Raw genomic sequence first — 56,665 nt, forward strand, 5'->3', positions numbered from 1 at the left:
CGGTTTGATTTCGGACAAGCGTACGGAAGATCAGAGTGGTATACCGTATATGAATAAACTTCCGATGATCGGCTGGATGTTCGGTTCCACTGAGATAAAACCGGAGCGCACGGAGTTGGTGGTGCTCATCACCCCTCGGGTTGTGGAAAAGAAAGGCGATATCAACGCGATCAGCAACGAATTCCGCCGTAGGCTGACCAACCTTTATAAAGGCGAGCCGGATGCCCAGCCGGCGCCGGTGGAGCATTCGACGCCGTAATTGGCAACCCGTGGCGCGGCTCAGGCCCGCGCCACGGCCCAGACGTCGATTCGATCGACACCCGCCTGCCGCAGCGTTCGCGCCAGTTCGCTCACCGTTGCCCCCGTCGTTACCACGTCGTCGAGAATGGCGACGTGGCGGACATTGACTTCCCGTTCCAGCCGGAAGGCGCCGCGGATGTTTTTCGCCCGTTCTTTGGCCGACAGTTCGGCTTGCGGCCGGGTGGTGCGGTTTCGTGTCAGGGCGCGAAACTCCAAAGGGACCTGCAGGTTCCGGCTCAGGTGCCGGGCGATTTCCAGCGACTGGTTGAAGCCGCGTGCGCGGTAGCGGGAAGCGTGCAGCGGAACCGGAACGATGAGTTCGGGCATTTCCGCATGTAGCAGGAAGTGGGTGGCGGCCAATTCCCCCAGCGTGCGGGCGCAGGCATGGCGGTGACCGAACTTGAGCCCGTGGATCAGATGTCGGATGGGCTCTTCGTAGCGGAACGCCGCGAGGCAGCTATCGAACGGCGGGGGGTGTTGCAGGCAGCGGCCGCAGGGGCTGGGTGCCCCGTCCGGCAGGGCTTCGCCGCAACGCAGGCACGCGGTGCCGGTCCTGGGAAGCTGGCGCTCGCATGCCCCGCACAGATCCAGTCCCCTTTCCCCGTCGTCGCCGCACAACAGACAGGTGGGCGGATAGATCCAGTTCTGTATAATATTCAGCCAGCCGTTTACAGTTTTCATGTTCATGCGTTGACAGGAGCTGTCGGTGTGTTCGTATTCTGATTTTCTACTCCGGCCGTGCGTGAAAGGTGAATACCTTTGCCTTCTCTTCGGAGACGGCGCCGTTAAGTTAAGAGACATCTCGTCGCTCCGGCATGGATTGCCGGAGCCCAGGGGCCATGGAGGGCTCATGCCCAGCACATCCCTGTGTCATGGATGCCGGCATTCCCTGCCGGCATGACGGCTTAACTTCCTACACTGCCGGTTCGCGGGTCATCCACTGGAGATCGAGTGTAATGCAAGCAGAAGTTGCGGTAACGACGAACCAGGAGCGGGTTGGAGAACCGGTGCTGCGCCATGACTGGACCCAGGGCGAGGTCGAGGCCCTGTTCGCGCGGCCATTCAGCGAGCTGCTGTACCAAGCCCAGACCGTGCACCGCCGCCATTTCGATCCGAGCGAAGTCCAGGTCAGCAGCCTGCTCAGCGTCAAGACCGGCGCCTGTTCGGAAGACTGCGCCTATTGTCCGCAGAGCGCGCATCACGAGACCGGCCTCAAGCGCGAGTCGCTGATGCCGCTGGAAGAGGTGCTGGACGCCGCCCGACGGGCGAAATCGGAAGGCGCCACGCGGTTCTGCATGGGCGCTGCCTGGCGCAGCCCGCGCGATGGCGACCTGGACGCCATCGCGGCGATGGTCGAGGGCGTCAAGGCGCTGGGGATGGAAACCTGCGTCACCGCGGGAATGCTGAGCGACCCACAGACCCGGCGGCTCAAGGAGGCGGGCCTGGATTACTACAACCATAACCTGGACACCTCGGAAAGCTATTACGGCGAGATCATCACCACCCGAACCTACCAGGACCGGCTGGATACGCTGCAACGGGTGCGCGATGCGGGCATGCACGTGTGCTGCGGCGGCATCGTCGGCATGGGCGAATCCGCCGCCGACCGCGCCGGTCTGCTGATCGGTCTGGCCAATCTGCCGCGCCACCCGGAGAGCGTGCCGATCAACCTGCTGGTGAAGGTGGAGGGCACGCCGCTGGCCGATGCGGCAGCGCTCGATCCGCTCGATTTCGTGCGCACCGTCGCCGTGGCGCGCATCATGATGCCGGCTTCCCGGGTACGGCTGTCGGCCGGACGCTCGGACATGAGCGACGAGATGCAGGTCCTGTGTTTCCTGGCCGGGGCCAATTCGATCTTCTACGGCGAGAAACTGTTGACCACGGAGAATCCGCAGGCCCAGCGCGACAAGCAGTTGTTCGCGCGTTTAGGGCTGCGCATGGCGGGCCTGGGCTGCTGAGTGCCATGGCGTTCGACCCGGCCGCGGCCTTGGAGGCGATCAAGGCGCGCGCAGCCTACCGGCAGCGGCGGATCGTCGAAAGTCCGCAGGACGTACAGGTCGCCGTCGATGGCCGCCGCGTCGTTAACTTCTGCAGCAACGATTACCTGGGGCTGGCGAATCACCCCGCGGTGCGGGAGGCTTTCCGGCGCGGCGTCGACCGCTGGGGCGCGGGTTCCGGCGCCTCCCACCTCGTCTGCGGCCACTCGGCGGCGCACCATGCGCTGGAAGAAGAGCTGGCCGAATTCACCGGCCGTCCGCGGGCCCTGCTGTTCTCCACCGGCTACATGGCCAATCTCGGCGTCATTTCCGCCCTGGCCGGGCGGGGCGATGCGGTGTTCGAGGACCGGCTGAACCATGCTTCCTTGCTGGATGGCGGCCTCCTGTCCGGCGCCCGCTTCCAGCGCTATCCCCATGCCGATGCCCTTGCTCTCGAAGCCGCCCTGGCCGAGTCCCGCGCCGAAACCCGGCTGGTCGTCACCGACGGCGTGTTCAGCATGGACGGCGACCTGGCGCCCTTGCCGGAGCTGGTCCGCGTCGCCCGGAACGGCAACGCATGGCTGGTGGTCGACGATGCCCACGGGCTGGGCGTTCTGGGCGGCGAAGGGCGCGGAACCCTGGAGTATTTCGGCCTGGGCGACATCGAGGTTCCCGTTCTGGTCGGCACCCTGGGCAAAGCGCTGGGCACTTTCGGCGCCTTCGCGGCGGGTTCGGACGATCTGATCGAATATCTGATCCAGCGTGCCCGCACTTATGTCTACACCACGGCGCTGCCGCCGGCGGTCGCCGAGGCGACCCGCGCCAGTTTGCGCCTCGTGCGCGAGGAGCCGGAGCGGCGCGAACGGCTGCACCGCAACGTGCGGCGTTTCCGTGCCGGCGCGGAAAGCCTCGGGTTCGAACTCGGCGACCTGGCCGGCCCGATCCAGCCCCTCGTGATCGGCGCCAATGCCGAAGCGCTCGAAGCCAGCCGTCGCCTGGGCGAGCTGGGCTTTCTGGTGAGCGCCATCCGCCCGCCTACGGTGCCGGAAGGTACCGCCCGGCTGCGGATCACCCTGTCCGCGTCGCACACCGACGAGCAGGTCGACGGCCTGCTTGAAGCGCTGGCCGCGGCCGTTCCCCAGGAGGCTTGAATGGGGCTGTTCGCCGAGACATCGGGTTGCGGACCCGATGTCGTCCTGATCCACGGCTGGGGCATGCACGGCGGCATCTGGTCCGGTTTCGTGCCGCAGCTGACCGACCGTTACCGGGTCACGCGCATCGACCTGCCGGGACACGGCCACAGCCCGATGCTGGCGGACTGGTCGCTCGAAACCGCAGCGGCGGCCGTTCTGGAGTCTGTGCCCCAGCCGGCGCACTGGGTCGGCTGGTCGCTCGGCGCGATGGTGGCGCTGGAGGCCGCCCGCACGGCGCCGGAGGCCGTGGCCTCGCTCACTCTGCTGTGCGGCACACCCCGCTTCGTCGCCGAACCCGGCTGGCCGGGAATGGAGGCGGCCACGCTGGCGCGTTTCGCCGACGGTTTTCTGGCCGACTACCAGGATGCCTGCCGGCGCTTTTTGGCCTTGCAGGTCTGGGGCATGCCGGGCGAGCGGGAACTGCTGCGCGAGGTCCGCAGCCAGCTGGCGGGGCGGCCGCAGCCGGAGCGGACGGCGCTCCTGGCAGGGCTGGACGTGCTGCGCCATGCCGATCTGCGCCCGGTATTGCGTGAGCTTCGGCAGCCGGTGCAGGCCCTGCTCGGCCGGCGCGACAAGCTGGTGCCGGCCGGTCTCGGGGCCGTGCTCGCCGAACTGAAACCGGGCTTGACCAGTCACCGCATCGACAACGCGCCCCATGTTCCTTTCCTGACCCACGGCGACCAGACGGCCCGCCTGATCGATGAATTCATTTCCTTGCCGTAACGCCGAGCCGTTTGCGCCGGCCGCGGATACACCCGAGAAGCGCTGGGTCGGTGCCTCGTTCGGTTCTGCGGCCGCCGGGTACGATGGCGTCGCGGCATTGCAGCGGGAGGTCGGCGACTCGCTGCTGGCGCGGATTCGCCCTCTCGGGCTGCGGCCTGCGCGGGTGCTGGACCTCGGGGCAGGCACCGGGCATTTGACCGGACCGTTGGTTTCGGCCTTCCCGGAGGCCTGCTGCCTGGCGGTGGACATTGCCGAAGGCATGCTCCGGTTCCTGCGCGCGCATCGGCCCGCCGCCGACAGCATCGGCCTCGTCGTGGGCGACGCGGAGGCGCTGCCGCTGGCAGACGCATCCGTCGACCTGATCTTCTCCAACATGGCGTTCCAATGGTGCGAACGCCTGGACGTCGCCTTTGCGGAATGCCGCCGCGTGCTCCGTCCGGGCGGCAGGCTGGTGTTCAGTACCTTCGGCGAGGACACACTGGGCGAACTGCGGACGGCATGGAGCGCGCTCGACGGCTACAGCCACGTCAATGCGTTCTCGACTCGCCGCTCGGTGGAGCAGAGCTTGCGGGCCCAGGGATTCTCGAAGGTCCGGGTGGAGGCCGCAATCGTAGGACGCGGCTATCCTTCCGTCATGGCGCTGATGAAAGAGTTGAAGGCGCTGGGAGCGCGCAACCTGACCCGGAACCGGCCCCGCCATCTGCTCGGCCGGCATACGCTGGAACGGGTGGCCGAGGCCTACGGCCGCCTGCCGGGCATGGCGTCAGGCGTGACCGCCAGCTTTGAAGTGTTGACCGCGCTGGTCGAAAAATGAGGATGAGTCGTGGCACAAGGCTTTTTCATTACGGGTACGGGCACGGGGATCGGCAAAACCCGTGTTTCCCTGGCGCTGATACGCGAACTGCGCCGAAGGGGATTCCGGGTCGCCGCCATGAAGCCGGTGGCAACCGGCGCGGTGTGGAGGAATGGCAGTCTGCGTCATGAGGACGCCGAACTCCTGCTGGCGGCGGCGAACGTCGAAGCGGCCTACGACGAGGTAAACGCTTTCGCCTACCAAACGCCGACTTCGCCCCATATCGCCGCCAGTCTGGAGAGCCGGCCCGTCGACATCGATGCGATCGTCGCTCACAACGAAGCACTGGCGAGCCGGGCCGATTGGGTGATCGTGGAAGGCGTCGGCGGATGGGAAGTGCCGTTGAACGATCACGAGAAGGTATCCGATCTCGCCGAGGCGCTGCGCTGGCCTGTGGTGCTGGTCGTGGACCTGCGTCTGGGCTGCCTGAATCATGCGCTGCTCAGCGCCGCGGCGATCGGCCGCTCCTGCGTGCGCCCGGCCGGGTGGATCGGCAATGTGATCGAGCCCGAGTTCCCCTATCTGGACGAATACCTCCGCACCCTGGACGAATCGCTGCCGGAGCCGCGTCTGGCCCTGCTTCCATGGTGCCCGGATGGCCATCCGGAATCTTCCGGGCTGGTCCTGTCGGCGGCGTTCGAACAGTGGGCGGGATGAGTCGCTGCGCTCCCCATCGGGGCTGGTCAGCCGACCGGTTCGGTGATACCGTCCGCCGTGCTGGAATTCCCCAGCGCACCAGACAATGTAAGGAGTCGCAAGATGCGTAAGCCGATTGAAAAACTGATCCTGGTTGGGGTCGCGGTTATAGGCCTCGCCGGCCCGGTCTGCGCGGAGGAGCCGGCTGCAAGCCAAAAGCCCCAGGCTTCCGGCGGAATGGGCGGCATGATGGGGGGCGGCGGCATGATGAGCGAGGAGCAGATGGATCAGCGCGTCAAGATGATGCAGGATCACATGCTGCAGATGCACGAGATCATGGACAAGATCCAGGCGACGACCGACCCTGCGGAAAAGGAGAAGCTCAAACAGCAGCAGCGCGACATGATCAAGCAGCACATGAAAGCGCATCATCAGATGATGATGCAGATGCAGCATCAGGGCGGAATGAGTCACGGCGGAAGCGCGGGAGCTGCGGCCAAGCCCTGATTCCCGATGGAACTGGGCTTCTTCGGCGCCACCGGGACGGTCACCGGTTCCAAATATCTGGTGACCGAGGGGCAGAGCCGCATTCTCGTGGACTGCGGGCTGTTCCAGGGATTCAAGCAGCTCCGGCTGCGCAACCGCGAGCCTTTCCCGGTGGCGCCGGACAGTCTCGAGGCACTGGTTTTGACCCACGCGCATATCGACCACAGCGGTTATATCCCTCTGCTGGTGCGCAACGGTTTCGCCGGACGCATCCATTGCACCCCGGCGACCCTCGATCTCTGCCGGATCCTGCTGCCCGACAGCGGCCACCTGCAGGAAGAGGAAGCCGAGTACGCCAACCGGCGCGGTTTCTCACGCCATCATCCGGCCTTGCCGCTATACACGCGGGAAGATGCCGAGCGTTGCCTCGATTTGTTCGAGCCGGTCGATTGCGGCCGCGAGGTGCGGTTGGGCGGCGAATTCCGGTTCCGCTTCCAGCCGGCGGGACATATCCTCGGGGCGGCTTCGGTGGTGCTCCGGGGCCGGCGTTCCTCCCTCGCGTTCTCGGGCGACCTGGGGCGGCCGCAAGATCCGACCATGCGCAGCCCGGCGCCTTGCCCGGCGGCCGATTTCCTCGTGGTCGAATCCACCTATGGCAACCGCCGCCACGGCGCGGAAGACCCGGTGGAAGCGTTCGGGGACTACATCGGACGGACCTTTCGCCGCGGCGGTGTCGTGCTGATCCCAGCGTTTGCCGTCGGCCGTGCCCAGACCGTGTTGTACTGCATCCACCGTTTGAAGGCTGCCGGGAAAATGCCGGATGTTCCCGTCTACCTCGACAGTCCGATGGCCGTCGACGCCACCGAGTTGTTCGGCCGTTATCGCTCGGAGCACCGGCTTTCCTCCGCGGAGGCCGAGGCGGTGTGCCGGACCGCACGCTACGTCAATACCGCAGAGGAGTCCAAGGGGCTGAGTGCCAGCCGGATGCCGATGATCCTGATCTCGGCGAGCGGCATGGCGACCGGCGGACGCGTGCTGCACCATCTCAAGGCCTTCGCTCCGGACCACCGCAATACCGTGCTGTTCACGGGCTTCCAGGCGCCGGGGACGCGTGGCGCGGCAATTCTGGGCGGCGCCGAAGCGGTCAAGATCCATGGCGAATACGTTCCGATCCGGGCCGAGGTGGGGCTGGTCGAAAACTTGTCGGCCCATGCCGATTGGGGTGAAATTCTCGACTGGCTGCGTCAATCGCCCAAACCGCCGCTCCAGACGTTCATCACCCACGGCGAGCCCGAAGCGGCAGATGCACTCCGTTTCCGGATCGAGCATGAACTTGGCTGGGACTGCCGGGTGCCCGAATACCGCGAAACGGTCGGTTTGGGATGAGCCGTGAGGATTACGGAGAATTTGACATTTTTTGGGCATCAACTGAATATCTTGTGCGCCGTCTCCGCCTGATCGCTTGCGAGAAGCGGGGCAGCATGAAATTAAGGAACAGAGGCGAGCGAATTCCTGGTGTGTACAACGCGTACATGCGGCGTTCCTCGACGTATCTCAACATTAAGGAAATGGTGATACTGTGAAAAAATCTTTTGTCAGTCTGGCAATGGCCGGGGTAACGGCGCTGAGTGGAACCGCTTTGCCGATGGCTGCAGCCCATGCGGAAGCAGCCTGCTATGTTTCGGAGACTTTCCCGAATGAGCGCATCGTGATCGACGTGGAAAAGCAGGGTGTGATCGTCAGCAACTGGTACGATCTGGTCGCCCTTCTGTTCGGCGGTAAGCAGACCGCTTACAGCGCTCATGGCAAACACGTCTATGCTACGGAAGACGCTCCGGCAGAGGTAGCCGCCCAGGCCGCCACGAACTGGGTCTATTGGATGGCCGCGACGACCGGCACCGTGGACACCGGCGTGGCTTACTGGGGCAACAGGCCGGGCTTGCAGCCAACCGACACGGGCGCGCACATGGGCCTGGTTTCGGAGTGGGTCAGAGGTGACCGGGAGATGGGCGGCGAAACCTGGGCCCTGCCGGTGACCCTCGACTGCGGTTCCACAGAAACCAGTCCGACGCCGTATGCCTGGGAATGCCAGGTCTACAACGAGTTCGGCGCCTATTGGGGAGCCGTCCACTACACCAAGGTGGCCAAGGCGGCGGACGACGAGCGCTGTAATCTGTTCCAGGCGGTGCCAGGAGTCGCCGTTCCCGTTTTTGCGGAGCCCGCAAGTTTCGGTCCGCAGAGTTATAACGGCGAGTCCAAATGATTTTTCCGGTCGGCGGAATCTCCGGGGGACTTTGACAACTCCCGAAGAGGAAGCCGGGCGTGTGTTCATCGCGGCTCGAGCACACGTTTCCCCCGCCGGGCCCGAAGGCGGACGGTTCTTGCGCCGTCCGCCTTCGGGCATTTTGGTTCCTTATGCCGGGTTTACACTCGGGATGAATCGGCACGCTACGTCCAGATCGCGTCGGATCCGTTCCATCAGGGCCTGAATGCCGAACCGCTCGGTGGCGTTGTGTCCGCCGGCATACATATGTATCCCCGCCTCCTGCGCCTCGTGCCAGTCGTGTTCGCTCATTTCCCCGCTGATGTAGGCGTCCAGGCCCGCCTTTGCCGCCTCGGCCCAGCCGCCGTTGGCTCCACCGGTGATGATCCCGACCGTGCGGACCGGCGCCGTCGCATCCGGCGTGGCCAGCAGCACCGGATGTTCGAGGATTTCCGCCAGCCGCTCGCGTAGCGCCGAAGCCGGCAGCGTCACCTGCAGCTTGCCCCGAACACCGGTCGGGCAGCCCTGATGGTCGCCGAACGGCGCCTGTTCGCCCAGGCCGATCCTGTGTCCCAGCACCGCCGCATTGCCGATTTCGGGATGGGCGTCGAGCGGCAAGTGGTAGGCGAATAGATTAATGGCATTGCGCACCAGCGGAAACACCCGCCCCGCGAACGGTCCGACCAGCGGCCGTGCACCGTGGAATGTCCAGAACAGGCCGTGATGCACGATCAGAGCGTCGGCCTGCCATTCGGCGGCCGCAGCGACGGAATGGGCCGTCGCGGACACCGCGAAGGCGATCCGCCGGATTTCCTCGCGTCCCTCGATCTGCAGGCCATTCGGGCCATAATCGGCGAACGCGCCGGGATTCAGCAGCACAGCGAGGAATTGTTCGAGAGCGGAGCGGGTGGTTGCCATGGAGCGCGTTGCAAGCCGTGTTGGAACCTTCGATTATCCCTCAAGTCACAGTGGTTCTATCATCCTCAATCTTCCGACCTCGAGACAAGCCCATGACCGTCCCCCTTCTCGCCGATCAGCCGATGCGGTTTCTGGATAGCTCCCTGGAGGATTTGATGGCCGAGCGATTCGCCTGCGACCCCGGTGCTGCCGCTCTCTCGCTATTCCAGCGTGCGGCGGCGGAAGTGCCGGCCTACCAGTCCTTTCTGGCGACCCATGGCATTCGTCCGGACGCCGTGCGGACCCTCGCCGACTTCGCCCGCCTGCCTCTGACCGACAAGCCCACCTACATGCAGGCCTATCCTTTGCCCGAACGCTGCTGGGGTGGGCGTCTGGCGGCTTGCGACAGAATCGCGGTGTCTTCCGGTTCGACCGGCAAACCGACTTTCTGGCCGAGAGCCTTGCACCACGAACTCGACATTGCCTTGCGGTTCGAGCAGGTGTTCCGGGATGCCTTCCAGGCCCACGCCCGCAGCACCCTGGCGGTAGTGTGTTTCGCCCTGGGGAACTGGGTCGGCGGCATCTACACCACCTCGTGTCTATGGCATCTCGCCCGCAAGGGGTATCCGGTCACGGTGGCGACGCCCGGCAACCGCTCCGACGAAATTTTCCGGGTGATCGGCGAGCTGGCGCCGCACTTCGAGCAGACGGTGCTGCTAGGTTATCCGCCGTTCGTCAAAGACGTGATCGATAGCGGTGCGGCCGCGGGGATTCCCTGGGAGCACCATGCGGTGAAGCTGGTGTTCGCCGGCGAAGTGTTCAGCGAGGAATGGCGCTCCCTCATCTGCGCCCGGATCGGGTCCGACTCCCCCTGCTATGACACCGCATCGCTTTACGGCACGGCCGATGGGGGCGTCCTGGGCAACGAAACGCCTTTGAGTATCGCCATACGCCGCTTTTTCGCTGCTCATCCCGAGGCGGCCCGCGAACTGTTCGGCGAGTCCAGGCTGCCGACGCTGGTGCAGTACGATCCCTTGAGCCGCTATTTCGAATTGCACGACGGTACGCTGGTGGTGACCGGCGACAACGGTGTGCCCCTGATCCGCTACCACATCGCCGACCGGGGCGGGCTGGTCGGCTACGCCGAGATGCTGGACTTCCTGCGCGACTGGGACGCGCGCGATCTCGCCGAATACGGATTCGATCCGGCCTGGGGCGAACGGCCGTTGCCTTTCGTCTACCTGTTCGGGCGGGCAGATTTCACCGTCTCCTATTACGGGGCCAACATCTATCCGGAGAATGTGACGGTCGGGCTGGAACAGGCCGGCATCGTCGATTGGGTCAGCGGCAAGTTCGTCCTCGAGGCGCCAGAAGACTCGGCGGGCGACCGCGAGCTTCTGGTGACGGTGGAACTGTTGCCGGGCGTGGAGGCAGACGACGCCAAGGCAGCGAGAATCGCCGAGTCGGTGCGGACGGAACTGCTGCGCCTCAACAGCGAATTCGCCCATTACACGCCGGACGCGCGGCAGACCCCCCACGTCGTTCTGCGGCCCTTCGCAGATCCGGAGTACTTTCCCGCCGGGGTGAAACACCGCTATACGAGGCGTTAGGCCGCATACTCGATGTCTTTCGAATAGAGGTCGTAGGCCGCGCCGTATTCCATCACCCGCGCCACCTCGCGGATGAAATCTTCGCCGTAGCCGGCCCTGCGCAGCAGATGGAATCCGATTTCCATGCCGGAGCTGATTCCGCCGCCGGTGACGATGCGGCCGGCGTCGACGACGCGCGCCCGGCTGATGCGGCAGTTTGGGGCGAGTTCCGCCAGGCGGTCGATCGGTGTCTTGCCATGGCCCGATTGCTCCACCCGGTCGGGTTCCTTGCGGTTGGTGGCGGCTTTGCCGTCGAGCAGGCCCATCCGGCCGTAGATCCAGGAGCCGGTGCAGACAGAGACCAGCAGGGTGGATTCCGGCAGGGCGCGGATGAAGTCGTGCAGCCTGCCGTTGTTGATCTCCTGGCGGGTGCCGAATCCCCCGGGGATCAGAAAGGCGTCCATCGCCGGACGGTCGTTGAATGCGTGGTTCGGCAGCACCGTGAAGCCTGCCTGGGCTTGAACCGGCCGCAGCGATTCGGCTACGAAGAAGGCGTCCAACTCGGGGTCGAAACGGCGAGCGACCGAGAACACGCCGTAGGGCGCGGCGAAGTCGACGATCTCGAGATCCTTGCAAAGGTAGATTCCCAGGCGGAATCCGGGTTTGACGGGCATGGCGGTTCTCCGGAGGATGGGCGGTGACTTGAATGATACAGACCTGTCTCTATCATTGACGAGACAGACCCCTCTGTCAAGATGGATGCCATGAGAACCGAAAACCCTGGCACGGCGCGCGAACGCATTCTGGAAACCGCCCTGCGGCTGTTTTATCGGCAAGGCATACGCGCCACCGGCGTGGACAAGATCATTGCCGAATCGGGCGTGGCCAAGATGTCGTTCTACCGGAATTTTCCGTCGAAGAAGGATCTCGTGCTTGCGTTCCTGGACCGGCGCCATGCGTTCTGGATGGACTGGTTCAAGGCGCGTATCGAAGCGCAGAGCGAGCGGGAAGGGCGGTTCCGGCTGGGCTTTATCGCCGGGTTCCTGAGGGAATGGTTCGAGTCGCCCGATTTCCGCGGCTGCGCCTTCATCAATACTGCCACGGAGACCGTGGACCTTTCGGCGGAGGAACGCCGACGGGTGTTGGACCACAAGCAGGAACTGATCGACTACCTCGCCGGTCGGCTCGATGCGGCCGGTCGGGGCGAGTCCGGGCGCGTGGCCGCGCTGGCGTTACTGATCGTCGACGGTGCCATCGTGCGTGCCCAAATGACGGGAGACCCGGGGATCGCCGACGATGCGCAGAGCCTCCTCGACATGCTGGACCGGGAGGTCGCGTCCGGGTGAAGACCTGCAGCGTCCGGCGGCGCAAGTCAATAATGCCGGAGCCGCTGTTCGCGGTAGCCGTCGATGCCCTCCGACGTGGGGTTGACCTCGATTGGCAACTCGGCCGCCTTCGGCAGGCAGTGCCGGACCGACAGGGCATTGAGACTCTCGGGTGCCGGCACAGGCCGAGCGGCAGGATCGGCTTGGTCCAGGCGGCAGCCGTAAGTCGTCAGCCGGTAATGTGCCGCGAAAATCCCGATAAATCCGATTGTCAGCCAGAAGTCGGGCACTCCCAGATGGTGGCCTGTCACGCCGATTCCGCCGAGAATTCCATTGATGCCGACCAGGAGCCAAGAGGTTTGTCCAGGGGTCAGGTTCTTCCGCAGAAGGATGTGGTGGAGATGCTCGCGGTCGGCCACGAAGGGGTTGCCGCCCCGCAGTCCCCGCTGAAGCATCAGCCTGACCGTGTCGATGACCGGCAACGCCAGCACCCAAGCCACAGCAATGGGGGAGAGGATGCGGTTCGGGCCGCCTTCCACCATTTGGATGGCGATCCAGGCAAGGGCGAAGCCGAGCAGCATGCTGCCGGAATCGCCGAGGAATACCGAAGCTTTTTTGCGCAAGGGATGGCGCATGTTGTAGGCGGCGAAGCCGAGGATGGCCGCCAGTAGTATCCATTCCTTGAGCGGAATCGCTTGGTCGGCGAGCCAAGTCGCGAAGATGAACCACGACATGGCGGTTAGGGCACAGCCCGAGGCCAGCCCATCGATTCCGTCCGACATGTTGAAGGCGTTGATGAATCCGACGGTGCACAGCACCGTGAAGGGGATCGCGAACAGACCCAGCCGCAGCGACCCCGTGCCGACGATGTCGCCGAGGTCGTGAATCATCTTTTCCCCCCAGATCACCATGATCAGGGCGGCCCCGATTTCGGTCGCAAGGCGGAAGCGCGCGGACAGGCCGTAAAGGTCGTCGACCAGGCCGACCGCCAGGACGAAGCCCATCCCCAGCAGCAATATCGGAGAGACGATTTCGGCGCCGCAGCCTGAGGCGACGACGAAGCCGCCGTAGATGGCCAGCCCGCCCGTGAGCGGAATCAGCCCCTCGTGTGTCTTGCGCCCTCCGGGCCGGTCCACCAGGCCGAAGCGCTCGGCGGGTTTACTCAACAGATGGACGAGCAGCGCGGTGAATGCGAGCCCCCCTCCCGAGACCAGGACCGGAGTCGCGTTGCTCAAGTAGCCAAGGATATCCTCGATCATTGCCATGGCGTTGACCTGCCCGATAAATCAAAAAATTGCGGGGGATCCGATCTGTCTTCCGCAGGACGAATGTGCGAAAGCATTTACTGCTCCAAATGTAGTCAACAATCTCGAAAAAGCCAGTTATCCGGTTAGTCGGCCATGGCGCAATGCCGGGCTATAGCTTGTGTCCCCTGGATTCGGTCCGTCCCTTCGTTTTTCCTGAGGCATAGGGGGCGTGCGATTTCTCGGGCGGCGAATTACGTCCGTGTCGGTCGGGTTGGGAACAGTGCGGGGCGGGCGCCGGATCCGTGCCTTGGATTTCGGTGTTGTCGGTCATGTGGGCATTTGCTTGTCGAGGTTCGTGAGAAACAAGTGATCAGTCGTTCCGGCGGAACCCGAAAAAACCGGTTCCGCTCTACATCGTTCCCGTAGGACCCGTAGGTGCGCACGCGCAGCGTAATCGCACGCATGGCTCAGCATTCCCGTTCGACTCCGCTCACGGCAGAACCCGTAGGTGCGATTAGCATCGCGTAATCGCACGCATGGCTCAGCATTCCCTCCGATTACGCTGCGCGTGCGGAGCTACCACCGGTGGGCGGAGGCGTGGCCGCGGCTCTGCGCCGCACGGCCGGCGAGGCCTTGCGGCTGCCCGGCGGCGGCGGGGGGGAACGACCCAGTCCAGCCAGCCGAGGTACCAGGGCAGCTTGCCTTGCGCCAGGTGTTCCGTGGGAACGGGGAGGGCCTGGCCGGTGGTGCTGGGGGCGGCGGGAATGAGGAGATGCAGGGTGTGGCCGTTGGAGCCGGCCAGGGTCTTGACGAACAGCGACTGGAACACCTTGAGGGTGCCGGTCATGCTGGGGGTGGCGTCGTCGTAGACGTCGTAGCTGGTGCCGTTCCAGATCCAGAAGCTCTTGGACATGAGGTTGTTGGTCTCGGCGTCTCCACAACGGCGCCGCGGCGGTATTCGATCCGCGTTGCCTGTGCGGAAACTTCGGCCGGAGCGACCGGGCGGAGGGCATCCGGCGTGCCGTAGCCGGTGAGCTTCATCCCCCAGCGCCAGGCGGGCAAGGCTTTAGCATGCTCCGGCTTGCCCTGCGGGCCGACGGCGACCGCGCCCTGCTCGAAACGCAGCGCGAAGCCATGGTCCGAATTGAGCGAGGCGTAGCCGCCTTCCGCCGCCTCGATCTTCCGCAGTTCGGCGCTCACCGCAGCCTTGAGCCCCGGCGGCATCGCCGGCTTTCCCGCCGCCCTCGCTCCATACACGGGCGCGCCCAGAACCAGTATCAGTCCGATGGTCCGCAACAGCCGAAGTCCATCACACATGTCCAAGCTCTCCTTCGTTTTTTGAAGTTTGTACCGACAAATAACGCGATGGGAATGCAACATATATTTATAAAGAACAACATGTCAACATTTTAATGGGCGATGAGTCAAGGTTGCGAAGTTATTCAGCGGAGGTAGCGAGAGGAAATTTTGGCCGATTGGCGACTCGAATGTGATATATGCCACTGATTTCCATGATTTGTGAAGAAACATTTCTTGGGGCATCCGACGATGCGCACTCTTTCTGGCCCGCTCAGGACGGATTCCAAAGGCGAGGCGTTGAGTGAAATCGAAGCGCTGTGCTGTGCTCAGGGCATTTACGCTTCTACTGTTCTCGGTTCGGCGAAGTGTTATCGCCGAACTGCGTTGCCGCCAGTTTCAGCCTTGAAGCGCCGGGAATGGCAGGGATTCAAACGGTACCCAGGAGGTCCGGCAGGTCGGCAACCGAATCGATGATCCGGTCCGGCCGCACGGAGCCGGTTTCCATTTGGGAAGGTCGGAACTTGCCGGTTCTGACCAGAATGCCGTGGAGCCCCACGGATTGGCCTCCCCCGATGTCCGCCTCGATGTCGTCTCCGACGATGGCGGCCTGTTCGGGCGGCAGTCCCATGTCCTGGAGGGCGATGGCAAAAAAATCCGCCGACGGTTTGCCCATGACCAATGCCCGCATTCCAGCGCAGTATTCAAGCGCGGCCACCAGCCCGCCGATGTCCATGCGCAGACCCCGTCCGGTTTGCCAGAAACGGTTCTTGTGCATGGCGATCAGCCGCGCTCCCCGCATGATGGCGTTGAACATCCGGTCGAGGCAGTCGTGAGTCCAGACGGCGCCGGTATCGCCGAGCACCAGCGCGTCGGCGTCCTCCATCGAAGCCTGGGGAATCCCGTCGAAATCGGCTTTCACGTCGTCCTCCAGCAGCAGGTGGGCGTGCATGCCCGTGGTTCGCAGGAGGCGCAACGCGGCCTGTGGGGCGCTGAGGATTTCGCTTCGTTCCACGGGAAAACCCAGCGCCCTGATCTTTCGTTCCAGTGCGGCCAGGGATAGCGTGCTGGTGTTGGTGACGAAACGGCAGATCGTGCCGTCGGCCTTGATCTTCGCGACGGCCTCCACGGCGCCGGGAATGGGTTGCGAATCCACATAAAGCACGCCGTCCAGGTCGAACAGTACGCCATGAATGTTCCGATCGTATTCGTGCATGGATCTCCTTGGGCTGCAGCTGGCAGGAAGGCGCGGGCGGGAGCGCTCGCCTGGAATGTTCCGTGATGGCGGCGTCACCGACAAGAGCTGGAGGCGGAGGGATTCCGGCGGCCGGCTGCAATCCCCAAGTGCCGGGGGTGGATTTCCCCCATCAGCGCGGAGAGATTTTAACCGTCTTCATGCAAATCAATGTCTTCGCCTTGTATTGAGCTGGCACGAACCGTGTTTACCCTAATCCGGAACCACCGCTCGTCCTTCGCCGATGCCATGAACTCGACCGATCCTTCCCGCAGCGTCCCCGCCACGATCCATTTGCTGGCTTATGCCAGTCCCAGAACCCATGCGCTCGATTCGGTCCGCCAGGCGCATTCGGTGATCGCCAGTCTCGGCCGCAAGGCCGGCAACTGGGTCGAACTCGATTTTTCCGGGGTGGAGAGCGTGAGCGCAGCGTTCACCGACGAACTGTTCGGCTTCCTCGAGCGGGAGGTGCCGGACATCTGGCTGGTGCCGACACATTACAACGAGAGTGTCAGGCCTCTCCTCAACCGCCATCTCAGCTTGCTGCAGCTAAGGCGGGACCAGGCCTGGTCCCGGGCTTCGACAGCCACGGAATTCGGAAGCTGCGCCGCCTTGGCCGGCCACTCCCAATCACAGCGTTGAAGCTGCGGCTCTCTACCGCGAGATCAGGGACAGGAGGCCGCGGACCAGATCCGTCGGCGTCGGCGGGCAGCCGGGGATCACGGCGTCGACCCTGAGCACGTTGCCGACCGCACCACAGCTCGCGTAGTTCACGCCGAACTCGCCGCCGCCGGCGGCGCACGTTCCAATCGCCACTACCCACTTGGGTTCCGGCGTCGCTTCCCAGGTCGCCAGCAGCGCCGCCTGCATGTGGCGGGAAACCGGCCCCGTCACCAGCAGCACGTCGGCATGGCGGGGCGAGGCGACGAAATGGACGCCGTAGCGCTCGACGTCGTAGAAGGGATTTCCCAGCGCGGCGATCTCCAGCTCGCAGGCGTTGCAGGAACCGGCGTCGACTTGCCGGATCGCGAGGCTCCCGGCGAAGCGCCCGTCGATCACGGCTTTGAGTTCCGCACCCAGGCGGTCCAGCTCGGGGTCGGTCAGCGGTTTGAAGGTTTCGGTGACGATGCCAGCGCGGGCAATTTTGCTCAATAGATTGTTCATGGCGGCGGCTTTAGAGGTCGTGGCCGGAATACGAGCCGTTGACCGACTTGTTGCACAGGGGAAAGTCCGGAACGATGTTGCCGAGGATGAGCTTTTCCAGGGCCGGCCAGTTGAACACGCTGGGGTCGCGGGGGAAGAAGCGGGCGATGCGGCCGGTGCCGTCGAAGCGCACATAGGTGGCGATTTCGCCGCGCCATCCCTCCACCAGGCCCAGCCCTTCGGCATTTTCCGGAGGATCGCGCCAGGCCGCCCGCAGCGGTCCCGGTTCGATCCGCCGCAGGCATTGGTCGAGGATGTCCAGCGAAGCGAGCAGCTCTCCGTACCGGACGTACAGGCGGGCGGCGACGTCGCCGTCGCTGCGGGTGACGGCCTTGATCCCCAGCCGATCGTAGGGCGCGTGCGGCGCCCGTTCCCTTACGTCGCGGCCGATGCCGCAGGCCCGGGCCACGTAGCCCAGACAGCCCAGTTCACGGACGATGCGCTCCGGCAGCACGCCCGCTCCGACCACGCGGTCCTGAAAGATCGTGCCTTCGTCCAATATCGGCTTCAATTCGTCCAACTCGCGCCGCAGGGTGGCAATGGCGCCCGGCATCGCGCTAATGGCCTCCTCCGGCAGGTCCGCGGCGACGCCGCCCGGCACGACCCGGTCCATCAGCAGGCGATGGCCGAACCAGCGCAGGTTGTCGCGGAGCCAGAGCTCGCGCAGGCGGCTGAACTGGTAGTAACCGAAGGCGAAGGCCGTGTCGTTGCAGATCGCGCCGATGTCGTTGAGGTGATTGGCGACCCGCTCCCGTTCGGCGAAGACGGCCCTCAGCCATAAGCCCCGCTCCGGCGGCTCGACACCGGCGGCGCGCTCCATGGCCTGGCACGCGGCCCAGGCGTGGCCCACCGCGGTGTCGCCGGATACCCGCCCGGCCAAGCGTGCCAGGCTTTCGGGATCGCGGCCCTCGGCCAGTTTTTCGATCCCCTTGTGCACATATCCGAGGCGTTCTTCCAGGTTCAGCACCGTTTCTCCCACCGCAAGGAACCTGAAATGCCCCGGTTCGATGATGCCGGCATGGACCGGGCCGACCGGGATTTCGTTTACCTCGGGGCCGTGGGCGGAGGCGAACCCATAGCCCCGGTCCGGCGCCGTGACGGCCGGTGGATGGCCTGCCAGGGGGAAATCCGGCCGCAGCGGAAATTCGCGTTCACCCCAGGCCTGATGGCGCACCCAGCGCCGGTCGTCGGGGTGGCCGGTAAAATCCAGGCCCAGCAGGTCCCGCACATGGCGTTCGGGACGGGCCGCGCCGGGGAAGTGAGGCGTCTGCGAGGGCAGGTCGTTCCGGCCCGGCGGGAGCACCGTTCTGAGCAGCAGATAGTCGCCGGATTTTTCCAGCAAGGCGTTGACGACCCAGCTTTCGCCCTGGGCGTCACCCCAGCCCGCCGCCCAGCGGCAGCCTTGGGCCGCGGCGGCTTCCGCGGCAAGAGCCCAGTCGTCGGGGCCGACCGGGCACAGCAGCGCGGGGCCTACGGCGCCTGCTCGGGATGTCTCATTGCCGAACTCCGGGGTTCCCAGGCTCTGCAAGCGTCCCGTCAGCCTGTCGGTGACCGCGAATCTTTCCTCGTTGACGGCGGTTCGGATGGCGCTCATAGCGGCGCGCTCCCGGCAATGAGCCGCGTGGCTTGGCTGAACCAATCGGCCAGCACGCCCGGAATCGAGAGCCCCAGCCACAGGACGATGCCGAGATGGGCCATCACCGGCCAGAGGTTGGCCTGCACCGGCGCCTGTCCTGCCGGTTGTGGCCCGTAGGCCATGGGGTGCAAATGGCGGAACAGTCCGGCGAAGGCGACCGCGATCCCCAGCAGCAGGAGCGGCGTCAGCCAGGGGAATTCCTCCATGGTGGCGGTGAGCACCAGGAATTCGCTGGTGAAGACGCCGAACGGCGGCATTCCCGCGATCGCAACGACGCCAAATACCAGGCCCCAGCCGACCATCGGCTGGGTCCGCATCAGGCCTCGGATATGCTCGATCCGCTGGGTTCGGGCGATCTGTGCGGCATGGCCCACCGTGATGAAGATCGCCGACTTGGTGAGCGAATGCACCGTCATGTGCATCAGGGCCGCGAAGGTCGCCAGCGGGCCGCCCAGGCCGAAGGCGAAGGTCATGATGCCCATGTGTTCGATCGAGGAGTAGCTGAACAGCCGCTTGACGTCGCGCTGGCGGTGCAGGAACAGCGCCGCCACCAGGAACGACAGCAGGCCGAAGCCCATCATCAGGTGGCCGGCCAGCGGACTTTGCAGCGAGCCGTCCACCAGCATCTTGGAGCGGACTACCGCATACAGCGCGTCGTTCAACAGCAGGCCGGAGAGGATGGCCGACATCGGCGTCGGGCCCTCGGAATGGGCATCCGGCAGCCAGTTGTGCAGAGGCACCAGCCCGATCTTGGTGCCGTAGCCGACCAGCAGGAAAACGAAGGCGATGCTCATGACCGTGGGATTCAGGTCGGCGGCATGGGCGTAGAGCACCGACCACTGCAATCCGTGCTCGCCTATTCCTTCCACCTGGCCCGCGGCGAAATAGAGCAGCACGGTGCCGAACAGCGCCTGGGCGATGCCGACGCCGCACAGGATGAAATATTTCCACGCCGCTTCGATCGATTCCGGGGAGCGGTACAGGCTGACCAGCAGCACCGTGGCCAGGGTCGCGCCTTCCATCGCCACCCACATCAACCCCAGGTTGTTGGTGGTCAGCACCAGGTACATGGTCAGCATGAAGCCCTGGTACATGGCATGGTAGAGCCGCATGCGCGCGGCGTTCACCCGCCCGTGTTCACGCTCGTTGGCCATATAGGGCGCCGAGAACATGGCCGTGGTGGTTCCCACGAAGGCAGTCAGCACGACCAGGTAGACATTGAAAGCATCGACGCGGAACTGCAGGTCCGCCAGTTCGATGGTGCCCTGGCGCAATACCTCGGCCGCCAGCACCAGCGAAGCCAGGAAGACCAGGCCGCACAATCGCGTGTTGAGCCGTCCGGCCTGGGGCGCATCGCCGCGCCAGGCCTGATAGAGCATCCCGGCAAAGGGGATGCCCAGAATCCAGTAGACTGCGCTCACGGTTCCACCTCGCTCAGACGGTTCAGCCGGTCCACGTCCAGCGAGTCGATGCTGGAACGGATGTGGAAGAAGAACACGCCGAAGATGACGGCGGCGACCAGCACGTCGAAAGCGATGCCGAGTTCGACCACCATCGGCATGCCCTGGGTCGAGGCCACGGCGGCGAAGAACAGGCCGTTTTCGATCGCCATGAAGCCGATCACGTGGGTGACGACCTGGCGGCGGGTGATCATCAACAGCATTCCCAGCAGTACAACCGCCAGACTCACCGCCATGGCGTTGCGGGTCGCCAGCGTGGAGAGGTGCTCGATCGGTTCCACGACGTAATAACTGAACATTACCAGCGCGGCCGCGGCCATCATGACGTAGCCGTACAGGTAGAGCGGCTCGGCGTCGCGGTGCATGTCCAGCCGGACGATCAGCCGGTGGAGCATCGCCGGTATCAGGATGACTTTCAGCGCCATGATGATGAGGGCGGAAATGTAGAGGTGCGGATAGGGCAGGGTGTAGGCGGCGAGCGCGGTGGTCGCGGCCAGCAGGGCGCCCTGGGCCGCGAACAGATGGATCATGCCGGACAGGCGTTTCTGGCCCAGCATCAGGAACGACGTGAAGACTACCAGGGCGGCGATGAACAGGATCGCCTGTTCGTAGACCGAGTAAGCCGGAACGGGCATGATGCCTAGACCTCCAGGATGATGTGGCTCAGCATGCCGAGCAGGCTGAGCAGGTAAGCGAACCCCAGGAACTCCTGGACCCGGAACAGCCGCATCTTCGCGACCGAGGTTTCCGCCAGCGCGAGGGCGACCGCCAGTGCGCCGAGCTTGGCCGCGATGGCCGCGGCCCCGATGCCCAACGCCTCGGGCGTGAATTCACGGGCCAGTCCCCAGGGCAGGAAGATGTTGGCGATGAGTACGCCGTACAGCATCAGCCGGATCTGGCCGGCCCATTCGATCAGCGCCAGATGGCGGCCGCTGTATTCGAGGATCATGGCTTCATGGATCATGGTCAGCTCGAGATGGGTGGCTGGGTTGTCGATGGGGATCCGCCCCGTTTCCGCCACGGCCACCAGCAGCAGTCCCCCCAGCGCGAACAGGAAGGAAGGCCGCAGCGCCAGACCGGTGTCCAGCAGATAATCGATGGCGACGGAAATATTGGTGGTGGAGGCGGTCAGCGCCAGGGTGAAGATGGCCATGAGCATGGCGGGTTCCGCCAGCGAGGCGATGGTCATCTCCCGCGACGAGCCCATGCCGCCGAAGGCGGTGCCGACGTCCATCCCGGCCAGGGCCAGGAAGAACCGGCCCAGGGCGAAGAAGCCCACCAGCACGATCATGTCGGCGATGGCCGCCGTCGGCAGGTCTACGGCGAAGAACGGCACGATGGCGCCGGACAAGGCCGCCGCGCAGAACACGACGTAGGGCGTCACCGGAAACAGCCACGACGCGGTGTCGGCGACCACCGGGCGCTTGCCGAAAAGCTTCCGCAGGTCGCGATAGGGCTGCCACGGCGGCGGCGGGCGGCGGTTCTGCAGCAGGCACTTGATCCATTTGAGCCAGCCCGAAAACAGCGGCGCCAGCAGCGTGAACAGCACGGCCTGGGCCAGAGCGAGCAACCAATCCATCAGCTTACGACTCCCAAAAGAACGATCAGCGTCACGAAGGAATACGCGATGTATATCCGCACCTGCCCGGTCTGGATCCGCGCCGTCAGGCGGGCGAGGTCTTCGACCACGCGGGTCAGCGGCAGGTACAGCCAGCGCCAGGAGCGGTCCCCGATCTCCAGCCGGTAGCGCAGGGCGGTGACCTGCAAGGGGTTGGCGGCCGCCGTTTCCGGGGCCGAGGTTTCGACGGTATCCCACACCGGTGCGAAGATGCGCCGGACCGGCTGAGCGAAGGCGGCGGCGGTGTATTGCATCCGGGGACTCAGGCCCCCGAAGCCGCAATCCCAGGCCGGTGCGTGCCGGACGTCAGCCGCCGGGCCGCGATGCTCGAGCCTGCGCAGGAGCCACCAGGCCAACGCCATCGCCAGCACCACCAGCGGCGCCGAGTACGAGGCCGTGCTGACGCCGCCCGGCGTCAGCCACAGCCAGCCTTGGGCCGAAGCGCTAGTCAGGGTTTCCCCGAGCAGTTGGCGGGTGATGGGGCGCATGGCGTCGAGCACCCAGGTCGGAAGCACCCCGAGCAGCAGGCACAGGCCGCCCAGCATAGCCGGCGCCCACAGCATGCCGGTATGCGACACCTCACGGGCATGGGCCGAGCGCCGCTCGCGCGGCTGGCCCAGGAACGCCACGCCGTAGAGCTTGACGAAACAGGCCGCAGCTACCGCGGCGGTAAACGCCAGGATTGCCGCCGCCACCGAGACCATGCTGCGCAGGATACCGTTGTCGATGACCGACGCCGCCTGCAGGGCCGCCTGAAAGGTCAGCCACTCCGAGACGAAGCCGTTCAGCGGCGGCAGGCCGGCAATCGCGACCGAGCCCGTCAGGAACAGCCCGGCGGTGACCGGCATGCGCTTGATCAACCCCCCCATGTGTTCCAGATCGTGCCGATGGGTCTGGTGGACCACCGAGCCCGCCGCCAGGAACAGCAGGTTCTTGAACAATGAGTGGTTGAGGACGTGATACAGCGCGGCGACCAGGCCGATCAGCCCGAGCTGCACGTGTCCCTTGCCGATGAAGACCATGCAAAGGCCCAGCCCCATGAACACGATCCCCATGTTCTCGATCGAAGAGTAGGCCAGCAGGCGCTTCAAATCGCTCTGTACCACCGCGTACAGAATGCCGAGCACCGCCGAGCCGGTTCCGAGGCCCAGCACGATGGCGCCCCAATACCACTGCACGTCGCCCAGCAGGTCGAACGCGAAGCGCAGCAGTCCATAGACCGCGATTTTCAGCATCACGCCGCTCATCAGGCCGGAAATGTGGGCCGGCGCGGCGGGGTGGGCTTCCGGCAGCCAGGCGTGAAGCGGCACCAGACCCGCCTTCATCCCGAACCCGGCCAGGGCCAGCAGGAACGCGGCGGTTCCCCAGGCCGGCGTGACATGGACGTCCCGCCAGGCGTCGAAAGCGAAGCTGTGCGAAACCGCGGCCAGGACGCCGAATGCCAGGATGATGGCGATGGCGCCCACCTCGCCCATCAGCAGGTAGAGGAAAGCCGCCCGCCGATGCGAGGCATGCTCATGCTGGTAGGCCACGAGGAAATAGCTCGAGACCGTCATGGCTTCCCAGGCGATCACGAAAAAATAGGCATCGTCCGCAAGCAGGACGCCTTCCATGCCGGCAACGAACAAGCCGGTGAAGAGCCCGAGTGCTCCGAACGAGTACTGGCCGGCGAACTGGCGGGTGTAGCCCGGACCGTAAACGCCCGCGGCGATGACGCCCAGGCCGAGCACCACGAGAAAGAAGGCCGACAAGGTATCGAACCGCACATGCCAATGCAGCCAGGGCAGTCCGAAGGGTAGTTGGCCGGAAACTGCCGTACCGGCATGGAGCTGCAGGCCGCCGGCCGCCAGGGCCAGCACGCCGGACGCGGTCAGCAGCGCGAATACCAGGCGCCGCCAAGCGTGTGGCAAGCGTCGGGAATGGTTGGCCGCCTGTGCCAGGCTCGCGGGGATCGGGGGCTGGATAAGACCGGCGGCCCGCCGTGCCAGCCCCCCCCACGCTGCCCGATGTTCCCCCAGCAGTGCCAGCAGACCCGAAGATAGCGCGGCCGCTACGGAGGCATAGGCCAGAAACAACGTCATGGAGAATCCTGGGGAAAGGCGAAAGGGATACCGCCGTGAAGCGAGTTCCGTGCCAATGAGCCGGGTACCCGAAACGACAGGGAGTTCGCGAAGGTTTCCAAAACCCGCTGGCATGGCCGGGGTTGCTATGAACCGATGGATACGGGGTATTTGAACGGAAAGCCGCTGGAAAGCGGCGAGCGCATTGCGCCTCCAGACCCGAGCCGGCACACTGTGTGCTGCCTTCAATCGGAGGAACGACAGCCATGGGACAAGCACAAGCAGTTGCCGTACCGACGCCCTATGAGCGTCTGATGGCACTGCCCGACAATCTGGTCGGCGAGATCGTGGATGGCGAGCTTTACGCCCAGCCTCGGCCTGCCGGACCGCATGCCTTAGTGGAGCGCAGCCTTAACATCGAACTGGGCGGACCTTTTGACAAAGGCCGGGGCGGCCCCGGCGGCTGGTGGATTTTGCCGGAACCCGAACTGCACTTCGTCCGCGACGTGGAAGTCGTCGTGCCCGATCTCGCCGGCTGGCGCCGCGAGCGCATGCCCGCGGTGCCCGAGGACCATCGCTTCGAAGTGGTGCCGGACTGGGTCTGCGAAATCCTCTCGCCCAATACGGCCAAAAAGGACCGAGCCATCAAGCTGCCGCTGTACGCCCGCCGCGGCGTGGCCCATGCCTGGCTGGTCGATCCGCAGGCGCGCACCCTCGAAGGATTCGAACTGCGCGACGGTTCCTGGTTGTTGCTCGGCACCTATAAGGACGACGATCCGATCTGTCTGGCGCCTTTCGATGCCGTCACTTTTTCGCTGGCGGAGCTGTGGACATGAAACCGAAATGGCTTGGCCCGAGGCAAAGCCGGTTTGTGAGGGATCAGCGGATGAATACGACGCAGCAGATGGCGCCGATGAGCGGCGCAAGCCAATGTCGTGTTCCGGTGTTCGCGATTGTGCTCTTCCTCCTTGCGGGGTGTGCGGGCAAGGAAGAGAAGGTCGAAAGCGTCGAAGAACTGCTTTCCGCCTCCGGGTTCACGATCTTCTACGCCCAGAACCCGCAGCAGCAGGCCAACCTGGAAAAGATTCCGCAGCGCCAGTTGGTCGCGCACCGGACCGACAAGGCCGTAACCTACCTCTATGCCGACGACGAGCTTTGCGACTGTGTCTACGTCGGAGACCAGCAGGCCGAAGACCGCCTAAAGCAGCTCGCCGCCCGGAAAGTCCAGGCGGACAAGCGGCTCATGGCGTCCGAACTCAAGCTCGACATGACGGAAAATCCGCAAATGTGGATGATGGGAACCGGATTTGGATACTGAAACCCGTGCGCTGTTTCCCGCGGGCATGGGCCGGGTTCGTGCTTGAGAACCGTGACCGACGAAGATTGTAATTTTTGCGTGCGCTTGCGTCGGATGATGGGAAACCAAAGCCACTCGAATTTGACGTAACCAGTTTGGCTGCTAAGCTCCGTTCAATGCCTGAACAGACCTTACGCCGAACCGATGACCCCTCGTGAACAAGCCCAATTGCGGATTCTCAAGAACCTGGAGGATTCCCCGGGCATCAGCCAACGGGTGCTTGCCGAGCGGCTCGGCATCAGCCTGGGAAAAACCAACTATCTCCTCAAGGCGCTGCTGGAAAAAGGCTTCATCAAGGCCGGCAACTTCCGCCGCAGCGGCAGCAAGCTGGGCTATCTTTACTTGCTGACTCCGCAAGGCATCGAGCAGAAGCTCAGCCTCACCCGTGCGTACCTGGCGCGCAAGGAAGCGGAATACGAAGCGCTGCGCGCCGAGATCGCGGCGCTGCAGCTTGAGTTGTCGGTCTCGGCTGATTCCAATGCGGCACGTAACAAATCCATCCAAACCCAGTGAGCAAAGGACGCTGTCTTTTTGCTCAAGCTGCAACTATCCCAAATGCGCGCCTCAGCCGACGTGCGGACGAGGCACTGCTCAATGCGACTCTGCGTAACCTGCTGGACATGCAACGATCGGATGCTGGCTTGCATTTTCTTGCGGGAAGGCCTCGAAGAAACCTACAAGGCATTCCTGGTCGAGAAAAGTCAGGCTGGAGATCAAGGAAACCGAACTGCGATTGGAGGAGGAAAACGAGCAGGTCCGACTGGAAATCCGGGGAAGTTCGAGCCCGGCTGCAGAAAGATTTCCGGCAGTTCGACATCAAGATCGAGAAGACCCGTTCCGACGTGTTGCGCTGGGTGGTGGGAGCGGGCCTAGTGCAATCGAGCCTGATGATCGTAGTGCTCCTGAAGATTGCCCGCCTGTTTGATCGGATGCAGCCTCGCCGCCCAGGAGCCAGCGGGGAGAATCACGAGCCAGCTTACGTGCCAACCCTTGCGCTTAACCGACGTCCGGACCGCGATCGGCCGTTGGTTGCCCATGTTCCCATGCTGGAAGCGGCCGGACATTTGGCGAGCATAACCGAGCAGCGCATTCGCGGGGTGGACAGCTTAGACGCAGTCCAGAAGCTTCAAAGCGATGCGGCTCACCCACGACCAGATTCATACCACCCGCCATCTTGTCCGCCAAACGGCTGGGGAGACGGCCCGCGTGAGGCTTTTCGGCTCCAGGCTGGATGATGGCGCCAAGGGCGGAGACGTCGATCTGATGCTCGTACTGCCCGAGCCGGTCGACAATACCGCGCTGCCGGCCGCGCAGCTGTCGGCCCGGATATCCCGGGCCATGTCGGGACGCAACTGGACGCATTGATCAGCGCACCCAAGCTCATACGCCGGCCCATCCACGAAATCGCGTTCCAGGAAGGGATGCTGCTATGGCCTTGACGCCAACGACCCAGGTGCGTCTGCAATTCCTCGCCCGCGTGGTGCGCAAGGAGTGCCGGCACCTGGCCGTCCCGACCGTCGGCTGCTCCATGCTCCCTTTACCACGGAGCGAGCCATAGAGATGGAAAATGACGTGGAGTTCGCAGAGCGTGTCGAGGCTTTCGTTGGCCGCTTTCCCAGGCTGCAGGATAAGGTAGGCGATAGGTTGCTGCCCCTGCTTCTACATGCCTTGGGAGAAAAAGCGTCTTCAGTCATCGACAATCTCGATCGTGCCGAACGCCTCGGATTGATCGAGTCCGTTGACGAATGGATTTCGATGAGCAATCTTAGGAATCAGATGGTTCACGAATATGTCGAAGATCCCGCAATCCTCGCCAACGCCTTGCAAACCGGGCACGGTTTCGTTCCCACGCTCCTTGCGACCGCCAATGGAATGATTGGGGAAATGGAGCGGCGGGGTTGGGTGTGAATCGAGATGCCAGGCATGTTCATCTCGGTACCAGAAATATTCCGCTTGGCTTATCTGTGGGAGCTGGCTTAAGCCCGCGAAGCGTCCAGCTGATTTTCCCCATTTTTCTTGCCAATCGGGGGAAACCATAATGTATATCGGAGGAGAATAGGTTCAGGACGGATTTGCAGCAAGGCTCGCCGTTCGCCCTCTCCATTAGCCTGAATGGGATTGAGCCTGGCTTCTTACATTTTCAAGAGATAGAAAAAATCCATGGGCCTTATCAGCGTGCAAATCGAGCTCTCTAATCCGAAAAACAGAACGCTCAGGCCGATTACAGTTCGGGCCCTGGCGGACACCGAGGAATTGCACCTATGCATACCTGAGCACGTTGCAATTCAGTTGCAGTTCGAGGAGCTGTACAAGCGCGAGATCACCACGGCTGACGGCGGTACGCACCTTTGCTCTTATGTTGGCCCAGTGGAGCCAAAGGAGCGGTGTAGCAACAAAGCTATCAGTGTTGGGGGGCATGACGGGCCGCCATGGTTGGTCGTAGCCTGAAATAACCAGAACAAATACATGACATTACTTCCGGAAGCTTCAATCCATGCGTCTTAGCCAGACGGAAATCACCGCCATCAAGCAAACCGCGCAAGAGGTTTTCGGTGCCGACGTGGAGGTTGTCCTTTTCGGCAGCCGCACTGATGACAACAAAAGAGGCGGGGACATCGATTTGTATATCAAGGCTGGCCAGAATCAGGACTTAGCCCACAAAATCAAGTTCCTGGTTCGACTGGAGCAGAAAATAGGCGAGCAAAAAGTGGATGTGATTTTCAGCGAGGATGCAGGCAGGCCCATCGAGCGGCAGGCCGCAACGACCGGTATACCCCTATGATAGATATCAGGCTGGAAAAACTTTTCAGCGAATGCGATAAGCATCTGGCTCGGATCAACCGCGCCGCAGCCAAAATGGCTCATTTCATGCCATTGAACCCCGCCACTTTCCGGGAGCTTACTGAAGATGACATCGAGCATATCGACCAGTTCCTGTTCCGTTTCGCCAAACTGCAAGATGCTATTGGTGAAAGGCTGATAGTGCTATTGCTTGAATTTCTCCAAGAGCCCAACCCAAAGGGAAAGCCTTTTATCGATATCCTTAACAGGCTGGAGCAATTAGGCATCATGGATGACAAAAACGCCTGGCTGGAGCTGCGCAAATACCGGAACAACATCACTCATCAATACGAAGATGAGCCCCGACTGGCCGCCGAAGCGCTCAATGCCATCTATACGGGAAAGTCCACGCTGGAACAGATTTATCAAAGGCTCAAGGCAAGTTACTTTCAGGCGCGCGGTAAGGCTTCATCGTAAGCACGAAATTTCACGAAAATACTGATCTCGTCGACGTGATCTCACATATTTCCCCTCCGCCTTCAATGCCGTTAAGTCAAGCAGAACTCGTCGTTCCGGCAGGGAATGCCGGAACCCAGAGGCCATGGATGGCAAGGCTGATACATTCCTGTAACCTGGACCTCGGCACTCGTCAGAGCGCGTAGTGAATCCCTGCTGAGGTGACGAACGACCGGTTTTTCTTAACGCTTATTAACGGCTTGGCCCCGCCCGCCTCGACAATCGAGAACTGTGAAAACTGACAGTCTTTTTTACCGGATATTCCAACGCTGGCCCGAACTGGTGCTCGAACTCGCCGAGATCGAAACCAGCGAGGCTTCTCGTTACGTATTCCGTTCTGAGGAAATCAAGCAGACGGCCTTTCGGATCGACGGCGTGCTGGCTCCGCCGGAAGATAGCGACGCTCCCTGGATCTTCGTCGAAATCCAGTTCCAGCCCGATGACAGTCTGTACCGCCGCCTGTTCGCCGAAGTGTTCCTGTTCCTGCACCGCACGGATCCACCCAGGGCTTGGCGAGCGGTCGTGCTATACCCCGACTGGAGCATCGAGAGAGTTCCCGTCGGCTATGCCAGTCTGCTCTCGCTGCCTGAGATACGCCGGGTAGACCTCAGCGCCCTGTCCGGGCTTGTCGTGAGCGAAGCCGAAGGGCAGGATAGAAAATCCCTGGGGTGGGATATCCTGCACATCCTGATCGCTGATGACTCCCAGGCTGCGATTCAGAGGGCGCGCCGTCTCACCCGTCCCGAATATCGGGCACAATTGCCCGAGGCCATAGCTTGGTCGGAACTGCTGGATTTCGTCGAAACCGTAATGGTCTACAAATTGCCACGGAGCAGCCGTGAGGAGATACAAGCCATGCTTGGACTGACCGACATCGATCTCAAGCAAACCCGTTTTTACAAAGAAGTGCTGGCCGAAGGCCGGCAAGAAGGCCGACAAGAAGGCCGGCAAGAAGGCCGACAAGAAGGGCGACAAGAAGGGCGACAAGAAGGCCGCCAGGAAGAAGCTCTCCGGCTGTTGAAAACGCTGTTGAACCGCCGCTTCGGCGTCTTGCCCGATTGGGTGGAAGCCCGGTTCGAGGAAGCGGAGCAGACCCAGCTGGAGCAATGGGCCGTGCGCGTGCTCGACGCCGAGACTCTGGAAGCCGTATTTCAGGACAAGTGAGTCGAACTCCGCAGAGAACGTCCCTCATCATCTTGCCGGTCGCGCCGACTCCACCGCTAGTCACGTGGTTTCCCGCCGCACGCGGAGCGGAGCCGAACCCAACTCGTTTGCTTCGGCCACGCTCAGGGCCGACCGTTCCGCAAACGATTAAACATACGGCATGGCCCGTTCGGGAAAAGAATCCGCCAGCATGAGACACGGAATCGTGGCCGAGAAAATGACGAAGCAATACCTACTGATCTTGCCGCTCTCTACCCTACGGAATGGCGGAGAAGCCGGTCGCGCCGTCCGCAATCAGTGCCGAGAAAGCGAACTGCAGTGCTTTTTCCGCTGGATGCCGAGACCACGGCCGGACTCGATGACCAATCGCTGGAACGTCTCGACGCGTTCCGCATCCGCCACGCACTGATACAAGACCTGCTCGCCAGCATACTGTTTCGCGCCCGCTCGAACTCGAAGAAGAGCACAAGGGTGCCGGGCAGGACCGCGCGGCATGACCAACCCGATCGGGAACAATTGCGGGCTCTGGCGCTGACCCGGCCCACCGATCGGCAGTAGAGTCGATGAATGTCCTGGACGCGTGCCTCATTACGCCATAGGCCGGGTAGGCCTGCAGCCGGCGGCAGTTCCCACAGTCCCCTATGCGTCGGGACCCTGAGCTGGCAGCGAGCCTGCAAGCGGAAATCCGCGTCGTATACGGCGCCGATACCGAAGTCTGGCTGTTCGGGGCACGGATGGACGACTGTGTGCGAGGCGGCGATATCGATCTTTATGTCGAAGTGGCCGACGATACTGGCCTGCTGGACCGCCACTTGGCGGTGCGCCGGGCGCTTTACCGCCGGCTCGGCGAGCGCAAGGTGGACCTCCTCGTTCGTCCGCGTACCCGCGAGCCCTCACCGATGGAATTGATTGCCAGAAAGACCGGTGTTCCCCTCCAGACCATGTCGCCTTCCCCGCAAGCCCCGTAGGAGCGGCTCCGCCGCGACCCCCACAGATATCCCCGGCAACCCAACCCCCAAAAATTTTTTCGAAAGAACCCTTGCCACCCCGTTTCGGCCAGCTATGCTTAGCGTTCAAGTGTTGAACATGCGGCGAGGCGCCATGTTTTCGACTATTCCCACCGACAGACTTCCGGCTCGGCCAGTGGCTCCTTCTCCCGCTGAACCAGCCCACCGGTTCGTTCAAGAACCACGCGTCTCGCCCGGGCGATCGCCGTATCGCCGCCCCATCCAACTTCCTGCCATCCGTTTTGCGCGCGCCTGAACCACCCAATGAATCCTGACAACGTCCGCATCGCCATCATCGGGCTTGGCTACGTCGGCCTACCGCTTGCCGTGGAATTCGGCAGGCATTTCCCCACCATGGGCTTCGACCTCAAACAGGCCCGCATCGACGAGCTTCGCGCTGGCCAGGACAGCACGCTCGAAACGACGGCCGACGACCTCAAGGCCGCCAAGCACCTCGGCTACACCACCACCCCGGACGATCTGGCCGGCTGCAACGTCTATATCGTCACCGTACCGACCCCCATCGACCGCTACAAGCGCCCGGATCTCACCCCCCTGGAAAAAGCCAGCGAGACCGTAGGGCGGCTGCTCAAGCCCGGCGACCTGGTCATCTACGAATCCACCGTCTACCCCGGCTGCACTGAAGAAGTCTGCGTGCCCATCCTCGAACAGACCTCCGGTCTCGAATATCTGTCGGAAGACCGTCATTCCTGCGGGCAGGACAGCCCGGCCGGCATCCAGGCCACGGACGGTAACCTCGCATTAGCCACTCAGCCTGTCTCAACCCAAGGCTTCTTCGTCGGCTACAGCCCCGAGCGCATCAACCCCGGCGACAAGGAACACCGGCTCACCACCATCAAGAAGATCACCGCCGGTTCCACCCGGGAAGCCGCCGCCTTGGTCGATGCCCTCTACCGCCGAATCATCGAAGCCGGCACCCACCCGGCCACCAGCATCCGCGTCGCCGAAGCCGCCAAGGTCATCGAAAACACCCAGCGCGACGTGAACATCGCCCTGATCAACGAACTCGCCATGCTGTTTCAAAAGCTCGGCATCGACACCAGCGAAGTGCTTGCCGCCGCCGGCAGCAAATGGAACTTCCTGCCGTTCCGCCCCGGCTTGGTGGGCGGACACTGCATCGGTGTCGACCCCTATTACTTGACCCACAAGGCGCAGGAAATCGGCTACCACCCGGAAATGATCCTCGCCGGCCGCCGTATCAACGACCAGATGGGGCAATACGTCGCCGGCCAGGTCGCCAAGCTCATGATGCAGCGCCAGATCCCGGTCAGCGGCTCGAAGATACTCATCCTCGGCCTTACCTTTAAGGAAAACTGCCCGGACCTGCGCAATACGCGCGTCGTCGACATCATCGACGAACTGCAAAGCTATGGCGCTGAAGTCGAGGTACACGATCCCTGGATTGACCGGGACGAAGCGCGGCATGAATACAGCATCGACGTCCTCGATCAGCCTGATGCCGGCCGGTACGACGCCATCGTCCTCGCCGTCGCCCATGACGAGTTCCGCCAAAAAGGCGTTAGCGCCATCCGCGGGCATGGCCGTCCCGGTGCCGTGCTCTACGACGTTAAGCACCTGTTTCCGGTACATCTGGTCGATGGGCGGCTGTGAATACCGATTCCTTATCCCTAATTGTCGAGCCCCAATTTGTTAAGGGGTTCAACGATGTTTGCTGATGTTCACACTGCTGGCCCGACATGAATATGCCTCAAGCCATGAAAGCCGTTATTCTTGCGGGTGGATTCGGAACTCGTATCAGCGAAGAATCGCATCTCAGGCCCAAGCCGATGATCGAGATAGGTGGGCGACCTGTTTTGTGGCATATCATGAAGATTTATTCCAGCTTTGGAATTAATGATTTCATAATATGTCTTGGCTACAAGGGATATGTCATCAAGGAATATTTTGCAAATTATTTTTTGCACATGTCGGATGTTACTTTTGACATGGCCAGAAATCAGATGGAAGTTCATCAACGATACGTGGAGCCATGGCGTGTCACGTTGGTCGATACCGGACCGGACACAATGACTGGAGGGCGCCTGAAGCGAGTCCGTTCCTATGTCGGTGATGACACATTCTGTTTTACCTACGGCGACGGTGTCAGCGATGTACCCATAGATAAGTTGATAGCTTTTCATCGCAGCCATGGGCGCCCAGCCACAATCACAGCAATCCAGCCACCCGGCCGCTACGGAGCGCTTAATCTCAAAGCGAACCAGGTGCTTAATTTTCAGGAAAAGCCTGACGGCGACGGCGCATGGATTAACGGAGGATATTTCGTACTGGAGCCATCCGTATTCGATGCGATTGAAGGCGATTCGACGAGCTGGGAGGACGGTCCGCTCCAGCGTATGGCGGGAAAAGGCGACTTGATGGCCTTCGAACACGGAGGGTTCTGGCAACCCATGGACACGCTCCGCGACAAGAATTATCTGGAAGAATTGTGGGCTGGCGGTCAAGCGCCTTGGAAGGTATGGAAGTGAGTTCGGCTTTCTGGACCGGAAAGCGGGTTTTTCTCACCGGGCACACGGGCTTCAAAGGCAGTTGGCTTTCGCTTTGGCTGCAGCAGCTTGGTGCGGATGTAACGGGATACGCATTGGCTCCGTCCACCAGCCCCAACTTATTCGAATTGGCGCAGGTAGGGGAAAGTATGGTCAGCCACATTGCAGATATAGGAGATTCTTCCAAATTGGCCAGCGCCTTGCAGAATGCCCGGCCGGAGATTGTTTTTCACTTGGCAGCCCAGCCGCTGGTGAGAGAAAGCTACCGGAATCCGCTGGGTACGTTCTCCACCAATGTGATGGGCACGGCGAACGTCCTTGAGGCAATGCGAGAGTCCACAAGCATTCGAGTTGCAGTGATGGTCACGACCGACAAGGTCTATCGAAACAACGAGTGGTCCTGGCCCTATCGCGAAGACGATGCCCTTGGAGGTCATGACCCCTATAGCGCAAGCAAGGCTGCGAGCGAAGTCGTTATTACCAGTTACAGGGATGCTTTTCTGGCAGCCCATGGAATCGCGGTCGCCTCGGCCCGCGCCGGCAACGTCATTGGAGGCGGAGATTGGTCTGAAGACCGCCTCATTCCGGATGCCGTGCGGGCTTGGAGCGCCAAGCAGACGCTGTCTGTCCGGCGTCCCGATGCAATACGTCCCTGGCAGCACGTCCTGGAGCCGTTGTCGGCCTATCTGTGTTTGGCGGAGCGGCTTTGGAATGAGCCCAAATTAGCCGGGGCATATAATTTCGGTCCCCAGACCCATGAGGCCGCGACCGTGCGGGAAGTGATAGCCCATGCACGCGCGGCATACGGGGCAGGGGAGGTCGTATGGGGTGACGGGACGGAAGGACCGCACGAAGCCAGTTGGCTGGCTCTGGAAATTTCCAAGGCGAGGAAGCTGCTCAGCGTCGAGCCGCGTTGGAATCTGGCGCAGGCAGTCTCCCGCACCTTGCATTGGTACCGTCGCCAAAGCGAAGGCGAGGCGGCCCGCCGGCTTTGCGAAGACGATCTTGCCGCCTATACCGCCGCCTAAAACCAGCCTCATACCGGTATGATGACTCGCTTCGCACGCCTCGACACCCCACTTGCCGGCCTTGCGTTGATCCAGCGCCAGCCCATCGGTGACCACCGCGGGTATCTGGAGCGCTTGTTTTGCCGGGACGAATTGGACGAACTGCTGCAAGGCCGCTCGATCGTCCAAATCAACCATACCTATACAGCAAAGGCCGGTACCGTTCGAGGCATGCATTTTCAACATCCGCCTCATGCCGAGATGAAGGTGGTTACCTGTCTGCGCGGCGAGGTTTTCGATGTCGCCGTCGATTTGCGCCAGGGCTCGCCGACCATGCTGCATTGGCACGCGGAACATCTAAGCGCTGACAACCACCGCTCGCTCCTGATTCCGGAAGGTTTCGCCCATGGCTTTCAAACCCTCACTGACGATTGCGAGCTGATCTATTTGCATACGGCAGCCTACCAGCCTCAGGCAGAAGTCGGGCTGAACCCCCTGGATGAGCGCTTGGACATCATCTGGCCGCTGCCCTTTACCGAGATGTCTGACCGCGATCGTGGCCATGCGCTGATCTCCGACGAGTTTGCGGGGCTGGCATCATGAATTGCCGCCACTGCCACGCTCCGCTGGACCATGTTTTTCTCGATCTGGGTTTCGCCCCGCCTTCCAACGCCTATCTGGATGCTGCAGGTCTTAAAGCCCCGGAACTGTATTTCCCTCTGAAGCTGTACGTCTGTGAGCACTGCTGGCTGGTGCAGACCGAGGATTACGCCAAGGCCGACGCCCTGTTCAGTCCCGACTACGCCTACTTCTCCTCCGTATCGCAGAGCTGGCAGGACCACGCGGCGCGCTACGTGGATACGATTAGCAGGCGGTTGGAGCTTGGTCCGTCCAGTTTCGTGATTGAAGTCGCCTCCAACGACGGCTACCTGCTGAAAAATTTCGTCGCCGCCGGCATCCCCTGCCTGGGTATCGAACCCACAGCCAGCACGGCGGCGGTAGCCGAAGCGCTGGGCATTCCGGTGTTGCGAGAATTCTTCGGGAAAAAACTAGGAGATCGGCTCGTTGCGGAAGGCCGACAAGCCGACCTGATTCTGGGCAACAACGTCTACGCCCACGTGCCCGACATCAACGACTTCACCGCAGGGCTCAAGGCCGCGCTCAAGCCGGGAGGCACCATCACCCTGGAGTTTCCCCATCTTATGCGGCTGATCGAACACCGCCAGTTCGACACCGTCTACCATGAACATTTCTCCTACCTGTCGCTATATACGGTAAGTCGTATCTTCGCCGCAGCGGGTCTGCGCGTTTGGGATGTGGAGGAACTGGATACCCACGGCGGCAGCCTCAGGGTCTACGGCTGCCACGCTGCCGACTCCCGTCGTGACAGCGAAACGGTTGCGGCCCTGATTGCCGAAGAAGAGCGGCGGGGATTGCGCCAACGTGTGACGTATGCTGGATTCCAAGCCCAAGCCGACCGGGTCAAGGATGATTTACTGGGGTTTCTCATCGAGCAGAAGCGCACGGGAAAGCGGGTCGCTGCCTACGGCGCCGCCGCCAAGGGCAACACCTTGCTGAACTATGCCGGCGTCAAACCTGATCTGCTGCCCTGCGTTTGCGACGCCGCACCGTCCAAACAAGGCAAATTCTTGCCCGGCTCGCATATTCCTATTTTGCCGCCGTCGGTCTTGGCCGAGCTCAAGCCGGAGTGGGTGCTGATCCTGCCTTGGAACATCGCCGACGAGGTGATGGCGCAGCAATCCCTCATTCAGCAATGGGGCGGGCGTTTTGTCACCGCTGTACCTGAATTGAGATATCCGGGGTGAAGCGGCATGACCGCGCATGACGGGTCCTACAAGCACATATTCTCCCACGCCCAAATCGTGGAAGACCTTCTGCGCGGGTTCGTGCATGAAGACTGGGTGGCCCAGATCGACTACGGCAGCCTGGAGAAGGTGGGTGGTAGCTACGTCACCGACGACCTGCGTGAGCGGGAAGACGACATCATTTGGCGGGTGAGGTTCAAGGGTGAATGGCTGTATGTCTACCTGCTCATCGAATTCCAAAGCCGCAGCGATCCCTGGATGGCGCTGCGCATCCTGGTGTATACGGGATTGCTGTATCAAGACCTAGTGAAAAGCGGCCAGATTGCCGCGCCGAAAAAGCTGCCCCCGATTTTTCCCGTCGTGGTTTACAACGGCGAAAGCCCCTGGCGGGCCGCCTGCGAAGTGGCTGAATTGATCGAGCCGGCAGGACTCAGCGCCTGGCGACCCAGTCAGCGCTACTTCCTGCTGGACGAAGGGCGGGTGAGCGAACCCGAATTAGCAGAAGCGGACAACTCGCTGGCCGACATCATCCGGCTGGAATCCAGCCCGGAACCCGAAGCCATGCGGCACATCATCGGCCGGCTGACCCAACGGCTGAGGGAACCCCGTTATGATAGCCTCCGGCGGGCCTTGGTCGTCTGGATCAACCGGGTGGTACTCAAACGGCTCGTGCCCGGTGAAAGCATCCCCGAAGCAACCGAACTACAGGAGATCGATACCATGCTAGCCGAACGCGTTGTCGAATGGACGGAAAAGTGGAAGCGGGAAGGCCTTGAGCAAGGACGTCAGGAAGGAATTCACCAAGGCCGAAGCCAAGGCGAAATCGCGCTGTTGCGCCGGCAACTGACCCGCCGCTTCGGCCCCCTGCCGGCATGGGCAGAGGCCCGTTTGGTGCAGGCCAGCACCGAACAGTGCGAAACCTGGGCGGATCGCCTCCTGGAAGCCGATAGTCTGGAAGCCGTACTGGGATCGCCCGAATGAATCAATTTGCGAGTTGAAATGTCGCGGATCCATTACGCCACACCTTCTGAAGACGCCATCCGCAAGGGATGCGGGGAGTTTAGGTATGAATCCGCTTTGGATATCGAAGCGACGTCTGCCGTTCCGGAGTCTCGAGGATTGTCGTGAAAATACTGGTTACGGGAGCGACCGGCTTTTTAGGGCAACATGTGGTGCCTGCCCTCATGGCGCGAGGTCACGAAATCATTGCCACCGCGCGTTCATTAGAGCCTGTCAAGGTATTTCCATGGTCTAACGCCGTTCATTTCTACTCCCATGATATCCATGCAGATCCGGTGACCATGCCGGAATGCTTCGGCGAAGTCGAAGCCTTGGTTCATCTGGCTTGGCAAGGTCTGCCCAATTACAAGGCCCCATTTCACTACGAAACCAACCTGCCGGCCGATTACCGTTTTCTTAAGTCCATCGTTGAACGGGGGGTTAAACATCTGCTAGTGACGGGAACCTGTTTCGAATACGGAACTCAAAATGGCTGCCTGTCTGAGGAAATGCCAACCGATCCGGCCAATCCTTATGCCCTGGCTAAGGATACGTTAAGAAAATTTCTGCAAATGCTCCAAAGTCAAATGCCGTTCATTTTGCAATGGGTACGGTTATTCTATCTCTACGGACCGGGCCAGAACCCCAACAGCCTGTTGTCTCAGCTAGATAAAGCCATCGATCGAGGGGATGCCTTGTTCAACATGTCGGGCGGTGAGCAGCTGCGTGACTACCTGCCCATAGAGGAAGTAGCCAGGGTGCTGGCGATAATGCTTGAGCATCCGGAGTTGGCGGGCATCATCAACTGCTGCAGCGGAATCCCGATCTCGGTGCGCAGCTTGGTGGAAGCCAGGCTGGCCGAGCGGGGCTCGGACATGGCTTTGAACCTCGGTCATTATCCTTACCCGGATTACGAGCCCATGGCCTTTTGGGGAAGCCGGAACAAACTTTACAGGGCTTTGCGAACAGCATGAACGCGTTCAACACGATATACCAGGCGGAACGTTTACCGGTGTTGCAAAATCGGATGTTTGCCAGCGAATCGGAGGCTAGGGCGTGCGCAAGGGGCGATATGCGGTTAGTTCAGGATCAAACAACCGGTATCATTTCCAACCAAGCGTTCGATCAGAGTCTGATGCGTTATGACGCCGATTACCAGAACGAGCAGGCGGTCAGTGGGGTTTTTCAGCAGCATCTTGAGGATGTCTCTGAAATTATATGGAAACACTTTTGTGGAAAATCGCTGATCGAAGTGGGCTGTGGCAAAGCTCATTTTTTGGAGCGGCTTCAAAAGCTTGGATTTGATATTACAGGAATGGACCCGGCGTACGAGGGCTCAAACCCATCAATACTAAAAAGATATTTTACCTCGGAGGTCGGGCTACGGGCGGACGGCCTGGTGCTGAGGCATGTTTTGGAGCATGTCCCACACCCCTTGGATTTCTTAAACAACCTTCGAGAAGCGAATGGAGGGGGGGTAATATACATCGAAGTGCCATGCTTTGATTGGATTGGTAGCCACCGGAGTTGGTTTGATATTTTTTATGAGCACGTCAATTATTTTAGGCTTGCTGATTTTCATAGAATGTTCGAAAAGGTACGCGAGTCTGGTTATATATTCCACGGACAATATCTATATGTCGTCGCTGAGTTGGCGTCACTTAGACAACCAGTGCGTGATGACGGGGATGTCGCGGCCTTGCCAAACGACTTCCTCGATACTATCAGTTTGTACGCGAACCGCTTGAAGCAACGAAACGCCAACCCTCGTTCGGCCTCCGTCATTTGGGGAGGCGCCTCGAAAGGCGTGATTTTTTCGCTGCTGATGGACCGGGCTGGCGCTAAGGTTGACATGGTTATTGACATCAATCCCGGGAAACAGGGTAAATTCCTTGCGGCGACGGGGCTACGAGTGTTTTCTCCCGCAGAGGCCGTGTCCGCCCTGCCCGACGGAGCAGACATCTTTGTGATGAATAGCAATTACTTGGATGAAATCCGGAAATCGACAGAAAATCGATTCAACTATTTATTGGTGGAACATGACTGTATTTGAGGAAGAAGTTAGAAACAGGGTGGAGAGCAACGTGGAAAATAATGGCTTGTTGGGAGCGACTCAGGTCTTCCTGTTAGAGTCAATCAAAGCGCAATATTCCTACAATTTCTTTTGGCTTGGCCGTCCCATCATCCAATATCCCCAAGATGTCGTGGCGATGTGGGAACTCATCTGGCAGATCAAGCCCGACCTCATCATCGAGACCGGCATTGCCCATGGCGGATCGCTGATCATGAGCGCTTCCATGCTGGCCCTCTTGGACTATTGCGATGCGGTCCAGGCGGGCAAATCGCTCGACCCGCAAGCCACCCGACGCCAGGTGCTGGGTATCGATATCGACATTCGCGCCCACAACCGCTCCGCCATCGAAGCGCATCCGATGTCACACCGCATCGACATGATCCAGGGGTCTTCCATCGCTCCGGAGATCATCGCTCAGGTGCATGAATATACCCGAGGCTATGAGAGGATATTAATTTGCCTGGATTCCAACCATACCCATGAACACGTCCTGGCTGAACTGGAAGCCTATGCGCCATTGACCAGCCAGAACAGCTATTGCGTCGTGTTCGATACCATCGTCGAAGACATGCCCAAGGAAATGTTCCCCGACCGCCCTTGGGGCCCCGGCAACAACCCTAAGACTGCTGTGCATGAATACCTTCGCCGGCTCGCAGAAGAGGGCTGCATTGCAGCCGACGGCGCACCGCTACACCTCGAGATCGATCACACGATTGATCACAAGCTGCTCATCACCGTGGCGCCGGATGGTTATCTGAAGCGAGTGAAATAAGGACGAAGCCATGCCGACCATCAGTATGTTTTATGGAATTCTTGTGTCGATGTATGTACTTGATACCCAGAAACATCATTTGCCGCATATTCATGTGCGATATGCAGCGTTTAAGACGGTCATTGAGATTCCATCCGGAGAGGTGCTTGAGGGCTCAATTCCGGCAAAACAGATGAAACTCGTTCAAGCCTGGATAGTTCTTCACGCCGATGAATTGATGGCGGACTGGGAATTGGCCGCGCATGGCGAAGCCCCCTACAAAATAGATCCTTTGCGTTGAGAAGAGGGGAGAATACATGACTCCGGATGTTGTAGCCGTAACTGCACGCAAAGATTTCGAACTCATCGTAGAATTTGCCGACGGTCAAATCAAAAGATTTTCGATGGTTCACTATCTCGATTACCCAGCCTTTCAGCCGCTGAAAAAGGATAATTTGTTCATGTCGGCTCATGTCGAAAATGGGACCGTCGCGTGGCGGGAGGATATCGATATCTCTCCGGATACGCTTTATCTTGCTGGACAATCGTGACATGTTAGAAATGGCAACACTCTTTCTGGATCAATGTACGGGAAGACATACAGGGGATTGATACATGAGTAACGAAAAAATTACTAAGCTGCTAGTGGGCTTGCTGGGGAAACAAGCAGCCTACAGATTAGGGCGCGCGCTTTATCAGCAAGCGCGTGGTGATATTGCAAATGGCATAGCCACTAATGGCGAATTAATGGTCCAAAGGTGTGTGTTGAATGCATGGAGAAAATCATTAATATCTGACAGCAAATTAGTCGTATTTGACGTAGGGGCAAATATTGGCGACTGGTCTTACGAGTTTATACAAAATTTCTTAAAATCGCATGATCTCAAATCATTGGATCTCTTTCTGTTCGAGCCTGCTCCAGGCTCTTTCGAAACTTTAAGAAAGCGATTGAGTAAGTTTGATGGTATTCTGAATTTTGAACAGTTAGTGCTTTCTTCAGATGATGGAGTTGATCAATTTTATATAAACCGCAATAAATATAATGCGGGTACGAACTCATTATATCAACAAGATTTTGAAGTGTCTCCTGTCAGCGTGACAAAAAGCACAGCCAGTAAATTTTGCGAAAAAAATGACATCGAGAAAATACATCTATTTAAATGTGATACCGAAGGTCACGACATGGAAGTAATTCGAGGCGCATTGTCGTTGCTTGATGAAGAGAAAATTGCCGTTCTTCAGTTTGAGTACAATCATCGATGGATTTATGCAAGAAATTTTCTGCGTGATGCGTTTATTTTCGCTGAAAAACGACCTTATAAAATTGCTAAGCTTCAAAGCGATCATCTCCTGATATTTACTGAATGGCACTTTGAGCTTGAAAAATTCTTCGAGGGAAATTATGCACTCATCCATACGGATACATTAGGGTGGTTTCCGAGCCAGAAGGCTTCGTTTGACCGTTTCAATACTTTGCGTGTAGGTATTGAATGAACATGCTCACCATTCGTTGGTAATGTTTACACCGAAGGTTTCTTTCTTCACGTTACGGAGAGAATTGAATAGAAGTTGCTGGTCACGGTGGCGCCGGATGGATACTCGCGGCGGGTGGCCTGATGCCAACGCACAGATCAAACTACCATTATGTCCCTAAAAAAAAACGTTGTCGCCAACTATCTCGGTCAGGGCTGGCGGGCCTTGATGGGTTTGGCGTTTATTCCGCTATATATCCAATACCTCGGGGTTGAGGCCTATGGGCTGATCGGCATTTTCGCCATTCTGCAAGCTTGGCTAGCGCTGCTTGATATGGGGATGCGGCCAGCGTTGGGGCGAGATATGGCCCGGTTCACTGGCGGTGCACACGATCCCCAGGCTATCCGCGACCTGCTGCGGAGTGTTGAGGTTATTGGGATCACCATCGCAGGAGCCGTTGCACTCGGCATTTGGGCTGCTTCGGGCTGGTTGGCTTCCGACTGGTTGGCGGCGAAAAATCTACCGGCCGAGGCGGTAGCTCGCGCATTTACCGTGATGGGCGCGGTCACCGCCCTTTCGTTTATCGAGAGTATCTATGGGAGTAGTATCGGGGGTTTGCAGCGTCAGGTACAGCAAAACGTTATTACTAGCGTGATGGCTACGGCGCGCGGCTTTGGCACAGTCGGCGTGCTCGTCTGGGTATCCCCAACCATCGAGGCTTTTTTTATCTGGCAGGGTCTGATTTCGCTGATCACAGTCGCTTTGTTTGCGGGCGCCGTATACGGAGCGCTGCCACCCGGCCACAGGTCCGCTCGCTTCTCAATTTCAGCGCTGATGGGTATCTGGCGTTTCGCAGCGGGAACGACGGCGATCACGTTGCTAGCGTTGCTGCTGACCCAAACTGACAAAATTCTGCTGTCGCGCCTGCTGAGCTTGGAATCTTTTGCGTATTACAGCTTAGCAGGGATAGCGGCTAATGCGCTGTATATGTTAGTGGGGCCGGTCGCCGCAGCGTTTTTTCCACGCTTTACCGAACTGGTAACACGCGGCGACGACCTTGCCTTGCGGGCGGTTTACCACCACGGCGCGCAATTAGTCACGGTGCTGATGGGTACGGCAGCGACGGTGCTGATGGTGTTTGGTGACCGTGTGTTGACGCTGTGGACTGCGGACCCGGCACTGGCCCACCGGGTGGCGCCGCTCATGGCGGTGCTGGCGCTGGGAACCCTGTTCAACGGGCTGATGTGGATGCCCTATCAGATGCAACTCGCCCATGGCTGGACCACTCTGACGGTAAAAATTAACATCGTGGCAGTCGGAATCCTTATACCCGCCATTTTATCGGTAGTTCCCCAATACGGTGCGATTGGGGCAGCGTGGGTATGGGTAACGCTGAATGCGGGGTATCTGGTGTTTGGCGTTCATTTCATACATCGTAGATTATTACCCAGAGAAAAATGGCGCTGGTACAGTCAGGACATCTTCATTCCCCTGGCAGCCGCAACGGTCACGGTGGGGTTCTGCCGCTGGGCCACGCCTCATCAGACCCTAGGTAGGCTCGGTGAATTCGGCGTGTTATTGATAAGTTTGAGTTGCGTGCTGTTGGCGGCGGCTCTAGCTGCTCCATGCGTGCGTACCCAACTCGCCAGGTATGTGCCTGGCCAATTTAAATCAAGGTTTAACGCGGCGAAAATGGTATGATTATGTTAACGCTCCAAGATCCGGCTACAATCACCTCAAAAGTCAGTATTGGTATGCCAGTATACAACGGCGAAAAATTTATCCGCGAGGCACTGGAATCCTTGCTCACGCAAACCTTTACCGACTTTGAGCTAATCATCTCCGACAATGCCTCTACTGATGGTACCGAAGCCATTTGCCATGAATATGCCGCCCGTGATCCGCGTATTAGGTATATCCGACAAAGTGAAAATAGAGGGGCAACGGCTAACTTTCAGTTTGTGCTGGATGAGGCAGTGGGAGAGTATTTCATGTGGGCGGCGGCGGATGATAGGAGAAATCCTGAGTTTCTAAGACTGGCTCTGAGCGTATTCGAGGATGATGATGATTGCGGCCTGGTTTTCTGCGATTATCATTCTATGGATCTAAAAACCAAGCGTTCGGTAAGGCATCATGTTGGCATGTATAATTCGAAAAATCCAGGAAAGAATTATCTAATAAGGCTTTTGGCGCCCTGTGCAAATATAATTTATGGTCTCCATAAAACTTCAATATTAAAAAAAATGCCAATTGAGAGCTATGATTTCTTTGATGTGCATTTAACGCATGCGTATGCTATTAATTCAGTGGTTAAAATCATACCAAATGCATTGTTTATAGCGGGATCATGGGGGGTTCGTATACCTTATAGCCTAACTGGGCATAGGATCGATCCCAGAACGTTCTTTAAGGAAGAACGGTTAATGCTTTTTAAGCATCTAAGCTTTTTTTCAGCATTGTTTTTATATGTATTACTAAGATATATGTATATCAAGTCCATGTATCACCTTAGACGGAGCGAGAATCTAAAGATTTGTTCATGAAAACATCACGGTCAATATCGAGGCATCAATGGAAACGACAATGCGGAAACCGCTGCCGATTAGTTGTCTAACGCCTGCTTTAGCAGGTTAGTGTGTGGTTATAAAAACACGAGACTGGTTAACATGATGATGACAAAGTTTATCCGCTTCGCCATTGAGCCATTCCCCGCTGTTGCGCTATTTCTGCGCAATGTCCGCGATCTGCTTGATCAATGCGATCAGCCCAAAATGACGCTATGGGGATTCACTCTGGCTGGCCATGAGGGAATGGCCGCTGGGACGTTCGAGCCACAAGAAACCGAGCTTGTACGCGACCTGTTGCTAGAAGTGGATGTGCTGGTCAACGTGGGTGCAAATGTCGGGTACTATTGCTGCCACGCGCTAAGTCTTGGCAAGCCCGTTGTTGCCATAGAGCCTATTGTTCGTAACCTGAATTATCTGCTGAAAAATATTCACAACAATGGCTGGGCGACCCAGGCTCAGGTGTTCCCCGTGGCGCTAGGGCGCGATACCAATATTCTCGAAATGTGGGGTGGTAAGACCGGTGCATCGCTGGTCGAGGGTTGGGCTTCGATGCCACAGAGCTATAAAACAGTAGTTCCGGTATTGAACCTGGATCGGGTGGTTGGAAATATGCTGCAAGGCAAGCGTGCCTTGATTCTGGTGGATATAGAAGGCGCGGAACTGATGATGCTTCAAGGTGCGAATGAAACCCTCGCGCAGGATCCTCGCCCCATTTGGATGGTCGAAATCATGACTACTCAAAGCCAGCCCGAGGGAGTTCCAGTGAACCCAAATTTTGCGCAAACCTTTGAGATCTTTTTTAGTCGTGGTTACCGTGCATATACGGCGGATAAGCGGCAGGAAGAGTTGACAAGGGAGGTGGTAGCTCGGATTGCTGAGGGCAAAGAGAGTTTTAGTACGTATAACTTTTTGTTCAGGTAGCCAAGAAGAACAGATGGATGTTAGGCAAGCAGTTAATAATCACTATCTAAATATTGATTCCTCTGTTTCTGATGTTTCTGATGTTTCTGATCAGACGCAGCCTAGCTGTATGAATAAAGTACATTCATTTCTCTTTATTACCTACAATCGTTCTGAATTGTTAACTAAGTCGTTCACCTCCCTGCGCGAAGCGGTTTTAGCGCTAGGATTGCCGGTCGAATTCGTTGTGTCTGACGATGCTAGTAGTTTAGAGCATCAGGTCGTTATTAACAGCCTAGGATTTGACGTCTTATCGATATCAGATATTAATCGCGGTCTTGGCGCGAATCAAAATCGTGGTATTGCGAGCTGCAAGGGGGGGTTTATATTCCAGATTCAAGATGATTGGATTTTCGTTGGACAACCTTCTGACCTAACCGATGCCGTTCAGGTTATGGAATCTGACCCTGAGGTCGGGATCGTTCAACTCACTGATGTTTCATCTGATCTACCTTCTGAGCGGCGGATCACTCGAGGGGGAGTAATGTACGATGTCTTCAGAAATGACCAACTGCCGTGGGATCGTGATTGTGGCTTGCGCCCCTATTCTGACCATCCCCATGTGAAAAGGATTTCCTTCGTTAAGGAAATTGGCTCTTACCTAGAAGGTGTGGCAATGGGGGTAATGGAAAACGACTACAAGCGACGTATCGCAACCCAAAAGCGTTGGCGTGTTGCACAGATGACTTCCAAGAGAATTTTTATTGATTACGAGGCTGAACACAGCTTAAATCCAGGTGGGAAAAGGCATGAGTTAGTTGTACTGCTTCACAAGATCCCATTTGTAGGAAAATGGATTGAATGGTTCATTCGGCAAATTTGGCGAAGAGTGGATCATCTTGCGGCGGTAGTTATAGCTCGTTTGTCAGCCTAATTAGAGTTCGATATAGATAAGTCGATAGTCTTAAACTAATATATTTTACTTGCTTAGATATATAAGAGAATATATGCGTATTAGCCAAACAACTCGCAAGTGTTTTATTCGCGAGTATACGTGGAGGCGCCGATTTCAACATGTTTTTTTTGAGTTTGGAAGTGTACATCAATCGCATTGAATATTTTATAATTAATGTTGAACACCGCGAGTCATACGGCGGATCAAGTGTTGAATCTATTCCGGATCATCAGGCTTACAAATACACTGAGAACGGCAAGCTACCCACTTGGAGCTATGCGTAACCCAGATGCAAAAGCTGTGCGGGATGGGATTCATCAGCCTAAAGCTTACACGCAAGATATTGCAACCATCTGAAGGTAAAAGTTATAGCCCCTGCAATGGGATACGGTCAACCCAGAAAAGAAATCAAAGAGTATAAAATATAAAGTTACCAAGTTAGGATTTACGTCAACCTTTGAAAAAGTCATAAGCCAAATAATGGCGACTACCGGATGCGCTATTACGGAATAGCTTAGAGGCAAGTTGGTATCATGTTATTTGCTTGGACATCCAAAACCTCGCATAAAAGGGTTATAGGTTAGGTATGAAGCTGCTTTATCATGGCCCGCTTTGGCAGGGCTCTACATCTCTTCAACGGGCACAAGCTTTTCAGGAACTCTCCGATATACAAGTCATTGCTAATGATGATGGGCATCGCGTGGGCAAAAGTGCAAATATCATTCATCGGATACGATGGAAATTGAGATGGCCAGTCGATGTTAACCATGAGAATGAATCTCTCTTTGTCGCCGTTGAGCAACACAGGCCAGATATCATATTCGTTGACAGCAGTAAGGTGATTCGGAGGTGTACACTACGAAATATCCGGGCTTTGTGTGAAGCGCGATTGGTCTATTACACACCCGATGATATTATGGCTCGTCATCATTTCAGTTACCCACTACGACAGACTTTCCCTGACTGGGATGTGTTTTTTACTACTAAGACGTTCAACGTTCCTGAGCTAAAAGCCGCTAAAGTAAACAATCCGATCTTGGTGGGAAAATCATTTGACCCGATGCTACACAATCCGATGTTGTCTATAGACGTTGGAGAAGAATTTGAGGCATTCGACATCGTCTTTATTGGGGCATACGAAAAAGACCGCTGCCAAAGTATTAATCGGCTGGCGGAGGCCGGCTTAAGAATAGTGCTTTACGGTTCAGGTAAAGGTAGATGGTCTGGGAAATCAATGCATCCTAGCATCACACTACGTCCTAGTGTTTTCGCCGAGGAGTATCGCCGCTGCTGGCATCATGGAAAGGTGGCGCTTTGCTTCTTACGGAAAATAAACCGTGACCGCATTACGCAGCGCACTATGGAAATTGCAGCCATGGCACGCCCGATGTTGGCAGAGAAGACTGATGAGCATGACGATCATTTCGTTGATGGCAAAGAATATATCGGCTTTCGAGATGATGATGATTTGGTTACACAGGCTCGATGGTTGCTTCAGCATGATGAGGAACGAACAAAAATTGGCCACGCCGGAAGGCTGCGCTGTTTGAATTCCAATTATTCCTCACTAGATCGCGCACGTTGGATGCTGCGCAAGATACTTGAGAAATGAAGCATATAGGGAATATATAGAATTCGGGAAAGTCGTACATCAGTGAGGGAGAGTCGGTCAAATAGAAGCCTGAAACTCGCCACAAAAGTCCGACCAAAATTTTAATTATTATTGATCGATACTAAGCGTCTGCTTGGCGTAACGACTAGCGGCATACAGGTAGTTATTATAATAAATTACATCACTTTGATGCGCGAAATTCTTTCAGGATACATAACCGGCGACTCGTTCCGTCGGACCGATATTGATGGACTGCGTGCGATTGCGGTGATATCGGTGCTTTTCTATCACTCAGGAGTTCCGGCTTTTTCCGGGGGATATGTTGGAGTAGACGTATTTTTCGTGATTTCTGGGTTTCTTATTACTCGTATCATCGACACGGAAATTAGGGAGAAGCGCTTTTCACTGAGCATCTTCTACGAGCGCCGAATTCGGCGGATTGCACCAGCTCTATTTTGCATGACGTTGTGTTCGCTATTAGTTGGCTTTGCCGAATTATTCCATCTGGAGTTTGAGTTTCTTGGAAAGAGTGCGATTGCATCGTCTCTTTTTTACTCGAACATATTTATGCGGAGGACTGTTGGGTATTTCATGCCTAGCGCAGAGACTATGCCGCTTATGCATACATGGTCGTTGGCTGTCGAAGAGCAGTACTATATATTGTTTCCCATAGTTTTTATGGCAACGGCTGTGTGGTTCGCTCATAGGAAGTTTGTATTCCTGTCCATTATTTTTCTCACATCGTTAGCAGCCAGCGCGTTTGCTATTGGGATTTCTCGTCACGCGGTCTTTTACCTTACTCCTTTCCGAATCTGGGAGCTGCTGACGGGTAGCCTACTTGCAGTCGGGTGTATCCACCCTTTGCCCCAGCGGCGGGCGCTGGAGGCGCTGGCGTTGATTGGGATCGCCCTAATTCTAGGTCCTGTCTTTCTATACGATCACCGGACAACCTTCCCTGGACTTGCGGCGTTGCCACCCTGCCTCGGAACGGCTCTACTGATCTATGCCGGAGGGAGGGGTTCGACAATAGTCAACCGCCTGCTGTCGGCGCGAGTTCTCGTATTTGTCGGGCTCATTTCCTATTCGCTCTATCTCTGGCACTGGCCGGTTATCGTGTTCGTGCGGCGCGTTCTTGGGCCAGTAGAGAGTTCTTGGATGCGGAGTGCGCTTGCTATCATCTTTTCGTTTCTGTTTGCTATGCTTTCCTGGCGGTACGTGGAGCAGCCCTTCCGGAGATCTGATTGGATCGGACGGCGCACTATTTTTGGGGGCTTTTTCGTCGGGCTGGCGGTCATCTGTATCTTCTCTGCGGTAATCATCAAACTGAATGGGTTTCCTGATCGTTTTAGCTCTGATATAAGAGCTCTCGCCGAACCCGAGCCAGTTAAGTGGATGCAGACATATTGCCGTTATGATACCGATGGGCTCTGCTATCTCGGCTCGGAAAATACGACGGCGCCTATTATTTTTGTGTGGGGAGATTCACACGCTCATACTATGTTGCCGGCTATCGAGCATGTGGCACGTTTGCGAGGGCGGAGACTGATTGTGGCGTCCGGTGTCGGCTGTACTCCTTTGCTTGGCGTTAAACGTGTCGATGAGATCACCGATATTTGTACCGCACGAGCGGAAAAGGCACTTTTATGGATACTCTCTCATAAGAAGCAGATAGATAATGTGGTGCTCGTTGGTCGATGGGGACTCTATGAGACCGGATATTTCAACGAGTCTGGCCTTTCATTTCGTATCGCCGATTCGTACGCAGATGCCGGCAGGACAGAAGAAGCCGTAACGAATGCGATAATTATTCAGCGGGCAATGCGGCGTACCATTTCGGCGATATCGATCGATGGCGGTCTTCCCTTGATTTTGATTGGTCTTGTTCCGGAAATCGGCTGGGAAGTCCCCTCTACAGCTGCCGCGTCGCGCCAGTGGGGATGGGAAATGCCTCCGACACCTAATCTTAGGGATGTGCGGATACGAAATACACATACTCTAGCAGTTATTGAAGATATGTCTTCTTCCGTCGATCTCAAGCTGCTCTCCGTCGCCGACGTGATTTGCAAGCCAGATTGTCCGGTTGTCAAGCATAATCGAGCTCTCTATTCAGATGACAACCATATGACCCCTTATGCCGTTGTTACACTTCTTCAACACGAAATTGAAGCGATTCTGCGATGAAGCTTCGCTATCCTACGTTTTTTGGATAGAAGACAGCCGCTATTCCGTGAGTCCGCAATCTGTTCACGTCCTCATGGCCTATCAATTTGACGTAGACTTTCGAGCTTAGAATTTTTTTCGAAACAAAATGCGCTACTTGTAAACTTACTATCAATGGATAATTCGGGACAATGAAAATACACCGTATTGCTGTTGTTGTCTCTCATCCAATTCAGCATTTTTGTCCACAGTATTCCAGCTGGGCCTCATTGCCTGGAGTCGAGCTGCGCGTTTTTTTTGCATCCAAATATGGTTTGAAACCGTATGAAGATAGCGGTTTTGGCCGAACTATACAATGGCCGGGCATAGAGCTTGATTTTCCGCATGAGTTTCTTCCAGCGGCTGAAGGCCGAACTCTTGACACTAATATTGATTCCGCTCAATTGAACGTATCTTTAGTGAGTTTCTCACCCGACGTATTGATTGTCTATGGCTATTCACAAAGACTTCAGCGACGGGCATTGCGATGGGCAGAGAAAAATCAGATTCCCGTGTTCATGCTTTCTGACTCCGAACTGCGATCATTCAGGAGTTTGTTAAAGCGTGCTGTTAAGGCTTTGACGCTACCTAGATGGTATCGATCTGTTCGGCTGTTTCTTACTGTCGGTGACGCCAATGAAGCCTACTACCGTAACTATGGCGTTACGGATGATCGCCTTATTCGCTGTTTCTTTCCTATAGATATCAAATATTACGACTCCATCGTTGCAAATCGCCACGATTGCCGGAAACGTATACGCGACAAACTAGGAATACCAATGCATCACAAGGTTATTCTGATGGTAGGAAAACTGGTATATTGGAAACGGCAAATGGATCTAATTCTGTTTTCTAATGCAAACCATGACGTATACGATGACGTTACGGTTGTGCTTGTGGGTACGGGTCCTGAAGAAGCGAGGTTACATGGCTTGGCAAAACGAATCGGAGCAGGTGGCGTTATATTTGCGGGTTTCGTTTCTCCTGATATACTCGCCGAATTTTACTGCGCTGCGGATGTTTATGCCCACTGCTCAGACCATGAGCCGCATTCTCTTGCCATCAGCGAAGCGATTTACTGCGGGCTTCCGGTGGTTCTCTCAGATCGGTGTGGTAGCTATGGCCCATCTGATGATGTTCGTCAAGGGCTTAATGGGTATATCTATCCGTGCGGAGAGATATATGATATGTCACGATGTTTGAAACGCATCTTTGATGATGCAGAAAGCTATTCGCGTATGTGTGACGCCTCGCAGAGGATAGGTCGCCAGCATCAGGCGTTGGCGCACGGTATAGCATTAACTCAAGCCATTTCCGTTATCGATTTGAACTGTTGATATGGAGATTTTGTTATGAATATGGAACTCATCCGAAGATTTATAAGAGGGTGTCTTGGTTATAGATCACCAGCGTACCGCTTAATGGCTTGTCTGCTAGTACAGTATCAGATTCTGCGCTGCGAGGGTTGTCGTACGGCCTATAAACTCGAAAAAATTAGACGGAGTACCGGGCCGGAGGTGGAAGTGAGTCTTAATCGTCTTCTGTACCCCTTAATTATTAGGCCTGGTACTGACGACGTGTCGGCAGTGGTCAATAACGCTATTCGGGAGGAGTATGGTCGTTTCGATAATGATTTTGCTCCTAAAGTTATTATCGATGCAGGTGCTTATATAGGGGATACTTCTGCTTATTTTCTTTCAAAGTTTCTTACATCCAGCGTTATTGCTCTTGAGCCAAATCAAGACAGCTTTTTACTTGCGCAAAAGAATCTTATGCCCTATGGCGATAGGGTTTTCTTGCTAGAGGCGGCGCTTTGGAATGAACTGACAACTGTTTTTTTCGGTGGAGCGGAAATGGGTGCCTCTATTGGCTTACAAGGAATAGAAGTGTCTACCGAGACTATTGCTTCTTTGATGACGAAATACCGCCTGGACTTTATTGATCTACTGAAGATTGATATTGAGGGCGCTGAGTTACAGGTTATCCCGTCAGGGGTTGGTAGCTGGCTAAATAATATTGGGATGATTTTGCTTGAAACACATGGAATCGAGATCGAAGAATCACTAGTTAACATATTAACGGATGCAGGTTTTAAGTGTTCACGTTATCGAAATGTATGGTACTGTAAAAATAGGTTATATTATCAGTGTTGAGATGGCGTTTCTTGGGTGGCTCAAGTTATTAATCCTTAATAAAGGACACCTTTAATAATCTAATTTGCTGAAATGATAGCTGCATCTCAACCGCTGTAAGAAGACCCGTGATGAAGATCAAAGCAAGCCTGTTTGCCGCCGAGGAACGTGAAGCTAAGCTCGGTTGCTTGGGTGACGTGTTGCAACTGCTGGAGAAGGATGTCGATTTTGCAGCGCTGGCGAGCGCGATCGATCAGGCCGCTCCGCGTCCCGGCCGGGCACGCGGCGGGCGTCCGCCATTTCCCACCGAATTGATGGTGCGTGCGCTGATTCTTCAGCAACTTTACAACCTCAGCGATGAGCAGATGGAATTCCAACTGCTGGATCGGCTGAGCTTTCAGCGTTTTGCCGGCCTGCGCCACAGCGGCCAGATCCCCGACCGCACCACGCTGTGGACTTTCCGGGCACGGCTGCTGAGTGGTGGCGCCGGCGAGAGGCTGTTTGAGGCGGCGAATCGAGAGCTGGCGAAGCACGGTTATATCGCGCGGGGCGGGCAAATCATCGACGTCAGCATCGTCCCGGTGCCCCAGCAGCGGATCGGTAAAGAGGAAAAGGCGCTGATCCAACGCCAGGCCACCCCGTCGGCGTGGTCACCCGCGCAATGGCGGCAAAAAGACACCGACGCCACCTGGACGAAAAAGCACGGCAACAGATGGCCGATGAGACCGGCCGGCGCTACCTGTTCGTCGCGATCGATCGCGCTACCCGCTGGGTGTTTTCATTGCGATCAAACCGAACAAGACCGCAGCGGCCGCCAAGGCGTTTCACAAGGCGGTCCACAAAGCCTGCCCGATCAAGATCAACCGGATTCTGACCGACAACGGCAAGGAGTTCACCTACCGTTTCACCGCCTAAAACGAGCGCAGCCCACGGGCCGCCACGCCTTCGATCAGGGTTGCCAGGCCATCGGTGCCGAACACCACCTGATCCCCCCGCCCGGCCACCCCCAAACCAACGGCATGGTCGAGCGCTTCAACGGCCGCATAGCCGATATCCTTTCAAGACTCACCACTTCGATTCGGCCCAAGACCTCGAGCAGAACCGTGCACCGCTATGTCACCCTCTACAACCACCAGCTGCCCCTGGGCGCCTGGGCAGCCAAACCACCATGCAGACTATGCAAGCCTGGTTCAAAACACACCCCCGATCTGTTTTATCGTAAACCTTATAATTGGCCGGGACGTGACAGGTTGAAACTGGAGTAGCCTTATGGCCAAGATGTTTTCTAAAAATGATTATTTTCAATGCCAACTTATCGTTTTATGCGGCATTCTTTGTATGCTACTAATCCCATTTATTTTTGTTCGCGCATTCGCTATAATGTTATTAGGAATGTTGATTTATACCCATGAGCGCCAACTAAAAATGCTCGTTCCTGCGTCGCCTGGTTTTCTGTTTTGGTTTGGTAATGTGCTATCTTATATTGTTGGCGGATTTGGCTTTGCAATTTTAGCAGATGCTTGGGATGATTTTGGTATTCGCTATCTAAATGACGCACTTTTTTATCTTGGGATAGGCTTGTCTTGTTATGTTGTGGGAATGTGGCTGGGGGGGGTGTTGAAAAAACAAAACACCCCAATAAATGTTTTTATGGATTTGAAATTTAGTCATGTTTCAATCATCTCAATTAGCAGCGTTTTTCTATTGACCGTATTGCTTGGTGGAACCGGCGATTCCGAAATGGATGTCAAGTCCTCTTATTATAATATTGTAATTGGATCGTTTCAGTCTATAGAAAATATTCCCCTTATATTGCTATCGATTTATCTTTTACAGAAACATCCAAAATGGTGGCTGGTTGGTATTTTGTTTTGTTCAAAATTTGTCATAGCAATTAGCGGGATGTCAGTTGGCTATGGGCGTAACAAGTTAATTTTTGCTTTGCTGAGTATTAGTCTGACTTGGCTGGCTTTGCATTATTGGTATGGTATAAAAATATCTAATAGTGCAAAATTGATAATCCTTTGTTTGCCATTTGTCGTAATAATTTATTTTGGCATTGCTTCCACTTATAGGCATTCAGTTAAATTCGATGCCTATTCTAGTATTAGTGAACGACAAGAATTCCTGAGGGAGTCTATTAACTCGGCATCCTCGTCAAACAATTTTGTGATTGACTCTCTTACTCAGTTTTGTGAGCGATTGGTTCAAGCTCATGGGCTTGAACTGCTTGGAATGGCTGAAACAGGTTATATTGAATACTATGGATGGACTATGAATGATCTAGAGCAAGCTATTTTTGTTTATATTCCAAAGATATGGTATAAAAACAAAGGCAATGGCTTGGGTAGTGATATAATGGTGTATTATGGATTTACTGAATACAACCATGTTCCACCTACCATTTTGGCTGATTCTTTTCGTCGATCCGGTTTATTTGGGGTGGTTATTGTTTATTTTGTTTTGGGTTTTGTTGCCACTACTATTACCATTTATTTTAACAATCACTGGGGGAGTTTTGGTCCTTTACTCGCGCTGTATGTGGCATTATCATCAACTTATTTTTTATCATTCGATGTTATGGATATTTACACGTTTTATGTGTACCGAATTGTATCTAGCGGGCTCGTGATTTATGTTTTACTGCGGATAACTGGATTTTTACCAAAAGGCACACTAAGAAAATCCTGCTAGGACTTTAAATGTAGTTTACTGTGGTGGGAGGCGATGATAAAGCAATGATTCATGTGACGCACTACCTACGCCGACCGGGATCTGGTGGCTACAGCGTGGAGCGGCTATACGTGGATGTCCGAGCTCACCTACCGACGGATATCCGAACCCGCCTTTGCGTCAGCCGGTTCTTTTCGAATAGCCTGTTTGGGCGGCTATACGACATTGGGCGAGCATGGTGTTACCAGGGCGATGTGAATCATGTCACGGGTGACGTGCATTTTTTGACCTACTTGCTAGATCACCGGCGGACGATCTTGACTATTCTCGACTGCGTGACGCTAGAGCGGATGCATGGGATCAAACGCCAGCTTTTATGGTTGCTATGGTACTGGCTACCGGAAAAACGCTGTGCAGCGATTGTTGTCATTTCCGAGTCCACGCGCCAGCAAGTGTTGCAATATTTGCATTGCGATCCCAACAAGGTTCGGGTGATCTACTGCAATATATCGGAAGAATTCAAGCCGGGGCCGCGGCCATTCAATGTAAGCAGGCCGCGCTTGTTGCAAATCGGCACTACGGCCAATAAGAATCTGGTGCGTCTGGCAGCAGCGCTGGATGGTGTGGAGTGCGAACTGGTCATCATCGGGCAACTGTCAAGCTTGCAGACTGAGGCATTGCGGCAACACCATGTGCGCTACGAAAATTGGGTGGGATTATCGCGTGATGCGCTGGTGGCGCAATACCAACGCTGTGACATGGTGGTGTTTGCATCGACCTACGAAGGCTTCGGTCTGCCGATTGTGGAGGCCAACGCCGTGGGACGGCCTGTCGTGACGAGCAAGCTCTGGTCGATGCCCGAGGTGGCAGGCGATGCGGCCTGTCTGGTAGATCCGTTTGATGTGGCTAGCATTCGCGCTGGCATTTGCAGGGTGATTGATGATGCCGCCTATCGCGAACGCTTGGTGGAGAACGGCTTTGAAAATGTCAATCGCTTTCAGATTGAGGCCATCGCCAAGCAATATGCGGATTTGTATCGTAGCGTGCATGCCCGGTTGGGCAATGCTTGTGAGAAGAGTGCATGAGGACCGCATCAAATAATGGTGTCACCGGTCAGCAGTATGGCGCGTATCTCGCCGAGTTCCTGCTGCAACTAATGCTTAATTACATTGGTGCTCGACAAATATATTTGCTTATTTTTCTGTTAGTTATATCGCACCCAAATATCGCGTAATTATGCTATTAAGCACTAGGTTATACAATTTGCGGTACCCATCAACACATGCCGGTTGGAATACCTAAGCGCAATGGGGCATCCACGGTTTCATCTGTATGAGTGCGACCTCACGGATATCGAGGGCCGCAGAGCGCTGATTGACCGTGTTAGCCCGAATGAATTCTACAATTTCGCTGCGCAAAAGTTCGTGGGCCTGGCGTTTAAAGAGCCTCTCGCGACGCCACAAATTGGCGGGATGACGGCGCTGAATTCATTAGAAACCGTTCTCGTTGTGAAAACGGCCGTTCGCTTCTGCTACGCTTCTACTTCAGAACTGTTTGGCCTGGTTCAGGAAGCACCGCAAACCGGACCCCCTTCTATCCGCGCAGCCAGTATGCAGTGGCTAAGAGCCTGTTCACGATCTTCCATCTAATTGAAAATGGGGGCTATGCGGAAGAAAAGTTATCCAAGCGACATCAGCCGAGAGCAGTTCGAACAGATCAGGAGTTTGCTGGAAGGAGTACGCAAGCAGACCAAGCCCCGTGTGGTGGATTTGTACGGAGTGTTTTGCGCGGTGCTGTACCTGCTCAGGAGCGGCTGCCAGTGGCGGATGCTGCCTGGGGAGTTTCCGAAATGGCGCACAGTGTATTCGTACTTCGCCAAGTGGAGTGAACCCGGCCCGGATGGAATCAGCGTGCTGGAGCGGGCATTAAAAAAAATCAGGTTGGCGCGGTCCGTACCGGCCAGGGGCGCCGAGCCATGACGAGCTTCCTGATCGTTGATGCACAGAGCGTGAAGAACACCGACAGCGCCGACCAATAGGGCTACGACGCGGGTAAAAAGGTCTCGGGCATCAAGCGCCCTATTGCGGTGGATACCCAAGGGTTACCGCATGCCATTGCGGTGACGACGGCGGAGGTGACCTATCGCCAGGGC

59 protein-coding genes and 1 pseudogene (2 of these 60 only partly in view) are annotated in these 56,665 nt (G+C 57.8%); 47 read left to right on the forward strand and 13 right to left on the reverse strand.

Annotation, left to right across the window (positions count from 1 at the left end):
- Nucleotides 1–259 carry the final stretch of a type II secretion system secretin GspD gene (gspD, locus tag OOT43_RS18525; protein ID WP_266022156.1) on the forward strand. 2,180 nt of this gene lie to the left of the window's left edge, so 259 of the gene's 2,439 nt are visible here — the last part of the coding sequence; the start codon falls outside the window, past its left edge; the stop codon is at nt 257–259.
- A gap of 20 nt (nt 260–279) precedes the next feature.
- On the opposite strand, the gene OOT43_RS18530 is transcribed toward gspD, so the two are convergent.
- Complete coding sequence (locus OOT43_RS18530) at nt 280–981, reverse strand: ComF family protein (RefSeq protein ID WP_266022158.1); 702 nt, start codon at nt 979–981, stop codon at nt 280–282.
- A 275-nt stretch (nt 982–1,256) separates the two neighbouring features.
- Between OOT43_RS18530 and bioB the strand changes: the two genes are divergently transcribed.
- The 8 genes from bioB to OOT43_RS18570 all read left to right on the forward strand — a co-directional run bounded on the left by bioB (nt 1,257) and on the right by OOT43_RS18570 (nt 8,430).
- The gene (bioB, locus tag OOT43_RS18535; RefSeq protein ID WP_266022159.1) at nt 1,257–2,258 is read left to right on the forward strand and encodes a biotin synthase BioB; all 1,002 of its coding nucleotides are present in this window, start codon (nt 1,257–1,259) and stop codon (nt 2,256–2,258) included.
- A 5-nt stretch (nt 2,259–2,263) separates the two neighbouring features.
- Nucleotides 2,264–3,427, forward strand: coding sequence for an 8-amino-7-oxononanoate synthase (bioF, locus tag OOT43_RS18540; protein ID WP_266022160.1), 1,164 nt, complete (start codon nt 2,264–2,266; stop codon nt 3,425–3,427).
- Nucleotides 3,428–4,192, forward strand: coding sequence for a pimeloyl-ACP methyl ester esterase BioH (gene bioH, locus OOT43_RS18545; protein ID WP_266022161.1), 765 nt, complete (start codon nt 3,428–3,430; stop codon nt 4,190–4,192). It begins immediately after the preceding gene.
- A complete protein-coding gene (bioC, locus tag OOT43_RS18550; protein WP_266022162.1) occupies nt 4,170–5,006 on the forward strand; it encodes a malonyl-ACP O-methyltransferase BioC in 837 nt (278 codons plus the stop codon). The genes bioH and bioC overlap by 23 nt, the downstream gene beginning before the upstream one ends.
- Nucleotides 5,007–5,015: 9 nt before the next feature.
- A complete protein-coding gene (gene bioD, locus OOT43_RS18555; RefSeq protein WP_266022163.1) occupies nt 5,016–5,702 on the forward strand; it encodes a dethiobiotin synthase in 687 nt (228 codons plus the stop codon).
- A 102-nt stretch (nt 5,703–5,804) separates the two neighbouring features.
- Nucleotides 5,805–6,188, forward strand: coding sequence for a hypothetical protein (locus OOT43_RS18560; RefSeq protein WP_266022164.1), 384 nt, complete (start codon nt 5,805–5,807; stop codon nt 6,186–6,188).
- 6 nt (nt 6,189–6,194) lie between these two features.
- Entirely contained in the window at nt 6,195–7,553 is a 1,359-nt protein-coding gene (locus OOT43_RS18565) for an MBL fold metallo-hydrolase RNA specificity domain-containing protein (protein ID WP_266022165.1), read from the forward strand.
- Between the two features lie 193 nt (nt 7,554–7,746).
- A complete protein-coding gene (locus OOT43_RS18570; RefSeq protein ID WP_266022166.1) occupies nt 7,747–8,430 on the forward strand; it encodes a hypothetical protein in 684 nt (227 codons plus the stop codon).
- Between the two features lie 150 nt (nt 8,431–8,580).
- Here OOT43_RS18570 and OOT43_RS18575 read toward each other — a convergent pair whose 3' ends face one another.
- On the reverse strand, nt 8,581–9,348 hold the full coding sequence (locus OOT43_RS18575) for a Nif3-like dinuclear metal center hexameric protein (RefSeq protein ID WP_266022167.1): 768 nt from the start codon (nt 9,346–9,348) through the stop codon (nt 8,581–8,583).
- Nucleotides 9,349–9,440: 92 nt separating this feature from the next.
- Here OOT43_RS18575 and OOT43_RS18580 point away from each other — a divergent pair, with 92 nt between their 5' ends.
- Nucleotides 9,441–10,937, forward strand: a complete 1,497-nt coding sequence (locus tag OOT43_RS18580; protein WP_266022168.1) for a phenylacetate--CoA ligase family protein — start codon at nt 9,441–9,443, stop codon at nt 10,935–10,937.
- On the opposite strand, the gene OOT43_RS18585 is transcribed toward OOT43_RS18580, so the two are convergent.
- Nucleotides 10,934–11,590: a DJ-1/PfpI family protein gene (locus OOT43_RS18585; protein ID WP_266022169.1), complete on the reverse strand. Its 657-nt coding sequence runs from the start codon at nt 11,588–11,590 to the stop codon at nt 10,934–10,936. The genes OOT43_RS18580 and OOT43_RS18585 overlap by 4 nt on opposite strands.
- A 90-nt stretch (nt 11,591–11,680) precedes the next feature.
- On the opposite strand from OOT43_RS18585, the gene OOT43_RS18590 reads away from it, so the two are divergent.
- On the forward strand, nt 11,681–12,262 hold the full coding sequence (locus tag OOT43_RS18590; RefSeq protein ID WP_266022170.1) for a TetR/AcrR family transcriptional regulator: 582 nt from the start codon (nt 11,681–11,683) through the stop codon (nt 12,260–12,262).
- Between the two features lie 26 nt (nt 12,263–12,288).
- On the opposite strand, the gene OOT43_RS18595 is transcribed toward OOT43_RS18590, so the two are convergent.
- From OOT43_RS18595 to OOT43_RS18610, 4 genes are all read right to left on the reverse strand, one after another.
- Complete coding sequence (locus tag OOT43_RS18595; RefSeq protein ID WP_266022171.1) at nt 12,289–13,506, reverse strand: MraY family glycosyltransferase; 1,218 nt, start codon at nt 13,504–13,506, stop codon at nt 12,289–12,291.
- A 523-nt stretch (nt 13,507–14,029) separates the two neighbouring features.
- Nucleotides 14,030–14,401, reverse strand: a complete 372-nt coding sequence (locus OOT43_RS18600) for a hypothetical protein (protein WP_266022172.1) — start codon at nt 14,399–14,401, stop codon at nt 14,030–14,032.
- Complete coding sequence (locus OOT43_RS18605; RefSeq protein WP_266022173.1) at nt 14,332–14,805, reverse strand: hypothetical protein; 474 nt, start codon at nt 14,803–14,805, stop codon at nt 14,332–14,334. Before OOT43_RS18605 ends, OOT43_RS18600 begins: the two co-directional genes overlap by 70 nt.
- 409 nt (nt 14,806–15,214) lie before the next feature.
- On the reverse strand, nt 15,215–16,000 hold the full coding sequence (locus tag OOT43_RS18610) for a TIGR01458 family HAD-type hydrolase (RefSeq protein WP_266022174.1): 786 nt from the start codon (nt 15,998–16,000) through the stop codon (nt 15,215–15,217).
- 222 nt (nt 16,001–16,222) lie between these two features.
- Here OOT43_RS18610 and OOT43_RS18615 point away from each other — a divergent pair, with 222 nt between their 5' ends.
- Nucleotides 16,223–16,660, forward strand: a complete 438-nt coding sequence (locus OOT43_RS18615; protein ID WP_266022175.1) for an STAS-like domain-containing protein — start codon at nt 16,223–16,225, stop codon at nt 16,658–16,660.
- A gap of 12 nt (nt 16,661–16,672) precedes the next feature.
- On the opposite strand, the gene OOT43_RS18620 is transcribed toward OOT43_RS18615, so the two are convergent.
- The 6 genes from OOT43_RS18620 to hyfB are packed head-to-tail and all read right to left on the reverse strand — an operon-like array spanning nt 16,673 to nt 24,016.
- Complete coding sequence (locus OOT43_RS18620) at nt 16,673–17,182, reverse strand: NADH-quinone oxidoreductase subunit B family protein (protein ID WP_266022176.1); 510 nt, start codon at nt 17,180–17,182, stop codon at nt 16,673–16,675.
- Between the two features lie 10 nt (nt 17,183–17,192).
- Entirely contained in the window at nt 17,193–18,815 is a 1,623-nt protein-coding gene (locus tag OOT43_RS18625) for a hydrogenase large subunit (protein ID WP_266022177.1), read from the reverse strand.
- Nucleotides 18,812–20,278 (reverse strand): hydrogenase 4 subunit F, encoded by a 1,467-nt coding sequence (locus tag OOT43_RS18630; RefSeq protein ID WP_266022178.1) that lies wholly within the window; start codon nt 20,276–20,278, stop codon nt 18,812–18,814. Before OOT43_RS18630 ends, OOT43_RS18625 begins: the two co-directional genes overlap by 4 nt.
- On the reverse strand, nt 20,275–20,952 hold the full coding sequence (locus tag OOT43_RS18635; protein WP_266022180.1) for a formate hydrogenlyase: 678 nt from the start codon (nt 20,950–20,952) through the stop codon (nt 20,275–20,277). The genes OOT43_RS18630 and OOT43_RS18635 overlap by 4 nt, the downstream gene beginning before the upstream one ends.
- 5 nt (nt 20,953–20,957) lie before the next feature.
- A complete protein-coding gene (locus OOT43_RS18640) occupies nt 20,958–21,896 on the reverse strand; it encodes a respiratory chain complex I subunit 1 family protein (protein WP_266022181.1) in 939 nt (312 codons plus the stop codon).
- On the reverse strand, nt 21,896–24,016 hold the full coding sequence (hyfB, locus tag OOT43_RS18645) for a hydrogenase 4 subunit B (protein ID WP_266022182.1): 2,121 nt from the start codon (nt 24,014–24,016) through the stop codon (nt 21,896–21,898). The genes OOT43_RS18640 and hyfB overlap by 1 nt, the downstream gene beginning before the upstream one ends.
- Before the next feature lie 245 nt (nt 24,017–24,261).
- Here hyfB and OOT43_RS18650 point away from each other — a divergent pair, with 245 nt between their 5' ends.
- The 35 genes and pseudogenes from OOT43_RS18650 to OOT43_RS18820 all read left to right on the forward strand — a co-directional run.
- Nucleotides 24,262–24,831, forward strand: a complete 570-nt coding sequence (locus OOT43_RS18650) for a Uma2 family endonuclease (protein ID WP_266022183.1) — start codon at nt 24,262–24,264, stop codon at nt 24,829–24,831.
- A gap of 50 nt (nt 24,832–24,881) precedes the next feature.
- The gene (locus OOT43_RS18655) at nt 24,882–25,313 is read left to right on the forward strand and encodes a hypothetical protein (protein ID WP_266022184.1); all 432 of its coding nucleotides are present in this window, start codon (nt 24,882–24,884) and stop codon (nt 25,311–25,313) included.
- Between the two features lie 183 nt (nt 25,314–25,496).
- Nucleotides 25,497–25,865 carry a MarR family EPS-associated transcriptional regulator gene (locus OOT43_RS18660; protein ID WP_266022185.1) on the forward strand — a complete coding sequence of 123 codons (369 nt, stop codon included), beginning with the start codon at nt 25,497–25,499 and terminating at the stop codon, nt 25,863–25,865.
- A gap of 621 nt (nt 25,866–26,486) precedes the next feature.
- Nucleotides 26,487–26,717: a nucleotidyltransferase domain-containing protein gene (locus OOT43_RS18665; protein ID WP_266022186.1), complete on the forward strand. Its 231-nt coding sequence runs from the start codon at nt 26,487–26,489 to the stop codon at nt 26,715–26,717.
- Nucleotides 26,718–26,912: 195 nt separating this feature from the next.
- Nucleotides 26,913–27,260 carry a hypothetical protein gene (locus tag OOT43_RS18670; protein WP_266022187.1) on the forward strand — a complete coding sequence of 116 codons (348 nt, stop codon included), beginning with the start codon at nt 26,913–26,915 and terminating at the stop codon, nt 27,258–27,260.
- 586 nt (nt 27,261–27,846) lie between these two features.
- The gene (locus OOT43_RS18675) at nt 27,847–28,134 is read left to right on the forward strand and encodes a nucleotidyltransferase domain-containing protein (protein ID WP_266022188.1); all 288 of its coding nucleotides are present in this window, start codon (nt 27,847–27,849) and stop codon (nt 28,132–28,134) included.
- Nucleotides 28,131–28,610, forward strand: coding sequence for a hypothetical protein (locus OOT43_RS18680; RefSeq protein ID WP_266022189.1), 480 nt, complete (start codon nt 28,131–28,133; stop codon nt 28,608–28,610). Before OOT43_RS18675 ends, OOT43_RS18680 begins: the two co-directional genes overlap by 4 nt.
- Nucleotides 28,611–28,880: 270 nt before the next feature.
- The gene (locus tag OOT43_RS18685) at nt 28,881–29,813 is read left to right on the forward strand and encodes an Rpn family recombination-promoting nuclease/putative transposase (RefSeq protein ID WP_266022190.1); all 933 of its coding nucleotides are present in this window, start codon (nt 28,881–28,883) and stop codon (nt 29,811–29,813) included.
- A gap of 318 nt (nt 29,814–30,131) precedes the next feature.
- Nucleotides 30,132–30,371: a hypothetical protein gene (locus OOT43_RS18690; RefSeq protein WP_266022191.1), complete on the forward strand. Its 240-nt coding sequence runs from the start codon at nt 30,132–30,134 to the stop codon at nt 30,369–30,371.
- Between the two features lie 83 nt (nt 30,372–30,454).
- Nucleotides 30,455–30,781 (forward strand): hypothetical protein, encoded by a 327-nt coding sequence (locus OOT43_RS18695; protein ID WP_266022192.1) that lies wholly within the window; start codon nt 30,455–30,457, stop codon nt 30,779–30,781.
- 303 nt (nt 30,782–31,084) lie between these two features.
- Nucleotides 31,085–32,452 (forward strand): nucleotide sugar dehydrogenase, encoded by a 1,368-nt coding sequence (locus tag OOT43_RS18700; RefSeq protein WP_266022193.1) that lies wholly within the window; start codon nt 31,085–31,087, stop codon nt 32,450–32,452.
- 86 nt (nt 32,453–32,538) lie between these two features.
- Entirely contained in the window at nt 32,539–33,327 is a 789-nt protein-coding gene (rfbF, locus tag OOT43_RS18705; RefSeq protein ID WP_317134019.1) for a glucose-1-phosphate cytidylyltransferase, read from the forward strand.
- Nucleotides 33,318–34,373, forward strand: a complete 1,056-nt coding sequence (gene rfbG / locus OOT43_RS18710) for a CDP-glucose 4,6-dehydratase (RefSeq protein WP_266022194.1) — start codon at nt 33,318–33,320, stop codon at nt 34,371–34,373. Before rfbF ends, rfbG begins: the two co-directional genes overlap by 10 nt.
- An 18-nt stretch (nt 34,374–34,391) precedes the next feature.
- On the forward strand, nt 34,392–34,955 hold the full coding sequence (locus tag OOT43_RS18715) for a dTDP-4-dehydrorhamnose 3,5-epimerase family protein (protein WP_266022195.1): 564 nt from the start codon (nt 34,392–34,394) through the stop codon (nt 34,953–34,955).
- Nucleotides 34,952–36,178: a class I SAM-dependent methyltransferase gene (locus tag OOT43_RS18720; protein WP_266022196.1), complete on the forward strand. Its 1,227-nt coding sequence runs from the start codon at nt 34,952–34,954 to the stop codon at nt 36,176–36,178. Before OOT43_RS18715 ends, OOT43_RS18720 begins: the two co-directional genes overlap by 4 nt.
- A gap of 6 nt (nt 36,179–36,184) precedes the next feature.
- Nucleotides 36,185–37,159 (forward strand): Rpn family recombination-promoting nuclease/putative transposase, encoded by a 975-nt coding sequence (locus tag OOT43_RS18725; protein ID WP_266022197.1) that lies wholly within the window; start codon nt 36,185–36,187, stop codon nt 37,157–37,159.
- Nucleotides 37,160–37,302: 143 nt separating this feature from the next.
- On the forward strand, nt 37,303–38,151 hold the full coding sequence (locus tag OOT43_RS18730) for an NAD-dependent epimerase/dehydratase family protein (RefSeq protein WP_266022198.1): 849 nt from the start codon (nt 37,303–37,305) through the stop codon (nt 38,149–38,151).
- The gene (locus OOT43_RS18735) at nt 38,148–39,230 is read left to right on the forward strand and encodes a class I SAM-dependent methyltransferase (RefSeq protein ID WP_266022199.1); all 1,083 of its coding nucleotides are present in this window, start codon (nt 38,148–38,150) and stop codon (nt 39,228–39,230) included. The genes OOT43_RS18730 and OOT43_RS18735 overlap by 4 nt, the downstream gene beginning before the upstream one ends.
- Before the next feature lie 31 nt (nt 39,231–39,261).
- A complete protein-coding gene (locus OOT43_RS18740; RefSeq protein WP_266022200.1) occupies nt 39,262–40,023 on the forward strand; it encodes a cephalosporin hydroxylase family protein in 762 nt (253 codons plus the stop codon).
- Nucleotides 40,024–40,033: 10 nt separating this feature from the next.
- Nucleotides 40,034–40,303 carry a DUF4160 domain-containing protein gene (locus OOT43_RS18745; protein WP_266022201.1) on the forward strand — a complete coding sequence of 90 codons (270 nt, stop codon included), beginning with the start codon at nt 40,034–40,036 and terminating at the stop codon, nt 40,301–40,303.
- A gap of 16 nt (nt 40,304–40,319) precedes the next feature.
- A complete protein-coding gene (locus OOT43_RS18750; RefSeq protein ID WP_266022202.1) occupies nt 40,320–40,553 on the forward strand; it encodes a DUF2442 domain-containing protein in 234 nt (77 codons plus the stop codon).
- Between the two features lie 64 nt (nt 40,554–40,617).
- On the forward strand, nt 40,618–41,496 hold the full coding sequence (locus OOT43_RS18755) for an FkbM family methyltransferase (RefSeq protein WP_266022203.1): 879 nt from the start codon (nt 40,618–40,620) through the stop codon (nt 41,494–41,496).
- Nucleotides 41,497–41,646: 150 nt separating this feature from the next.
- Nucleotides 41,647–43,176: a lipopolysaccharide biosynthesis protein gene (locus tag OOT43_RS18760; protein ID WP_266022204.1), complete on the forward strand. Its 1,530-nt coding sequence runs from the start codon at nt 41,647–41,649 to the stop codon at nt 43,174–43,176.
- The gene (locus OOT43_RS18765; RefSeq protein WP_266022205.1) at nt 43,173–44,018 is read left to right on the forward strand and encodes a glycosyltransferase family 2 protein; all 846 of its coding nucleotides are present in this window, start codon (nt 43,173–43,175) and stop codon (nt 44,016–44,018) included. Before OOT43_RS18760 ends, OOT43_RS18765 begins: the two co-directional genes overlap by 4 nt.
- A gap of 123 nt (nt 44,019–44,141) precedes the next feature.
- Nucleotides 44,142–44,963: an FkbM family methyltransferase gene (locus tag OOT43_RS18770; protein WP_266022206.1), complete on the forward strand. Its 822-nt coding sequence runs from the start codon at nt 44,142–44,144 to the stop codon at nt 44,961–44,963.
- A 13-nt stretch (nt 44,964–44,976) separates the two neighbouring features.
- Nucleotides 44,977–45,876 carry a glycosyltransferase family 2 protein gene (locus OOT43_RS18775; RefSeq protein ID WP_266022207.1) on the forward strand — a complete coding sequence of 300 codons (900 nt, stop codon included), beginning with the start codon at nt 44,977–44,979 and terminating at the stop codon, nt 45,874–45,876.
- 607 nt (nt 45,877–46,483) lie between these two features.
- A complete protein-coding gene (locus OOT43_RS18780; RefSeq protein ID WP_266022208.1) occupies nt 46,484–47,509 on the forward strand; it encodes a CgeB family protein in 1,026 nt (341 codons plus the stop codon).
- A gap of 189 nt (nt 47,510–47,698) precedes the next feature.
- Complete coding sequence (locus OOT43_RS18785) at nt 47,699–49,690, forward strand: acyltransferase family protein (protein ID WP_266022210.1); 1,992 nt, start codon at nt 47,699–47,701, stop codon at nt 49,688–49,690.
- A gap of 170 nt (nt 49,691–49,860) precedes the next feature.
- Nucleotides 49,861–51,045 carry a glycosyltransferase gene (locus tag OOT43_RS18790; protein ID WP_266022211.1) on the forward strand — a complete coding sequence of 395 codons (1,185 nt, stop codon included), beginning with the start codon at nt 49,861–49,863 and terminating at the stop codon, nt 51,043–51,045.
- A gap of 15 nt (nt 51,046–51,060) precedes the next feature.
- On the forward strand, nt 51,061–51,861 hold the full coding sequence (locus OOT43_RS18795) for an FkbM family methyltransferase (RefSeq protein WP_266022212.1): 801 nt from the start codon (nt 51,061–51,063) through the stop codon (nt 51,859–51,861).
- Nucleotides 51,862–51,971: 110 nt separating this feature from the next.
- Complete coding sequence (locus tag OOT43_RS20655; protein WP_394358020.1) at nt 51,972–53,105, forward strand: transposase; 1,134 nt, start codon at nt 51,972–51,974, stop codon at nt 53,103–53,105.
- A 4-nt stretch (nt 53,106–53,109) separates the two neighbouring features.
- Nucleotides 53,110–54,534 carry a hypothetical protein gene (locus tag OOT43_RS18810; RefSeq protein WP_266022213.1) on the forward strand — a complete coding sequence of 475 codons (1,425 nt, stop codon included), beginning with the start codon at nt 53,110–53,112 and terminating at the stop codon, nt 54,532–54,534.
- Between the two features lie 296 nt (nt 54,535–54,830).
- The gene (locus OOT43_RS18815) at nt 54,831–55,598 is read left to right on the forward strand and encodes a glycosyltransferase family 4 protein (RefSeq protein WP_394358021.1); all 768 of its coding nucleotides are present in this window, start codon (nt 54,831–54,833) and stop codon (nt 55,596–55,598) included.
- Nucleotides 55,599–55,820: 222 nt separating this feature from the next.
- Entirely contained in the window at nt 55,821–56,162 is a 342-nt protein-coding gene (locus OOT43_RS20660; protein ID WP_394358022.1) for a GDP-mannose 4,6-dehydratase, read from the forward strand.
- 15 nt (nt 56,163–56,177) lie between these two features.
- Nucleotides 56,178–56,665: pseudogene (locus OOT43_RS18820) on the forward strand (IS5 family transposase); it runs 306 nt beyond the window's last position.

The sequence above is a fragment of the Methylococcus mesophilus genome (assembly GCF_026247885.1).
In the GTDB taxonomy this organism is placed as follows: Bacteria; Pseudomonadota; Gammaproteobacteria; order Methylococcales; family Methylococcaceae; genus Methylococcus; species Methylococcus mesophilus.

Excerpts from the sequence above, each read along its gene's own strand:
- OOT43_RS18530 (WP_266022158.1), bottom strand. The coding sequence starts at position 981 with ATGAAAACTGTAAACGGCTGGCTGAATATTATACAGAACTGGATCTAT.
- bioB (WP_266022159.1), top strand. The coding sequence starts at position 1,257 with ATGCAAGCAGAAGTTGCGGTAACGACGAACCAGGAGCGGGTTGGAGAA.
- bioF (WP_266022160.1), top strand. The coding sequence starts at position 2,264 with ATGGCGTTCGACCCGGCCGCGGCCTTGGAGGCGATCAAGGCGCGCGCA.
- bioH (WP_266022161.1), top strand. The coding sequence starts at position 3,428 with ATGGGGCTGTTCGCCGAGACATCGGGTTGCGGACCCGATGTCGTCCTG.
- bioC (WP_266022162.1), top strand. The coding sequence starts at position 4,170 with ATGAATTCATTTCCTTGCCGTAACGCCGAGCCGTTTGCGCCGGCCGCG.
- OOT43_RS18560 (WP_266022164.1), top strand. The coding sequence starts at position 5,805 with ATGCGTAAGCCGATTGAAAAACTGATCCTGGTTGGGGTCGCGGTTATA.
- OOT43_RS18565 (WP_266022165.1), top strand. The coding sequence starts at position 6,195 with ATGGAACTGGGCTTCTTCGGCGCCACCGGGACGGTCACCGGTTCCAAA.
- OOT43_RS18575 (WP_266022167.1), bottom strand. The coding sequence starts at position 9,348 with ATGGCAACCACCCGCTCCGCTCTCGAACAATTCCTCGCTGTGCTGCTG.
- OOT43_RS18580 (WP_266022168.1), top strand. The coding sequence starts at position 9,441 with ATGACCGTCCCCCTTCTCGCCGATCAGCCGATGCGGTTTCTGGATAGC.
- OOT43_RS18585 (WP_266022169.1), bottom strand. The coding sequence starts at position 11,590 with ATGCCCGTCAAACCCGGATTCCGCCTGGGAATCTACCTTTGCAAGGAT.
- OOT43_RS18590 (WP_266022170.1), top strand. The coding sequence starts at position 11,681 with ATGAGAACCGAAAACCCTGGCACGGCGCGCGAACGCATTCTGGAAACC.
- OOT43_RS18595 (WP_266022171.1), bottom strand. The coding sequence starts at position 13,506 with ATGGCAATGATCGAGGATATCCTTGGCTACTTGAGCAACGCGACTCCG.
- OOT43_RS18600 (WP_266022172.1), bottom strand. The coding sequence starts at position 14,401 with ATGTCCAAGAGCTTCTGGATCTGGAACGGCACCAGCTACGACGTCTAC.
- OOT43_RS18605 (WP_266022173.1), bottom strand. The coding sequence starts at position 14,805 with ATGTGTGATGGACTTCGGCTGTTGCGGACCATCGGACTGATACTGGTT.
- OOT43_RS18610 (WP_266022174.1), bottom strand. The coding sequence starts at position 16,000 with ATGCACGAATACGATCGGAACATTCATGGCGTACTGTTCGACCTGGAC.
- OOT43_RS18620 (WP_266022176.1), bottom strand. The coding sequence starts at position 17,182 with ATGAACAATCTATTGAGCAAAATTGCCCGCGCTGGCATCGTCACCGAA.
- OOT43_RS18625 (WP_266022177.1), bottom strand. The coding sequence starts at position 18,815 with ATGAGCGCCATCCGAACCGCCGTCAACGAGGAAAGATTCGCGGTCACC.
- OOT43_RS18635 (WP_266022180.1), bottom strand. The coding sequence starts at position 20,952 with ATGCCCGTTCCGGCTTACTCGGTCTACGAACAGGCGATCCTGTTCATC.
- OOT43_RS18640 (WP_266022181.1), bottom strand. The coding sequence starts at position 21,896 with ATGGATTGGTTGCTCGCTCTGGCCCAGGCCGTGCTGTTCACGCTGCTG.
- hyfB (WP_266022182.1), bottom strand. The coding sequence starts at position 24,016 with ATGACGTTGTTTCTGGCCTATGCCTCCGTAGCGGCCGCGCTATCTTCG.
- OOT43_RS18650 (WP_266022183.1), top strand. The coding sequence starts at position 24,262 with ATGGGACAAGCACAAGCAGTTGCCGTACCGACGCCCTATGAGCGTCTG.
- OOT43_RS18655 (WP_266022184.1), top strand. The coding sequence starts at position 24,882 with ATGAATACGACGCAGCAGATGGCGCCGATGAGCGGCGCAAGCCAATGT.
- OOT43_RS18660 (WP_266022185.1), top strand. The coding sequence starts at position 25,497 with ATGACCCCTCGTGAACAAGCCCAATTGCGGATTCTCAAGAACCTGGAG.
- OOT43_RS18665 (WP_266022186.1), top strand. The coding sequence starts at position 26,487 with ATGCGGCTCACCCACGACCAGATTCATACCACCCGCCATCTTGTCCGC.
- OOT43_RS18670 (WP_266022187.1), top strand. The coding sequence starts at position 26,913 with ATGGAAAATGACGTGGAGTTCGCAGAGCGTGTCGAGGCTTTCGTTGGC.
- OOT43_RS18675 (WP_266022188.1), top strand. The coding sequence starts at position 27,847 with ATGCGTCTTAGCCAGACGGAAATCACCGCCATCAAGCAAACCGCGCAA.
- OOT43_RS18680 (WP_266022189.1), top strand. The coding sequence starts at position 28,131 with ATGATAGATATCAGGCTGGAAAAACTTTTCAGCGAATGCGATAAGCAT.
- OOT43_RS18695 (WP_266022192.1), top strand. The coding sequence starts at position 30,455 with ATGCGTCGGGACCCTGAGCTGGCAGCGAGCCTGCAAGCGGAAATCCGC.
- OOT43_RS18700 (WP_266022193.1), top strand. The coding sequence starts at position 31,085 with ATGAATCCTGACAACGTCCGCATCGCCATCATCGGGCTTGGCTACGTC.
- rfbF (WP_317134019.1), top strand. The coding sequence starts at position 32,539 with ATGAATATGCCTCAAGCCATGAAAGCCGTTATTCTTGCGGGTGGATTC.
- rfbG (WP_266022194.1), top strand. The coding sequence starts at position 33,318 with ATGGAAGTGAGTTCGGCTTTCTGGACCGGAAAGCGGGTTTTTCTCACC.
- OOT43_RS18715 (WP_266022195.1), top strand. The coding sequence starts at position 34,392 with ATGATGACTCGCTTCGCACGCCTCGACACCCCACTTGCCGGCCTTGCG.
- OOT43_RS18720 (WP_266022196.1), top strand. The coding sequence starts at position 34,952 with ATGAATTGCCGCCACTGCCACGCTCCGCTGGACCATGTTTTTCTCGAT.
- OOT43_RS18725 (WP_266022197.1), top strand. The coding sequence starts at position 36,185 with ATGACCGCGCATGACGGGTCCTACAAGCACATATTCTCCCACGCCCAA.
- OOT43_RS18735 (WP_266022199.1), top strand. The coding sequence starts at position 38,148 with ATGAACGCGTTCAACACGATATACCAGGCGGAACGTTTACCGGTGTTG.
- OOT43_RS18745 (WP_266022201.1), top strand. The coding sequence starts at position 40,034 with ATGCCGACCATCAGTATGTTTTATGGAATTCTTGTGTCGATGTATGTA.
- OOT43_RS18750 (WP_266022202.1), top strand. The coding sequence starts at position 40,320 with ATGACTCCGGATGTTGTAGCCGTAACTGCACGCAAAGATTTCGAACTC.
- OOT43_RS18755 (WP_266022203.1), top strand. The coding sequence starts at position 40,618 with ATGAGTAACGAAAAAATTACTAAGCTGCTAGTGGGCTTGCTGGGGAAA.
- OOT43_RS18760 (WP_266022204.1), top strand. The coding sequence starts at position 41,647 with ATGTCCCTAAAAAAAAACGTTGTCGCCAACTATCTCGGTCAGGGCTGG.
- OOT43_RS18765 (WP_266022205.1), top strand. The coding sequence starts at position 43,173 with ATGATTATGTTAACGCTCCAAGATCCGGCTACAATCACCTCAAAAGTC.
- OOT43_RS18770 (WP_266022206.1), top strand. The coding sequence starts at position 44,142 with ATGATGATGACAAAGTTTATCCGCTTCGCCATTGAGCCATTCCCCGCT.
- OOT43_RS18775 (WP_266022207.1), top strand. The coding sequence starts at position 44,977 with ATGGATGTTAGGCAAGCAGTTAATAATCACTATCTAAATATTGATTCC.
- OOT43_RS18780 (WP_266022208.1), top strand. The coding sequence starts at position 46,484 with ATGAAGCTGCTTTATCATGGCCCGCTTTGGCAGGGCTCTACATCTCTT.
- OOT43_RS18785 (WP_266022210.1), top strand. The coding sequence starts at position 47,699 with ATGCGCGAAATTCTTTCAGGATACATAACCGGCGACTCGTTCCGTCGG.
- OOT43_RS18790 (WP_266022211.1), top strand. The coding sequence starts at position 49,861 with ATGAAAATACACCGTATTGCTGTTGTTGTCTCTCATCCAATTCAGCAT.
- OOT43_RS18795 (WP_266022212.1), top strand. The coding sequence starts at position 51,061 with ATGAATATGGAACTCATCCGAAGATTTATAAGAGGGTGTCTTGGTTAT.
- OOT43_RS20655 (WP_394358020.1), top strand. The coding sequence starts at position 51,972 with ATGAAGATCAAAGCAAGCCTGTTTGCCGCCGAGGAACGTGAAGCTAAG.
- OOT43_RS18810 (WP_266022213.1), top strand. The coding sequence starts at position 53,110 with ATGGCCAAGATGTTTTCTAAAAATGATTATTTTCAATGCCAACTTATC.
- OOT43_RS20660 (WP_394358022.1), top strand. The coding sequence starts at position 55,821 with ATGGGGCATCCACGGTTTCATCTGTATGAGTGCGACCTCACGGATATC.